A 44,097-nucleotide genomic window follows, 5' to 3' on the forward strand; every position below is an offset into this window, starting at 1 on the left:
CGTTGGCCGAACTGGCCCCGGCAACGTCGACGCACTTACCGCCGAACCCGGTGATCGGCCCACTGGAAGCGGCCGAGGCCGCCGTCATACCGACGACGGTCACGCCGACGACGGTGGCGACCGTCGCGGCGATGGCGAACCCGACGCGGCGACGAGGCCAGCGCCGGGCGGTGGTTGAGGGTGTCACGTGCGGCTCCCTTTCTGGGCGGCGCCCGCACCCGGACCTTCTGGTTGGGGGTGGTCCGCGTGTCGGGCGGGAGCAGTCCCCGGCCGACCGCGTGGGTGACGGCAGGGGTCGAATCTGTCAAGACTGTTAACAGATCTACCGGAGGCTATGCCGCCACCCGAGGCAAGTCAATGCACGACTTAAATTAAGGTACTGAGCTGCTGTTTTAAGGTTCCTTCCGGCGAGCCGACCCGGCACAGGATCCCTCACCGTCTTGACGGAGTGAGTCCTCACTCCGTAGCGTGGATGCATGACCGTCACCCTGAACCACACGATCGTTCCGGCCCTCGACAACGCCGAGGCCGCAGGGTTCCTGGCCGGCATCATGGGCTTCGAACTGCTGCCCCCGTCCGGCCGCACCGGCCATTTTCGTCCCGTGCGCGTCAACGAGACGTTGACCCTGGACTTCATGACCGTCCTGGACCCGGAGGGCCACCACCTGGCCTTCGCCGTGGACGGCGAGACGTTCGACGACATCCACGCGAGAATCACGGACCGCGGCGTCCCCTTCGGCAACGGCCCGACAACCCCGGACAACGGCCGGATCGACCACCCCCTGTGTCCCCGCGGCCTCTTCTTCCGCGACGCGACCGGCAACCTCTACGAGGTCATGTCCGCGCAGTAGCGTGGGTCACGGCCCACCTCGTCACCCCGGTTCGGACGATGTTTGCGCCGGCCCGACCGGCCGACTCGGACCGGGCTGCTCGGCTCGCCGCACCGGCCGCCCTCTTGCCGGGCGGCAGTTACGCTACGGCGTCGGGGCTGCCGCACGCGACGCGGCGGCGGCGGACCACACGGCCACGGCGATCGTGAGGATCGCGGCGAGGATCAGGGCGGCGGCCTCGGCCGGACGCAGCAGCCCGAGCTGTGTGCCCAGCGTCGCCGCGGCGACGGGGACGCCGAGCTGCGCCGCGGCCAGGCCGCCGTACGCGATCGGCTGGCCGGTCAGCCGCATCGCCACGTGGACCAGGACCGCACCCAGGCCGAGCGCTACGGCCAGTACCGCCGACCGGAGATCCTCGGCGAGCGCCCGCACGTCGAGCGTCGCGCCCAGCCAGACGAAGAACAGCGGGCCCAGGAACCCTTCGGTCAGCGCGAACAGCTGCCGGGCCAGCCGCCGCGGTTCGCCGACGGCCGCGACCGCCAGCCCGAAGCAGAAGCCCGCGAGCAGGACCGAGACGTGTGCCGCCTGCGCAAGCGCCGCGAGCGCAAACAGGATGACGAGGTTGACGCGCATCTCGATGGCGAACTTGCGCCGCTCGGACACCCGGTGGACCCGTTTGCGCAGGCCAGATGCTTCGAGCCACCGCAGCAGCACGTACAGCACCGCCGTTGCCGCGAGGACCAGGCCGGCGCCGAGTGCCGCCCGGCCGGCGTGGCGCGGGTCGATCGCGAGCGGCAGGGCCACGATGCACACGGCGTCGGCGAGCGCGACCTGCGGCAGCAGCTGCAGCACCGCGCCGCCCGACAGGCCGAGGCCATCGACGATCGGCAGGATCAGCGCGGCCGAGGACGACGCCATCAGCACCGCGTAGAGCGCCGCATGCCCGGTGTGGAAGAAGACATTCCCGAGGAGTACCGCGGGAATGCACGCGAGCGCCGCGACGCCCGCCACGCGCGCGAAGCCGATCCGCAGGGCGCCGTGCAGGCGCAGGTCGCGCACCGGCACGTGCGTCCCGGCCACGAACATCACCAGCGCGAAGCCGATGTTCGCCAGGAATGTGAACGTGCCGTCCCGGGCGTCGATGATGCCCGCGCCGGTCCGCCCGACCGCCGCTCCGGCGACGAGCTGCCCGAGCACGACCGGCAGGTGCCAGCGCTGCGGCAACGCCAGCAGCGGCCCCAGCAGCGCGACCGCGCTAACCACCGCGAGACTGCCGAAACTCATCCGATCACTATTGCGCACCGCCGTTTGATCTCGTCAAGCTTCAGCTCATCCCTGTCACGGCTCGTCTGTCGTGGCAGCGGCGGGTGGAACGGCACGCGTGGGTGGCGGGCGAGTGAGGCGGGCGGCCGAGCCGGTCTCCAGGGCCGACCAGACGGTGCCGTCGGGGCCGACAACGATCCCGTGGGCTTCGGAGGCCGGGGTCGGCAGGTCGTAGTGGCGGAAGGTGCCGTCTGGGCGCACGTGCCCGATCGGTGATCGCACCGCTGGTGGCGATCCGGCCGATGGTGTCGGTGTTCATCGGGTGGCTGCCGCTTGCCTCGACGGTTCACGATGGAACCATGACATTTCAGGATCCGGGTCCGATGTTGTCAGAGCACCGCGGTGTGGTCGCCGCTCCCGTCGGCCGGGTGCGGCAGCTCGTGTTAGCCGTCAGCACCGGCGAGTTCAGCGGGGCTGATGTGCCGCTGGTCCTGGGCGGACAAGGTGATCGCCGGGTGGTGGTCTCCGGCGGCCCGGAGGTGTTCCGGGCCAGCGTTACCGGCGTCTCGTTGACGATCGAAGTCGACCACGACGCCGGCTGGATTCAAGCCCGCGGCGAGTGGTGGTGGTGCGGCCGGTTCCACGTCGAAGCGGACACGTCGGGCAACACCGTCGTGCGTCAGCAAACGTTCAACTGCGCCTCCGGCCTCAGCGGGAAGCTCGTGCCGTTCACCGTTGGACGCGGGCACAAGCAGGCCGGCGAGCAGGCACTGCTCCGACTGCTCGACGACCTTTCCCAACGCCTGAACTGCAAGGCCTGGATGCAGCCGGACCGCTGACCTTTCCGGCCCGGCCCGATCCCGGTCAGTTGCCCGATCGTGCATCGGCGGCTGTCCCCGCTGATAGCCTCCAGAACATGGCACCCCACCCCTCGGCGCCGGTCCCTGGTGGATACTCCGCGCGGATGGCCGCTCGGCCCCGCTGGCAACGGCGGCTCATGCCGCTGCTGCTGATCGCCGCGGCCCTGGTGCTGCCCGTGCTGTTCGTCCGCCAGGCGATCGCGGCGGAACGGGTGGCCGTCCAGGTCGAGTTCTGCGACCTGAGTGGGCCGAAGGCCACCCAGGCCTGCCGGGGCACGTGGCGGCTGGGCGACGGCCGCACCGTGTCCGGGCCGATCGACAGCACGCTGTTGCGACCCGGCACCGAGGTCCAGGGCTGGGGCAACGGGGAGCGGGCCACCACAAGCCTGTTCACCTGGCTGGTCGCGCCGATCTTGATCGGCACGGCCATCCTGGTCGGACTGGGGGCCTTCGTCGTGGTCTGGCTGCGGCTGACCTGGCGGTCGCGGCGGGCCGGCGCGGCACCCCGCTGACCGGCCCGGCCGGGAGCCGATGCTCAGCGCCCCCGGCGGAGCCGCTCCAGCGTCCTCGCTGCCCTGCCGCATCGGGCCGCCGACCACTCGGGAACGTAGCGACGTCAGATCATTCGCAGCTGGCTTGCTTCGGGCCGAGCGGGGCCGCGGGCGCCTCGGCGGTGACCGTGATCGAGAGCTGCGCGGTCGCGCCGAGCACGGTACCCGCCGGTGCCTGGGCCTTCGCGGCATCGACCACGACGTCGCGGGAGCCGAGGAACCGGAACGTGACCGGGTCGAAGATCAGCTCGTGCCGCAGGCCGCGCCGGGCGTCGACGTAGCCGATCGCGGTGCCGCTGCGGCCCGCCACGTCCTGTGCGTCGCCGGCCAGCTGAGCACCGGGGATGAGCTTCAACGCCCGGAACACCGCGGTGCGCTGGGCCGCGGGCATCGCGGCACCGGCGAGCTCGCCGCCGGCCTTCCACAGGGAGAAGTTCTTGTCGCCGCCACCGCCGGGGAATCGCCCGAAGTACGCCAGCATGCCCGCCGGGTCGGCCGGCAGGGTCGCGTAGTAGGCGTAGTCCTGCCGGGCGGCGTCGCCCTTCACCGGGCAGACCCGGTGCAGGTCAACGGTGCCCGCGCGCGGCGCCTGCGGCGGGATCGGCAGGCCCGGGTAGGCCAGCGGCACCAGCTGCTCCGACCGGGCCGCGCCGGGACGGGTGTTGTCGGCGGAGATCCAGTTGGTGAGCTTCGCGCGGTACAGGTAGCGGCCACCTTCACCGAACTCCGCCGGGGCCATCACGACCGACTCGGTGACGACGAACTGCCCGGGCCCCGGGGCGACCCCGTCGCCGGCGGCGGCCGCCAGATCGAGCACCTCGGCGACGGAGACCGGCTTGAGCACGACCGGTGCCGGCGAGCCGGGCGAGGTGGATGGGCTCCCCGTCCTGGTCTGGACACCCGGCGGGCCCGGCAGGGTCAGCGCCACGGCGAGCGCCGCGGCCGCGGCCGTCGTCAGGCCCGCGACCGTCACGAAGAGCGGCCGGCGGGACCGGGCCGGTACGCCCTCCGCCCGGAGCGCCGACACGAAGGACCGTTCTGCCTCCGTCAGTGCCGCGCCGGACATCTCCGGCACTTCGCCGCGCAGCTCGCGCAGCCGTTGCATGTCGTTCACAGGTCCTCCTGGATGGATGTCGGGTCCGCCCCGCCGAGTGCCGCACGCATCCTGCTGCGAGCCCGGTTCACCCGGGACCGCACCGTTCCCACGGGCACACCGAGTGCGACCGCGATCTCCTCGTACGTGAGGTCACCCCACGCCACCAGCAGCAACGCGTCGCGGTACCCGGGACGCAGACCCGCCAGGGCCGCGGCGAGCCGCCGGTTGACGGCGTCGGCTCCCAACCGGGCGTCGCTGCGCGCCTCGAACCCCTCCGTCACCGGGTCGATACCGGTGCGTTCGAGTGCCCGCAGCGCCCTGACCTCGGCGCGGCGCTGCCGGCCGATGAGGTTGGTGGCGATGCCGAACAGCCACGGCCCGGCGTCGCCCCGGTCGGGTGCGTAGCGATGCCGCTGCCGGAACGCGACGAGGAACACTTCGGCGCAGACGTCCTCCGCGACGCCCGGGCCGAGGCGACGGGTCACGTACCGCTGGATGCTCGGCGCGTGCCGCCGGAAGATCAGTGCAAAGAGCTCGGGGTCATCCATGGACCGCACGATGATCGCGGAGTCACCATCCGGTTCGGTGGCCACCGCTGCCTCGGTTGGTCGGGTCATCGGACATCAGGCCTCTCGGCTGTCGGTCGGTACACCAGGTACTTGCCCGACCCTCAGGTTGCGGTTCCCGCTGCCGAGGCTCGTCGTCGGCGACCCTGCCGAAGGCGGCAACAAATCCCCGGCGTCCCTTCGGTACGCGATGTACTTTGCGGACTTCGCCCGACCGGTCGGTGCCGGACGGCAGCTGTCGGCCCTGGCGCACCTCTTCGAGCGCGACGAGGCCGACCTGGCGCACGCCGCCATCGACCCGGCCGAACTGCGGCTGATCGGCGCCAGCGCCGCCGAGTCGATCCGCTGGCTGCCGGAGCACGGCAGCTTCAGGCACGACCGGTTCTCCGGGGCGCTCACGTTTCCGTAAGGTGCATGATCGTGCACCTGCAACTCGCGCGACTTCACGCCGGGGGTGGCGGAACCGCCGCCCCCGCAGCGGCGGACGACATCGACGGGCTGGCCCACGTGCTGGGCGTACCGCTCCCGCCCACGATCCGTGCGATCTACGAGGACCATGAGGCCGAAGAGTCAGGTTCCGGGACGCTTCGGCTCATGAGCCCCTCCGAAGCGGCCGGGACCATCACCGCCTTGCGTGACTTCGGCGTCCCTTTCGACGACCGTGAACTCGGCACGTTCTGGACCGACGACAACAGCAACTACGTCGGCGTGTTCGCTTCCGGCGATCTGGCGGGCCGCGTCTTCAAGATCGATCACGAGGAACCAAGTCCGGAGCCATGTTGGCGAAGCGTCGAGTCGTACTACGACGCCCTGCTGGACGCCAGAGACTCCGGACTGGACTGGTGGGACCTGGCCACCGACTATCCGCGCGAGCCGGCCGACCAGACTCCCGAAGACGACGCACTCGCGCGCCGGCTCTTCGCGCTCTACCACGAGCGGCCGGACTCCCCCGTCGGGCAGCGCGCGGTTCACCAAGCGCTCGCCCTCAGCTCGGCCACGCACGCGGCGCAGGTCATCTCCCTCCTGCGATCCGACGACATGTGGATCCAGGAGCGAGCGGTGCAGATCCTCGGTCACTGGCGCTGGGAGCCGGCCGTCGCCAGCATCGCCGAGGTCGTCCGCAACGGCCAGCACAACGGTCGCACCGCGGGGATCCACGCGCTCAAGCAAATCGGATCTCCAGCCGCAGGCGCTGCCCTGCGATCCCTCAGCCAAGAACTCGGCGACTCGTATCGCGTCCACTTCTGACGCAGCTGGCAGTGATTGTGGCTGAGAACGGCGCCGGGAGACCGGCGCCGTCCTTCGTTTCCGAGACTGCATTCAGCGATCTCAGCCTGCTGGCGTTCGGTGCGTTGCCGGGCCAGCCCCTCCTTTCTCAAGTGCGGCCAACGGTCGTCTCTCAAGTGCGGACAACGGTCGTCGGGCCACCGGTTTGCGGAGTGGTCGCCAGCCGGAGGGCGTAGGCGGTGCAGCCGGTGAGCAACGCGGGCAGGATCGTCATCGCGTCGGCCACCCGGTTGGCCGGGTCGCCCATCAGCGCCGGATCGATGCCGAGCGAGGTGACCGGGTAGGCGGCGATGGCCACGCTCACCGAGCCGAACACCGACAGGCCGTACACGGCGATTGCCAGCTCGCACGCCAGGATGCCGCCGAACGCCATCGTGAGCACCGCGCGGCGCCGATGTCCCCGGCGAACCAGTGCGGCGGCCACTGTGGACAGTACTCCGGTCGTCACCCCCCAGCAGCCGACGGCGGCGGCCATGGGCCAGCTGCCGACCTCGGTGATGAGCAGCATCACCGGCAGGGCTCCGACGGTGAGTCCGGCCGGCGCGAGCACCGAGGTCGACGGCGGTCGCGCGTGGCCCGCCAGCCAGAGCGCCCCGGCGGCGACCGGCAGGGCCGCTGCCGCCGGCACGATGCGTGCGGACTCGGCGGTGACCGATGCGCCGGCGACGGCGGCGAGCATCCACGCGCCGAGGGTGTAGAACGTGAGATAGGCGCCGGCGAAGGCCGTGGGTACGGCGATCAGGCCGGTGGTCGCGTGCACGTAGGGACGCAGCCGCGCGTACGTGAGCGCCCGTATCCGCTCGGCGAGCGCGCACCGCGCCACGTCGGCCAGGTCACGCAGCGGCCGCCGCGAGTTGAGGAGCAGGTCGGCGATCTCCGGGCCGTACCGGTCCCGGACGTGGCGCGGGTACAGGGCCATGACCAGCCGGACCGCGCGCCTCACGACAGGGCCAACCGGCGCAGGCCGGTGCCGGCGACGGCCCGCATGCGCGCCAGCTCCGCCTGCAGCGCCGCCCGGCCGCTGGCGGTGAGCTGGTAGGGCTTGCGGCGCTCCTGCTCCAGCAGGGCCTCGATAAGCCCCTGCTCCTCCAGGCGGCGGATCGCTCCGTACAGCGTGCCGGGGCCGGGGCGATCCCCGGTGAGGGCGGTGATGTCGTCCTGCATCGCGTACCCGTGCTTGGGCCCCTCGGCGAGGCTGACAAGAATGAGCAACGCCGGCTCCGAGAACCGGCCGAACTCGGCGAGCCCGGACATGCCACCTCCACTACTACGTCGGACGTAGCATCGCAGGACGTAGTACCGGCCGTCAATGCCGCAAACCGCTGATCGGCCCGGCGGGCTTGCGGGCCTGCCGACGAGCGTGCGGCCGGCATAGAGTCAGGCGATGCCTGCCGAGCGCTTTCGCGTCCCCGCCGCCGTGTACGGCATCCTGCGTGACCGAGAGCGAGTACTGCTCATGCGGCGCGCCGCGACGGGCTACCGCGACGATCAGCTCAGCCTGCCGGCCGGGCATCTGAACGGCGGCGAGGATGCGCTCACCGGGCTGATTCGGGAACTGCGGGAGGAACTCGGCATCGAAGCCGATCCGCGCGGTTGCCGCCTCGCGCTGCTCATGCACACCGCGCCGGAGGACGCCGAGGATCACGAGTACTTCCACCTGTTCTTCTCGGTGGAGCGCTGGAGCGGCGAGCCGCACATCGCCGAGCCCGGCAAGTGCACCGAGTTGCGCTGGGTCGACGCGTCGGCCCTGCCGTCCGACCTCGTCGACTACGTCGCAGCAGCGTTGGCAGCCATCGCGCGGGGGGACCTATTGGCGGTACATGGGTGGTGACGCAAGGAGCGGATGCCACCGGCCGTGGGATGGATGGATCGAGCTGAGGCACTGTCCGGAGTTGGGCAGCCTGGTGGGAAATCGATCGCTGGAGGTGAGCGGCCTGGAGCTGGGCGAACCGCATCGGCACGCGTCCGCCTGCGCGAACGTCCTGCGTTCGGGCCAGTTCGACCGGGTGCTCGGCTCCCTGCACACCCTGCCCGATCGGGGCGGCTTCGCCGAACCGTGGGGCATCTACCCGCACGCCGACGCGCATGAGGTGGTTCGCGACTACCTGGCCGGCGTGTCCACCCTGGTCGCGGAGAGTGACCTCTTCGAGGTACTGGCCCACATCGACTACCCGGTCCGCTCCTGGCCGACCGAGCGGGCCGGCCCGTTCGACCCCGCCGCGTTCGAGGGGGAATTTCGCGACGCGTTGCGAGCAACCGCACAATCCGGCCGGGCGCTGGAGGTCAACACGCGTCTTCCCCTGCAGGGCATCATCCTGACCTGGTGGCACGAGGAAGGGGGCGACGCGATCACATTCGGCAGCGACGCCCACACGCCCTCATTCGTCGGCCATGGGTTCGCGGAGGCGGCGCACATGGCCGAGGCACACGGCTTCCAGCCGGGCAGGCACCTGTACGACCTGTGGGGACGCGTGAACTGACGCCAGACCAGCCGCATCGCCTCGGTCTCGTCGACCGGCACGAGCTGTGCGGTGCCTTCGAGTTGCGGTCCGATGACCAGGCGACCCGCGTAGGCGGGCCCTTCACCTCGTGCAGGATGCGGGCCGGGCGCACCGCTCCCCCGCCGCAGCCCGCGGGCCGTGCGGGTCGGGCGGTGCGCGGCGCCTTGTCCCGACGGACGGTAAGGGCCGTTCCCACACCACGAGCGCAGGAGGTACAGGGCCCGCCCCGGGGTGGTGGCGGGCCCACGGGGCCGGCCTTCCAGCGGCGACGCGGGCGTAGCGGCCCGGCGAAGCACGACCAGCAGGACGGCCCCGCCGGGTCACCGGTCGTCGTCGCGCAGGCCGAACGCGCTGCGGTGGAAGACCAGGGGCAGCGAGTGGTCGGCGTGCTGCACCGCGTGCAGCTGGAGCAGCACGATCGTGTGGTCCCCCGCTTCCACCTCCCGGTAGATGGTGGTGTCGAACTGTGCCAGCCCGTCGGGCAACGTCACCGCGCCGCCGTCGCTCAGCGCGAACTCGACGCCGTCGAAGCGGGACTCGACCGGGCCGGCGAGCTGGCGGGCGAGGCCACCGTGCCGGGCGGCCAGGACGGTGACGCCCAGGTGCGCCGCACGCCGCAGGGCGGGCCACGTCTTGGACGCGTTCGCGACGGAGAACGATACGAGCGGTGGGTCGAGACTGACCGACGTGAAGGAGCTGGCGGCGAGGCCGACGAGGTCGCCGTCGACGCAGGCGGCCACGGCCACGACGCCGCTGGGGAAGACACCGAACGCCTGGCGCAGGCGTACCGGGTCGAGGTCCTGGTTTGTGGGGAACACCGGCAAGGGCTCGGTCATGTGCGTCTCCTCTCAGGTTCAGCCGAGGTCGGGAGTCGGGGAGGACGCCCGGAAGTGCCCCCGGAGGGTGCTGGTCTCGTACTCATGCCGGTACAGGCCGCGCTTGCGCAGGATCGGCACGAGCTCGTCGGCGATGACCTCGAGACCGTCGGCCAGGAGATCGGGCTGCAGGTTGAAGCCGTCGATCGCGCCGGAGTGGAACCAGTCCTCGATGTGGTCGGCGAGCTGCTCGGGTGTGCCGACGAAGCCTGCGTGGCCGGAGCCGGTGTAGCGGGTCTGCTTCAGGTACTCGCGCACGGTCGGGTTGGTGCGCCGGATCTGCGTGACGATGGACTCGCGGAAGCCCATGCTGCCCAGGAAGGTCTGCGGGTCGGCGGGCGCGGCCAGGACCTCCTCGGGGAACGGTTCGTCGAGCTCGAGCTTCGAGGCGTCGTAGCCGATCGACTGCGAGAGCCATTGGATGGAGTAGGCGGCCGGGCCCGCGTCGTGCAGCTCGTCGCTGCGGCGCTTGGCCTCCTCCTCGGTACTGCCGAGGCTGAGCAGCAGGCCGGGGAGGATCTTCACGTCGTCGGGTGAGCGGCCGTGGTCCCGGGCGAGGCGCTTGACGAGACGGTAGTGCTCGATCGCCTTCTCCTTCGTCAGCTCGGCGGCGAACACGCCCTCGGCGGCCCGCCCTGCCAGGGCCCGTCCCTTGGGCGATCCGCCCGCCTGCAGCAGCACCGGGCGGCCCTGCACGGAGGGCGGCACGCGGAGCCGGCCGTCGATGTCGAAGAAGTCGCCGTGATGGTGGACGTCCTGGCCGGTCGCGGCCGAGTCCCACAGCGCCGTGACGACGTCGACGAACTCGGCGGCCCGTTCGTACCGGTCGTCGCGCAGCGGCACGTCCGCCAGGCCGAAGTTGCGGGCGGCCTCGGCGCCGCGGGTGGTGACGATGTTCCAGCCCGCGCGGCCGCCCGACAGGGTGTCCCACGACAGGAGCCGTTCGGCGAGTTCGAAGGGGTCGTTGAAGGTCGTCGACGCCGTGGACACCAGGCCGACGCGTTCGGTCGCGGCGGCGACGTAGCCCCAGTTCACGGTGGGTTCGAGCCGGATCGGGTTGGCGTCGTACGCGGGATCGCCGAGCACCGGCCCGTCGGCCAGGAAGATCGCGTCGAGGGTTCCCCGCTCGGCCGTGCGGCCGATGCCCGCCCAGTAGTCCGGGTCGATGAAGGAGTCCTTCTTCAGCAGCGGCGACTGCCACGCGGCCGGCAGATAGCCGAGGACGAGCACGTTGATGCCGAGGATGACGTGTCCCGTGCGGCGATCGGTCATGGTTCTTCTCCGGGGTCTACAGGGAGGGCTGGGGTTCGGGCGCGGGAAACGCGGCGCGGCCGCTGGCCGGGCGCGCCGGGGCCGTCAGGCCGAGGGCCGCGCGCAGCGATCCGCCCGGCGGCACCGGCGTGAAGCCGTCGGCGAGCAACCGCTCGACCTCGGTCAGCACCTCGTCCAGGCCCTGGTCGAGGGTCGGGCGCAGCAGGACGCCGTCCGCGTCGCTGTCCGGCGGTCGCAGGCCGAGGGGCGCGACGGCGATGGAGCCGCCGGCGCCGACGACCAGGTCGACCGGCTCCGAGTCGGCGGCGACGTCGTCGTCCGGCGTGGTGGCGTACCAGGCGATGAGCGAGGCGCCGGTGGCGGGCTCCGGAGCGTTCAGCGGGCCGGCGATGCGGTAGGCGCCGTCGTGGTCGATGTGGACGATCTGATCGGACTGCACGAGGATGCCGGTGTCGCGGTCGCCGATGATGGAGTCGTAGGGCCAGCTCTGCTCGAGCGCGCGGGCGGCGCGGGCCGTGTCCAGCGCCGTCGCCGCGGTGAGCGGCGCGCCGACGCCCAGGCCGGCGCCGCCCCAGGCGCCGGTGCCGTCCGGGCCGGGTGCGGCGTACGTGTCCGCCACCCCGAACAGCACGCCGCTGCGCCCCCGGGAGAGGTGCCCGAGGGAGGCCACCCGGCGGGCCAGGTTGTAGGGGTGGTCGCGCTGCGGGCTGGCGACGATGAGGAAGCGCGCGCGGCTCGTGCGGCCGGCGAGGCTCGCGCCGACGGCGCTGCTGTCCAGCGTCAGCGGCGCCGGGTCGTGGCCGTCGATCCGGTCGATCCCCAGGACGGTGAACGCGATCGGCAGCGCGTCCCATCGGGCGAGCAGGTCCGGGTTGCCGGTCAGCTCGATGAGGTGCGGGCCGGCGAGGCCTAGTGCGAGGTACGGGGCGGGCATCGGTGTTCCCTTCGCTGGTGGGGCGGCACGGGTCATCGCAGCGCTCCGGCCGGCTGCCATCCGATCGCCGGCCCGATCTGTGTGGCCAGGACGTGCAGCCGGGCTCGGGCGTTGGCCGCGTCGAAGTCGTCGCGGTAGGAGAAGTTGGCGACGAAGTCCGTCGCCCCGGCCGCGATGGCCGGGTCGGCGCCGACCCGCTCGGCGATGTCGTCGGCGGAGCCGTAGAACGGCACGAGGTCGAGGTACTCACGCACGCTCAGGCCGCGCAGCCGCGGGTTGCCGCTGCGCGCCGCCCGGTCGGCGAGGCCCTGCAGCCTCGGCCCGAGCACGGGCTCGACCTCCCGCAGTACCGTCTGCTTGTCGCGTCCGGCGTACACGAAGCGGAAGACCGCGACTCGGGGGGCGTCGCCCGGGTGGGCCCGCTCGTGTGCCTCCAGGTAGGCCGCGACCTTCGGCGCCTGACCGGTGTCGGCCGGGTCGAAGAAGGCGCCTTGCTGGAGCCCGTCGCCGGCCAGGCCGGCGGCGGCCGCCTGCTCGATGCTCGTCGCGGCCTGCCACAGGTGTCGCCGCACCCGGGTGCCGTCCGGATACAGCCGCGGCGCGTTGGCGCCGGGCAGCAGCGGCCGGCCGTCGAGCGCCGCGTGCAGCGTCGCGACCTTCCGGTCGAACAGGGCGTGGCGCTGGTCGGCCGGCTGTCCGAATGCCGCGAACCCCTCAAGGTTGGCGCCGCCGGTGCCCAGCCCGAGGTGCAGCCGGCCGCCGGTGAGTGCGTCGACGACCGCCGCGTCCTCGGCGAGGCGCAGCGGGTCCTCCAGCGGCAGGGTGGTGATGCCGGTGCCGAGCGTGATGCGCGACGTCCGAGTCGCCGCCACGGCCAGGAACGGCAGCGGCGACGCGAACGGGCCGTCGGTGTTGTCGAAGTGGTGCTGGCCCACCCACACGCTGTCGATGCCGAGCTGTTCGGCGTACGCGATGGTGTCGATGACCTCGTCGTAGACCCGTGCGACGTCGTCGATGGCGCGTGAGGTGGTGCGGAAGTTGAGGGCGAAGCCGAGGCGAAGCGGCCGGTGTGCCATGTCAGTTGCCCTGGCCGCCGCGGTGGGTGAAGGTCAGGTCGGGTACCGGGTCGGTGCCGTTGACGATCCAGTCGCCGAGAATGCGCGCCTTGTAGACCCGCGGGTTGTGGGAGGCGAGGGTGCGGGCGTTGCGCCAATGCCGGTCGAGCAGCAGCGTCTCGGAGACGCCGGACGCGCCGAGGGCGTCGAAGACGGTCGTCGTGGCCTGCAGCGCGGCGTCGATGATGGCCAGCTGCGCGTGCACCGTGGCCACCTCGGCCTCCAGGACCCGCTGCTTGCGGAGCACTTCGTCGCCGCTCGCGTGGGCCGCCGCGACCAGGTCGATGGCGTGCCCCGCCGCCCGCAGCGCCGCCCCGGCCGCGAAGGCGTGCACGGAGACCTGGCCGATGACCTGCAGCAGCTGAGCGTCGCGGGTCGGTGCGGGGTCGAGCGCCTGGGGGTAGTTGCGGCCGCGGGCCTTCAGCGCGCTGGTCCCGTCGCGCAGCGCCGCCCGGGTGATGCCGGCCAGCACGGCCAGCACCGCGGTCTGGTAGAAGTGCCCCTGGTAGACGAAGCGCTCCCCGGCGGGGAAGACGTCGCCCTCCGCGGCGGGAACGTCGGTGTACGTGGCGCTGCCGCTGGCGGTGGTCCGCTGGCCGAAGCCGGTCCAGTCGTCGACCAGCTGCACCCCCGGGTCGTCGCGGCGCACGAGGGCGGTCAGCACGGTGTCGCCGTCGCCCTTGCCGAGCACGTCGAGCCAGTCGGCGTAGAGGCTGCCGGTGGCGTAGAACTTGGCGCCGCTGACCAGCCACCGGTCGCCGTCGCGGCGCACCGTCGTCTTGAGGTTGGCGAACGTGCCGTTGTTGGCCTCGGTCCACCCGCCGCCGACGAACTCGCCGGCGAGGAACCGCTGGATCCACCGGTCGTTGGTCTGTGAGGGCGCCGCGTTGAGCCGGTCCTCGACGAAGGCGAGGTGGTTGCGCCAGATGTGCGCGACGTTGGCGTCGGCCTCGGCGAGATCCGCGAGCAATACGAAGGTCTGCTCCAGTGAGGCGCCGAAACCGCCGAACTCGAACGGGATGCGGACCCGGCCGAATCCGGCGTCCTTGAGCCACTGCACCTGGTCGTGGGGGAAGATCCGGTCCTTCTCCCGGGCGACGTTGCCCTCGGCGATCCGGTCGAAGACCGGCTGGAAGCGCTCGGAGAGCTCGGCGGCGGTGGCGGTGGCGGGACGCAGGTAGGTCAGCCCGGCGGGGGCTTGAGTCGTGGTCATGATCAGTCCTTGCTGGTGGAGGGAGCGAGAAGGTCTTCGCGTCGGCGGGACCGGACGGGCAGGACCGAGTCGAGCAGGGCGCGGGTGGCCGGCTGCCGGTCGGTGGAGAACAGCTCACCGGCGGGGAACGTCTCGACGAGCGAGCCCTGGCGCATGACGCCGATGCGGTCGCAGACGAAGTCGATGATCGCCAAGTTGTGGCCGATGAACAGGTAGGTCAGGTCGAGCTCGTCCTTGAGGTCGAGCAGGAGGTTGATGATGGCCGCCTGGGTGGAGACGTCCAGCGCGGAGGTCGGCTCGTCGAGAATCAGCAGGTCGGGTTCCAGGGCGATGGCGCGGGCGATGCCCACGCGCTGGCGCTGCCCGCCGGAGAACTCGCGCGGGTACCGGTCCGCGTAGCCGGCGTTCAGGCCGACGAGTTCCAGCGCTCGATGGGTCAGCTCGGTGGCCTCCCGGCGGCCGGTCGCCTTGCCCAGCCGCAGCAGCGGCCGCGCGATCTGGTCGCCGACCCTGATCCGCGGGTTCAGCGCGGTGGCGGCGTCCTGGAAGACGTACTGGAACCGGCGCCGCAGGTCCCGTAGGCCCTGTTTGCCGGCGGCGCCGACGTCGGCGCCGTCGAAGGTGACCGAGCCCGCGGTGAGCGGCAGCAGCGCGCCGGACAGCCGCGCCAGCGTGGACTTGCCGGAGCCGGATTCGCCGATGAGTCCGAAGATCTCGCCGCGGCGCACACTGAGGGAGACCTCGCTGACGGCGCGGACGGTCGAGCGGTGTCGTCCGGTGCCGAGCCCGCCGATCGAGAACTCCTTGGTGACGTCGTGCAGCTCCAGGATCGGGCGGTCGGCCGGCGGCCGGGGGGCTTCGGCGCGTTCGCTGAGGCGTACGCGGGCCGTGGCCGCCGGGGCGCCGAGCAGTCGCCGCTGCTGGCCGTCCTGGAGGTGGCGCTGCCCGATCTCGGGCACCGAGTCGATCAGGGTGCGGGTGTAGGGATGCGACGGCGCGCCCAGGACCTGCGCGGTCTGCCCGATCTCGACGATCGTCCCCTCGCGCATGACCGCGACGCGGGTGCTGGTGTGCGAGACGACGCCGAAGTCGTGGGTGATCAGCAGGACCGCGGTGCCGGCGTCGGCGGCGAGGCCGAGGAGCAGGTCCAGGATCTGCTTCTGTACCGTGGCGTCGAGCGCGGTCGTCGGCTCGTCCGCGATGAGCAGCTTCGGGCCCGACAGTCCGGCGAGGGCGATCATGACCCGCTGCCGCATGCCGCCGCTGAGCTCGTGCGGGTAGGAGCGCAGCACCCGGTCCGGGTCGCTGATCCCGACCCGGTCGAGCCAGGTCCGGCCCACCTCTTGCGCCTCGTGGCGGGACACCCTCAGGTGCAGGCGTGCGGTGTCACCCAGCTGGCTGCCGATCGTGAACGACGGGTCGAGCGACGTCACCGGGTCCTGGAAGATCATGCCGATGCCGGCGCCGCGGAAGACGTTGAGCTGCCGCTCCCCCAGGCCCACCAGTTCGGTGCCCTGGAAGCGGATGCTGCCCGCGGTCACCCGGGCGTTTCGCGGCAGCAGGCCGAGAATGCCGGCCGCGGTGACGCTCTTGCCGGATCCGGACTCGCCGACCAGCGCGAGCACCTCTCCGGGGCCGACCTCGAGGTCGACGCCGCGAACGGCGTGCACGACCGCCCCGGGTAGCTGGAAGTCGACGTGCAGGCCGTCGACGGTGAGCACGGCTGTCATCGGGTCACCTCACGGGTTGAGGACGTCGCGCAGGCCGTCGCCGAGCCAGTTGAAGGCCAGGGCGACGAGCAGGATGGCGATGGCGGGGAAAGTGGCGACGCCGGGGTTGCCGGTCACCAGGACCTTGGCGCCCTCGGAGATCATCCGGCCCCAGTCCGGGCTGGGCGGCTGGATGCCGAGGCCCAGCGCGCTCAGGCTCGCGGTGAAGACGATGTTGACGCCGACGAGGCTGGTCCCGTAGATCACGACCGCGGAGAGGAGATTGGGCAGGACCTCGGTGCGCAGGATGGTGGCCTCGGAGGCGCCCAGCGAGCGCGCCGCCTCGACGTAGTCCTTCTCCCGTTCGATCTTCGCCTCCGCGAACACGATGCGGGTCACGTACGGCACGGCGCCGAACACCACCGTGCCGATCAGGACCCACGGCCCGGGGTGGATGATCGCGGCCAGCGAGAGCGCGACCAGGATCACCGGGAAGGCGAACATCAGGTCGATGATCCGCATCAGCACCCCGGAGGTACGCCGGCCGGCGAACGCCCCGTACAGCCCCAGCACCGTCCCGATCAGCAGCGCCACCGCGACCGACACGATCGAGACGATCAGTGCGCCCCGGCCGCCGTACAGCAGCCGGCTGAGCACGTCGCGGCCCTGGTCGTCGGTGCCCAGCAGGTGGCCGGCCGAGCCGACGGGGGCCAGCACGTTGCCGGGATCGCCGGCGTTCGGGTCGTACGGGGCCAGCCACGGCGCCAGCACGGAGATGCCGATCACGACGATCAGGACGAGCAGCCCGAGCAGCGCCTCGCGGTTGCGGACGAAGCGGGCGGCCGCGGACCGCCTCAGTCGTGGCGGCGCGCCGGCGCGGACCTCGGTTGTGGTCGTGGTCATGCGCCACCGTGCCGCAGCCGCGGGTTGAGCAGGTCGAGCAGCACGTCGGTGATCAGGTTGACGACCACGAACGTGGTGGCGACCAGCAGGATGCCGGACTGGATCACCGGGTAGTCGCTGCCGGCGATCGCGTTGAGCAGCACGCTGCCGAGACCGGGCCAGGAGAAGATCGTCTCGACGAACACCACGCCGGTGATGACCGAGCCGATGGTGAGCCCGGTCGTGTTGACGATGGGCGGCAGGATGTTGCGGCCGATGTGCTTGCCGAGAATCGCTGCGCGCCCGAAGCCCTGCGACCGGTACGTGCGGATGTAGTCCGATCCCGCGCTCTCGATGACCGCCGCCCGGACGAACCGGGCGATGATCAGCATCGACACGAGGGAGGCGGCGACGGCGGGGGCGATCAGGTGCAGCAGGAGGTCGCCGAAGCCGCCGTCGCCGCGCAGGTCGTGCATGCCGCCCGGGGGCAGCCAGTTCCACTGGACCGCGGTCAGCCAGATGACGATCAGACCGAACCAGTAGATCGGCAGGTTGCTGCCGATCTGGACCAGCAGCATCGCCGCCCGGTCGATGAGCCGGCCGTGCCGGATCCCCGAGACGAACCCGATCAGTACCCCGAGCGCGACGGCGACCACGGTCGTCGCCGCGCCGAGGATGAGCGTGTTGAGGAAGGCCGGGAACACGATGCCCGACACGGGGCTGCGCACACTGAGCGAGATGCCGCCGCCGTTGGTGAACATGTCCCGCAGCCAGTGCAGGTACTGCTTCCAGGCGGGCTGGTCGAGCCCGTAGGCCTGGCGGATCTGCTCGATCTGCTCCGGCGACATCTTCTCGCTCAGCGCGCCCTTGATGGGGTCCGCCGGGCCGGCCTTGGAGATGAAGAACACCAGCAGGCTGATCACGAACAGCAGCGGTACCAGGTTCGCCAGCCGCCACAGGATCCGGCGCGTCATGGCTAGCTCGCCACCCAGATCTGCGACAGGTCGTAGTGGTCCTGCTGCGGCCAGACGAACCCGCCGACGCGCGGCGAGACCGCGTAGTAACGGTTGAAGGAGATCAGCGGGAAGATCGTGGCGTCCTTGGCCCAGGTCTGTGCCGCCGCCTGCCACAGCTCCTTCGACTTGGCCGGGTCGGGGTTGTGCGCGGCCGCGTCGATCGCGCTGAGGGTCGCCGCGCTGGTGTCGGAGTACTTGTCCCCGTCCCGGTTGACCACGCTGTAGTTGTGCGCGATCTTGACCCAGTTGGGAGCGATGTAACCCCACTCACCGAGGTTGATGCCGTCGGTCGGCTTGAGGTTGGCCCCGCGGGTCCCGTACGTGATCCACTCGAACGACTCCACCGAGGCCTCGATACCGACCGCCTTGAGCTGCTGCTGGATAAACTCCGCCGTGGGCTGTCCGGTGGTGTCGGTCAGGATGGTGAACTTCACCTGGCCGGGCTGGTAGCCGGCGTCGGCGAGCAGCTTCTTGGCCGCCTCGGGGTCGAACTGGTAGTCGACCGCGGACGCGTCGTACGCCTCGTTGCCCTGGTTGATGATCGAGGTCGCCGGCTCCGCGTAGCCCTTGTAGATCTTCTCGGCCAGGGTCTTGCGGTCGACGGCGTGGATGATCGCCTGCCGCACCCGCTTGTCCTGCAGGTACTGGTTCGTGTAGTTGAAGTTGTAGTAGATGATCTGCGGAACGTTCTTGTTCTCCGGTACCGCGAAGCCGGCCTTCTCCAGCGTCGCGACCGAGTCCGGTGGGACGCGGCTGATCAGGTCGACGGCGCCGCTGCGCAGCGCGGCGACGCGGCTCTGGTCGTCACCGATCGGCTTGAAGATCACCTTGTCCAGGTGCGGCCGGGCGCCCCAGTAGTCGGCGTTGCGCACCAGCGTGGTGTGGTCGCCGCGCACCCGCTCCTGGAACTTGAACGGCCCCGTGCCGACGGGGTGGTCGGCGAGCCCGTCCTGGCCGTACTTCTGCAGGGCGGCCGGGCTGAAGATGCCCGACGCCGCGTTGCCGCTGTTGGGGATCTGCCGCAGGTAGTCGAGGAAGGGGTGCTTGAACACGTACTCGACGGTCTGGTCGTCGATCACCTTGAACGACGCGAGATCCGCGTAGACCAGCCCCATCGTCGCGGCGCTGACCTTGTCGTAGTACTGGAAGGTGGGGTCGGTGAAGCGGCGCACGTTGAACTGCACGGCCTGCGCGTCGAACGGCGTCCCGTCGGTGAACTTCACGCCCTGGCGCAGCTTGAAGGTGTAGGTGGTGGCGTCGGGGCTGACCGTCCACGAGGTGGCCAGCCCGGGCACGATCTTCGGAACCCCGGTCGGCGAGGACAGGTCCTCGTTGACGAGCGTCTCGTAGATGTTGCGGTCGATCCGCCAGGTTTCCCAGGAGTACTGGCGGTTCGGGTCGAACTGCGTGACCTCCTGGTACTGGCCGACGATGAGCGTGCCACCGTCGCGAGGCTTGGCGTCCGCGGCTGCCGCACTCCCGGAGCCGGAGCTGGACCCGCAGCCGGCCAGCAGCAGTGCGGCGCCGGCAGTCGCGGCGATCCAGGCGGGCAATGAGCGCTTCGGCAAGGCCATGGCTGGTCGTTCCTTTCGTCGAGCATGGGCGCACGTGTGGTCGGCAACGTCCCGGAGGGGGACGGCAGCGCGCCGGAGGTGGTGGTGCAGGCCTGACAAGCGGGCGGCATCCACGCCGCGCGATCGGCGTCAGCCGAGGTCAAAGACCTGCTTTACATATCGGAGAAGTAGGAATATGCAAAGGATGGCATGACGATCAAACTGAAGTCAACCTCTTGAGATCTCGGTCATGATCATCGCCGAGCTGGCCCGACGTCAGCGGGCCGGCGGCCTCGGCACGCCGAGGTGCTCGCGGAGCGTGTCGCCGTGGTACTCGCGCCGGAACAGGCCCCGGTCGCGCAGGATCGGCACGACGTGGTCCACGAAGGCGTCGAGCTGCCCCGGCAGGCCCGACGGCGCGAGGATGAAACCGTCGGCGGCCCGGCCGGCGTACCAGCGCTCGATCTCGTCGGCGATCCGCTCCGGCGAGCCGACGACGCGCGCCCCGAAGGCCGTGACCGTGCGGAACAGGAACTCGCGCACCGTCGGGTTGCCCTCGGTGGCCAGCGCCCGGTACCCGGCCAGCGCCGTCTGATGCGTCTGCGTCGAGGCCGCGAAGGCCGACAGCGGCACCGGCCCGTCCAGGTCCGCGCCGGTCAGGTCGATGTCGACCTCCTGCAGCCACCCGATCTGGAACTCGGGGATGAAGTGCTCGAAGATCGTACGCTCCGCGGCCTTCGCCTCCTGCTCGGTGGAGCCGACGATGAACCCCAGCGACGGGGTCACCAGCGGCGCCGGCCGGCCGAACGAGCCTGCCTGCTGATGGATCTGCTCCACGAAGACGCGCCCGCGCTCGAAGTCGCCCTGCCCGGTGAAGATGACTTCCGCGTGCTGGGCGGCGAACGCCCGTCCCACCGGCGACGATCCGGCCTGGAAGATCACCGGGTGGCCCTGCCGTGAGGGGGCGGCGCCGAGGGGACCCTTGACGGCGAAGAACTCCCCCTTGTGGCCGGGCACGCTGATCTTCCGGCGATCGTTGTACACCCCGCCCGCGCGGTCCTCCACCACCGTGTCCGGGCCCCAGGAGTCCCAGAGCTTCCGGACGACGTCCAGTGTCTCGGCGGCGACGCGGTACCGCTCGTCGTGGGCGACCACGCCGCCGTCGCCGAAGTTGGCGGCCGCCTCCTCGGCGAAGCTGGTCACCACGTTCCAGCCGGCCCGGCCGCCGCTGAGATGGTCCAGCGAGATCAGTTGACGCGCCAGGTGGTACGGCGCCTGGAACGTCGCCGAGCCGGTGACGACCAGCCCCAGCCGCTCGGTCTCCCGCGACAGCGCGGCCGTGGTGGTGAACGGCTCGAAGTCCTCGGTCGCCTTGTGCGGCCACGCCGCTTCGGGCCCGAAGTTCAGCGCGTCGGCGAAGAAGATGGCGTCGAAGGTCCCGCGCTCGGCGGTCCTGGCCGTCTCGATCAGCGACTCGAGCACGGCGGCCGGTCCGTTGACGACGCCGGGATAGCGCCACGAACTGCCGAACCTCGGATTGCCCAGCACCAGCAGGTGCAGTTGACGGGTCATCGGGATGCTCCTGAAGCAATGGTCGCGAGCCGCCGGCGGCGGGTGCCGGTGCGGTGGTCGCGGGAAAGGATCAAGGGGTCCTGGTGCATGGCCGGTCCTAGAAGACGGTGCCGGCGAACGGCTGCGCGTCGACCGCGAACAGCGCGTCGATGCGGCGCACCGCCTCCGGCGAGTGGACGGTCACCCGCCCGGCCTCGGCCAGGTGGCGCCACCTGGTGCCACCGAGATACGCGGCGGCCAAGGTGGCCACGTCAACGGTCAGATCAGGCGCGGCGCTGGTGCGCGACACCGACTTCGGGCCGATCTCGTAGCTGCCGTCGTTGGCGGGCAGCAGCGCGTCCCGCACGCCGAGCACGACGGTGTCCTCGAGCCCGAAGCTTCGCGCCCGAAGCGCCGCCTCGACGTCGACCAGCCGCAGCCACGTCTCGTCGTGCGCAGCGCCCAGGGCGACCGATCGGCGGTCGGCGACGGCCAGCGGCAGCGCATCGTCCAGCGCCAGCGAGTCGAAGGCCACGACGTCCACCAGGTCGAGCGCGAACAGGTGACGCCACAGGCCGGCCCGGGCGCTGCCGGTCAGCGCCACGAAGTCCGTGACCGTCACGGTCTTCTCGGGGCTGGTGAACCAGGCGCCGGTGTCCTCCGGGCGGTAGATCGCGTACCCGTCGTCGACGCCGTCCGTGCTGTGCACGACCACGTAGTGGGTGACCGGGTCGGCCTCCCGCAGCGTCTGCTGCAGCCGCCACCAGCCGTCCGGCCGGCCGATCGCGCCGGTCCAGGCCGCCTGCGCGTAGATGCCGTCGAGCAGCTGCGGGGTGACCGACCGGTCGACCAGCCGCACGGAGCCACCGGGCGGGACCTGCGCGCGCAGCGCCGCCCGCCGCAGGCTGACCCGGGCGGACTGGGCCGAGCTGGCGACGCCGTAGCCGAAGCGCTCGTAGATGACGGCTTCCGAGGCGCGCAGCGAGGCGACGACCTCGCCGCGGGCCGCGATGTCGTGCAGCTGGCGGGCGATGAGCTCGCTGACGATGCCCCGGCGCCGGTGGGTCGGCAGGACGCCGACGTGGGTGACGGCGGCGTGCGGGACCCGGGCGCCGCCCGGGACGACCAGCCAGCTGGTGTACGAGTCGGCGCTGCCGACGACCTCGTCGCCGTCCAGCGCGCCGAGGTAACGGCCGGGGTCGGTCAGCGCCGTGGCGTCGAGGTCGCGAAACGGCAGCCCGACCATCGCCCGCAGAAAGACCCGGAATCCGGCGTTGACCTCCTCCGGGGTGCTCAGCGGCCTGATCTCGATGCTCATGGGTTGTCCCCTTCTCGGAAAGCTCGGAACGTCCGGACGGCCGGGATCACGGGAACCGGTGGACAGCGGTGCGGCCGATGACGTCGAGGACGAGGTCGGTGTTCGGCGGGTGCAGGCTCCCGGTGCGCACGTCGCGGTAGAGCCGCTCGAGCTCGTTCGTCCGGCTCACCGACGCGGCGCCCACGACCTGGATCGCGATGTCCACCACCTGGCGGGCGGTGGTGACGGCGAACTCCTTGACGGCGAACAACCGCGGGGTCCACCAGCCGCCGTGGTCGACGCCGGCGTCGAGGTCGGCGGTGGCCCGCTCCAGCAGTGACCACGCGGCGTCGAGCAGGATCTCGCCCTGCGCGAGCTGCCGCTGGACGGCCGGTTTGTCGGCGTGCGTACGTCCCGGCAGGGCGAGCGACTTGCGCTGCTGTGCCCCCAGCTCGGCGAGGTCCAGCGCCCGGCGGGCGATCCCGAAGTACACGTTGGCGACCAGCGGCAGGTACCACTGGAAGATCCCGACGACGTACGGCGGGTACGGCTGCCCGATCTCGGACACCCCGACGACCCGGTCCGCGGGGACGCGGACGTTGTCGAGCACCGTGTCGTCGCTGGCGGTGGCCCGCACCCCGAGCGCGTCCCAGGTCTTCTCCGTCGAGACTCCCGCCGCGCCGCGATCGACGAACAGGTGCACGATGCGCGGGTGCTCGGGGTCGGAGTCGTCCCGGGCGTGGATGCCGAGGCTGTCCCAGACCGGGGAGAGCGAGGTGAAGGTCTTGCGGCCGCTCACCACGTACGATCCGTCGGGCTGCGGGACGGCGGCGGTGAGGGAGTCGTCGAGGCCCAGGTCGTTGCCCCGCTCGCCGTGCCCGGCGGCGAGGACCTGGCCGTCGGCGACGGCGCGCAGCAGCCAGCTCAGGTCCAGGTCGCCGGTGCCGGTCAGCGCGGCGGCGGGACCGGTCCAGTACAGGTGCATGTTGACCGCGAGCGCGGTCGCCGGCGCCCAGTAGGCGAGCCGGCGCTGCTCGCGGGACAGGGCAGTGATGTCGAGCCCGCCGCCGCCGAGCTCGGCCGGAATGGCCGCCCGCAGGTAGCCGCGGGCCCGCAGTTCCTCGAAGTCCTCGGCGAAGAAGCGGTTGTCCCGGTCGTACTCGGCCGCGCGGGCGTGGAAACGCTGGTAGTCCTCGTCGGTGAAGTACGCCGAGGGCTCGGCCTTCTCGAACAGCGGTGACGTGGAGCTCGCGATTCTGGCGTTGGTCATGGCTGTACTCCGTTCCGGGTCGTGTCGAGGGACTGCTGTGGCGCGACCAGGCCCCGGCTGCGAAGCTCGGCGGCGGCGCCCTCGGCGAAGTGGTAGGCCTCTTCCAGGTGCGGCTGCCCGGAGAGGATGAAGTGATCGATGCCGAGGTCGTGGTACTCCGCGATCCGATCGGCAACTTCCTGATGGCTGCCGACGATCGCCGTGCCGGCCCCGGCGCGGACGAGCCCGTACCCGGCCCAGATGTTGGGATAGACCTCGAGTTTGCGCCGGTCGCCGCCGTGCAGCGCGGTCATCCGCTGCTGGCCGACGGACTCGCCGGCCTCCAGCGTCCGCTGCGTCTCCTCGATCCGTGCGTCGTCGATCCTGGAGAGCAGGCGATCCGCCTCGGCCCACGCCTGTGCCGAGGTGTCCCGGCTGAGCACGTGGAACCGGATGCCGAAGGAGATCGTCCGGCCGGCCTCCTCGGCGAGTCTGCGCACCCGGGCGAGCCGCTCGGCGATCTGCGCGGGCGTCTCACCCCAGGCGAGATAGGTGTCGACCGTGCGCGCCGCCACCCGCTCCGCCGCCGGGCTGGCCCCGCCGAAGAAGATCGCCGGCGGTTCGTGCGGCGCGAACGCGATCGAGGCCTGCTCGATGTCGAAGTGCGCGCCGTGGAAGTCGAACGGTTTGGTGGCGTCGCTGACGCCGCGCAGGACGGTGAGGAACTCCTCCGTGCGCGAGTAGCGCTGGTCGTGGTCCAGGTGGTCGCCGAAGCGGCGCTGTTCCTTGGAGTCGCCGCCGGTGACGACGTTGAGCAGCAGCCGCCCACCCGAGATCCGCTGGAAGGTCGCCGCCTGATGGGCGGCCAGGGTCGGTGAGATCAGACCGGGGCGGAATGCGACCAGGAACTTCAGCCGGGTGGTGACGCTGGACAGCGCCGCCGTGGTGATCCAGGCGTCCTCGCACCAGGTGCCGGTCGGTGTGAGGACGGCCTCGAAGCCGAGCTGTTCGGCGGCACGCGCGATGCCGGCGAGGTAGTCGATCGACGGTGGCCGGAAGCCGGTCCGCACCGCGGCCAGCGTCCGTTGCGAGCCGTCTCCGGAGCCGACGATGTCGCGGCTGTCGCCGTTGGTGGGCAGGTACCAGTGCAGATGGATCGGCATGCTCACGCACCTGCCGCGGCCGGCCGCGGGGCGGCGGTGATCTCGAGGATGAAGTCCCGCACGGCGCCGATGGCCGTCACGTGATCGACGTCGTTGAGCACGTTGTGCCGGCCGTCGCGGATCTCCACCAGGCGGGCGTTCGCGAGGGTGTCGCGCCAGTGCCGCGCGTCCTGCACCGGGGCCAGCGCGTCGCTGGTGCCGTTGACGAACAGCACCGGCAGCGTCACGCCGGCGAAGGTCGTGGCGAGCCGGTCGGACGCGACGGCGAGGGCCGCCGCGGTGACCTCCGGTTCGGGAAGGACCAGCTGCACGAGCGGGTCCTTGGCGAGTTCCTCCAGGTAGTCCGGGTCGGCGGCCAGCGCCGACGTGTCGAACGCGAAGCCCTCCCCCGGCGGGGATGCGTCGAGCGCCGTACGCCCGCGCAGGCTGGCGCCCGTGAACACCGCGCCCGCGAAGGGCGCCGGGTCCACGGTGATCACCGCCGCCGTGACCCAGCCGCCCAGCGAGTGGCCGCCGAGCACGAGCGGCAGCCCGGGCCGGCGCTCGCGGACGATGTCGACCAGGGCGGAGGCGTCCCGGGCGAGCACATCGAGCGATCGGACGATCCCCCGCTCCCCCTCGGAGATGCCGTGGCCGCGGTGGTCGATGGCATAGACGTCGATGCCGGTGGCGTTGAGGCGGGAGGCGAGCCGGCTGAACTGGCCTGAGTGCTCGCCGCCGCCGTGCAGGAAGACGAACGCGGCGACCGGCCGGTCCGCCTCCCAGGCACGGTAGTAGAGGCGCGCGTCGGTACTGGTGAAGAAGGGCATGGGTTCGTCCTTTACGGAGGCCGCCGGGGGCCGGGTCAGTGCGAGGAACCGCTGTCGAGGTCGCCCGCCGCGCGTTCGGCGCGGTGGCCGCCCGTCACGGCGTCGAGAATGCCGAGGTCGGCGAGTCGCTCCTGCTCGGCGTCCGACAGCGTCTGTATCGAGCCCACCCGGGCCGCGACCTGCGGCCGGGTGGCCCGCAGCTGCAGGAAGCGCAGCAGCCCGACGAGCAGCAGCGCGAGGAACACGTACGGCAGGTACTTGTAGGCGCCGTCCGGCACCGGGACGAGGTTCTTGTAGATCACGTAGAGGATGCCGAGCGCCGCGAGCACCGCCACCACCACGGCTCCCGGCGTCAGCGCCTTGATCTTGCGCAGCCACAGCGGCGTCGCGATCGCCACCAGCAGGTACGCGAACAGGTACGCGTAGCTGGAGACGATGCCGACGTAGACGTCCCACTGGAACCGCCCGACCGAGTTGACCGTGCCGATCAGGCCGATGACGAAACCGACGACGCTGACGAACGCGATCGCGACGTGCGGCGTGCGGAACGCGGCGTGGACACGGCCGAGCGCACTCGGCAGGGCCTGCTCGCGGGCCAGCGTGAACAGGCTGCGCGCGCCGGAGTTGATCACGGCGGCGGAGAACACGATCATCGCGGTGCCGAGCGAGAGGGTGACGACGTAGGTCACCCAGTGGACATTCGCGTTCTCGGCCACGACCGGCAGCGGCGTACTGTCGGCGTCGAGCGTCTTCGGGCCCTGGAAGCCCAGCACCTCCGGGTAGGTCGCGACCAGGTAGAGCGCCGACAGGATGATGACCAGCCGCAGGACGGCCCGGGGTACATTGCGGTGGGCGTCGCGCGCCTCGTGCCCCAGGGAGGCGACGCTCTCGAAGCCGGCGTAGGACCCGACGGCGGTGACCGCGGCGATCAGGGTGGTGCTGGCGCCCAGGTGGCGCAGGCTGAACTGCCCGGCGTCGAGGTGCGGCCCGTAGTGGATGTAGGACGCGATCAGGATGACGAAGATCGCCACCAGCGACACGATCTCGAATCCGAGCCCGAGCCGGACCGACACGCTGACCCCGCGGAACGGGATGTAGAACGCCGCCGCCGAGGCGAGCACCAGCAGGAGCACCTTGACCGCCAGATGGTCGGTGGCCAGGCCGATCTCCTGCAGGAACGCGTTGAAGTACAACACGGCCCCGAGCACGCCGCCGGCCGCGAACCCGATGTACCCGAGGATCAGCGCCCAGCCGGTGACGAACGCGGCCACCGGACCGAGCCCGTTGCCGGCGTACGTCCCGAGCGATCCCGACGAGACCGTCCGCCTGGCCTGGAAGGCGATGAGCGCTGCGATGAGGTAGACGAGAGCCCCGCCGATGATCGCCGCCCAGAAGGCCCCCTTGCCGGCGACCAGGAACAGCGAGCCCGGGACGCTGGCGATCGCGACGCTCGGGGCGGCGGCCGCCAGCCCTTGCGCGAAGACGCCCAGGCCGGAGACGGCGCCGGCGGGAAGTTCACCGCTGTCGTTGGCGATGGGCGGCTGCACGCCGGCAGCCAGTGTGGATTCCTGTGTGGTCACGGTGGTGGACCTTTCAGCGCGATGCTGGGGGGGAAGGAAGGCATGGCAAGCCCACGGCGCGGGGCTTCGGCGGGCACGGCGATGTACCGGAGGCGGGAGGGGTGAAGGGCGGACGCGGCCGCCGTCGTGCCGGCGCCGCGGGACGCGATCAGGGCAGGCGGTCTCTACGCGTCGCGGCGGTGACGCGCTGGTGACGCGCTGGAGCGATGGCGCTCAGCAGGAACAGCGACCCCGGGAGCCCGCGTGACGACACAGGTCGAGGTATCGCCGGCGGATGAGGTGAGGGGCTGCCTTGGGCACGAGGCGATATTAACCGCAAAGCCTATGGGTTTACTAGGGATTAGCGATCGAGATCACCTGGTGATCGAGCGAGCAGCACACCCCGCCCCGCGCAGCCATCGCCGCGGGGCGGGGGCCTCCGCGCGCCAGCGGCCCGCAGCGATGGCCCTCTGCCGTCGGCGGGGACTCGGCGCCGGCCTCCCCGGCCGCGGCTGAAGTTAGATCAGGTCGACCGGCACGGGAGCGGCGCGGCGGGCAATCAGCAGGCGGAACATGATCGGGTCCCCCGACATGTCGAGGCGGTGCGTGAACGACGAATCGTGCAGCACTTCGAGGTATCCACCTGCCGTCATCGCGCGGAAGGCACTCGAAAACGGGTCGACACTGTCCAGGTCCAGCCAACGTTCGTGCACCGTCATGACGAGCATTGCCTCGCCGGTCAGCGTGTTCAAGGCTCGGATCAAGGCACCCGGCGGAATATGGCCGCCGCCGAGCGCGCCGACACACGTCAGCACCTCGAACTGCCCCTCGGTCAAGCGTTCGATCACGGCCGGTGCGGCACGCTCGAGGTCGGCGACCAGGTAGTCCTCATAGACGCCGGGCCGGTCGCGCAGGCAGGCGTCACGGGCCTCGGCGAGATTGTCCAGCCCGACGACAGCGGAGACCCCCGCGGCGCGCAACAGCTCGCCGACGAGACCGACACCGGCGCCCAGGTCGAGGACGCGTAACGTCGCCATGGCCCGGCCGAGTGCCGCCGCAGCGGTGATCGTGCCGTCAACCGCGACGGTTGGCGAGCGGCACTGCAGAAGGTCTTGCACGACCCGTTCATACAAACCGGGAACGGTGTAGATGCGTGCATAGTCGTGCAGATGTATCAGCTCGCGATGTCCGTCCCGCACGAACACGAAGCTTTCGTCCCGGGACGATGCCCCCTCGGGGAGCTCGACGGTCCAGGGCATCCCATCCACAGTATCCTCGATCACCTTCGCCGAACCCCTCGAGATGTGTGCGGACACAGCCGAGTGTCCAGGGTAGGCGACGCTGCCGACGACGCATCGGGCCGTGGGCACCGTCGCGAGCGTTTCACGCCGTCGCCGGGCCCATCTCGGTCCGGTGAGCGGCGCCGTGCTCGGTCGCGGCGGCGGCGATCTGCTGTAGCGCGGCCACGTGGCGGCCGAGCGCGGACCGGCCGGTGGCGCTCAGCCGGAGCCAGGTGCGCGGCCGCTTGCCGACGTAGCCCTTGTCGACCTCGACGAACTCGAGCCTGGTCAGCGTCGTGACCTGCTTGGACAGCGCCGAGTCGGACAGTCCGACGGTGTCGCGGACGAAGCCGAACTCGGCCCAGTCGGTCGCCGCCAGCAGCGACACGATCGAGAAACGGGTCGGGTCGAGCAGCGTCTGCGCCAGCCCCTCAGTCGCCATTGCGCCCCATCTCCCCATGTTGCCGGTACGCCTGCTCGATGGCCCAGGGCATACCCAGCGCGAGCAGCGGGCCGACGATGACCCCGACGATCGTATGGCTCCAGTGCGAGTGGATCTGGTCCGTCACCCGGTGCAGGCTGAACTCGACGGCGATGATCGCGACGATCCCGCCGACGGTCACCACGGAGACGCCGGCCGGCGGCCGGCCCCGCACCGACGCGCGGTAGCCCAAGGCGGCTCCCACCGGCCGGTAACGAACCGAGAGCGCGAGTGCCAGCAGCACGCCGATCACGCAGAGGTTGATCACCCCGGCCGCCCGTGGAAACACGTCGTCGGCGAATCCCTCGGCCGGGAACACCGCGCCGCCGAGCCACCACGGCCAGCGCGGTGAGCGGAAACGCAGCGCCTGATGGCGGCGTGCGGCCAGCTCGCGCAGGGCCCGCGCCGCCTGCTGGGGCGTGGGCTCGTCGTCAGGCGGCGGCCCGGTCGACGGCAGCTCTTTCGGTGGCACGCTCGCTCTCCCTCCGCAGGGTCCGCAGGATCAGCCACTGGTCGCACCAGATGCCCACCGGCACGACCACGAGCATGATGAGCCCGATCACGAGTTGCGGGTGGGGGCCGGTGTAGAGGTGGCCGAGCAGCGCGCCGAGCAGGCCGCGCAGTACCGCCAGGCCGATGGCGAGCAGCCGCGTCCGGGACGAGCGCAGCACGGCCCGCGTGTAGCGCATGCGCCGGCGTAGCACGCTGACCCAGAGCACGAGGTGCAGCAGCAGGATCCCGGACGGCACCAGCCCGCGCGCCGGGCTGCCGCTGGGGAACTCGTGGCTGATGTCAAAGCTGGCCACAAGCACCCCGGCCAGCACCAGATACCACACGGGGAGGCCCTGAATCCGCTGGTCCAGCCGATCAGCAGGGGCGGTCATGCCGACACTCTTCCCTCCTGGTCATCTACTTTCCTATGAGGAAAGTACGCCTCGCTTTCCACTCAGGCAAGTGAGGCGTCGTACGACTGCTCGGTGTCGCTGGCCCGGACCGCGCGGTGGCTGCTGGACCAGGGCGTCAACCCCACCCATGGGGGTATCAGCGGCGAGGAGCGGCCACATACGGACGCCTACCGGGTTGCCCTCGGCAACGGATGGAGCAGCATCAGCCCTCCCGGACAACTCGACGGACGACCATTGACCTGGCCCTGCCTGCCGCCCGCGTACGGGCGATCCCCCGCCGCCTGGCGCGGCCCGGCATAGCGGTCGGTGGTGCGCGCCTGCGCGGCGGACGGCGATCAGGTGGACGGCCACCGGGAAAGGCAGCCCGCCAGGATGACCGACACGATCTCCTCCAGGGCCGTGGGGAAGTCCACGCGCAGCCGGGCCATCTCCGGATCCTCGTAGACGCGCAGCATCGCCTCGGTCGGGTTGGTCACGGGCCAGAGGCCGCCCACCGACAGCAGGGTGCCGACGGCGGCCCGCACGGCGGCGTTGCCGGAGAGTTCGGGCAGTGAGGAGCGCAGTTGGGCGGCCATGCGTTCGACGTGCGCGGTCGACGCGAGCTTGTGCCGGCGGGCCACCTCGGGTGAGACGTTGCGTTCCAGTACCGACGCGGACACGCTGATCAGTTCGCAGGTGAGCGGGTCGGCGGCGAGCGATGCGGTGAGTACGGCGGCGACGCGCTCGTAGCGGGTGCGTAGGTCACCGCCGGCCGATGGTGGCGGGAGCGTTGCGTCCAGCCGGTCGAGCCATGCTTTGCAGGCCGTGTCGTACAGCTCCAGCAGCACCGCTTCGCGGGTCTCGAAGTACCGCAGCACGTTGGACTTGGCGAGCCCGACGCGGCGGCTCAGCTCGTTGAGGCTGAGGTCGGCGACCGGCATCTCGCCGAGCATCGTGGCCGCCGTGGAGACGACACCGCCGCCCGCCCGTGGGCACTCGCCGAGGAACTGACCGGCACCCACCTGCCCACGCCGAGCCTGCGCTAGGCGGTCCGCGCGCGCGTCCCCCGGCTGGGATCGAACCAGCGGCCTTGGCCTCCGTATGGCCATGCTCTACCCGCTGAGCTACGGGGGACGTGACCATGGTTCACGGGCGCACAGCCCGCGCACCATGATCACGTTCGATGATAGGGGCCCCGCGTCCTGGTGGGCAAAGGGGTTTCGAGGAGCTGGACGTCGGGCGGTCAGGCGATCCTTTTGGCACGCATCAGGGTCAGGGTGTCCACGACCCGGTTGGCGAAGCCCCACTCGTTGTCGTACCAGCCGACGACCTTCACGTGCCGCCCGTCGACCCTGGTCAGCGCCGAGTCGAAGATGCACGACGCCGGATCGCCGACGATGTCGGCGCTGACGATGGGGTCGGAGCAGTACGACAGGATGCCCTTGAGCGGACCCTCGGCCGCCTCCCGGTAGGCGTCCAGCACCGCGTCGCGCGTCACCTCGGTCTCGACGGTCGCGTTGAGCTCGACGAGCGAGCCGACCGGGACCGGCACCCGGATCGAATCACCGGACAGCCGCCCGGCCAGGCCCGGCAGGACGAGCCCGATCGCCTTGGCGGCGCCGGTGGTGGTCGGCACGATGTTCACCCCGGCGGCGCGGGCTCGGCGCGGGTCCCGGTGCGGGCCGTCCTGGAGGTTCTGCTCCTGGGTGTACGCGTGCACGGTGGTCATGAACCCGTGCTCGATCCCGGCCAGCCCGTCGAGCACGGCGGCGAGCGGCGCGAGCGCGTTGGTGGTGCAGGAGGCGTTCGACACGATCGTGTGGTGGTACGGGTCGTACGCCTCGGTGTTCACGCCGTACGCGAGCGTCACGTCGGCGCCGGCCGAGGGTGCGCCGACGAGCACGCGCTCGGCGCCGGCCTCGAGGTGTGCGCGGGCCGCGTCGGCGGCGGTGAACCGGCCGGTGGTCTCCAGCACGATATCGACGCCGAGCTCGGCCCAGGGCAGCTTGACCGGCTCGCGCTCGGCGAGCGCCCGGATGCGCCGCCCGTCGACGAGCAGGTCGTCTCCTTCGACCGCGACGGGGCGCCCGATCCGCCCGAGCGTGGTGTCGTACTTCAGCAGCTGCGCCAACGCCTCCGGCGCCGCGAGATCGTTGACGGCGACGACTTCGAGGTCGCTGTCGCGCTCGACGATCGCGCGCAGCACGCCGCGCCCGATGCGTCCGAACCCGTTGATGGCAATTCGTCCAGACATGCGGCAATCGTGCCGGTGCATCGGATCAGGCGACAGCGGAAGGTTCGCCAGTCTCCGCAAGCATCGCGCCACTCGACCGCGTCGCTGCCGACATCGCGCCGCTCGGGCGCGTCTCTGCCGATGTCGCGCCGCTCGGGCGTGCAAAGGTCTTGCGGTATTCGCTCGGTGACGTGCCCAGAATCCGCTGGAAGTGCAGCCGCAGGTTCGACCCGGTCCCGAGCCCGACCCGCGCCGCGATCTGCTCCACCCCGAGTCCGCTGCGCTCGAGCAACTCCCGTGCCCGGTCCACCCGCGCCCGCAGGATCCACTGCGTCGGCGTGTACCCGGTCTCCTCCACGAACCGCCGCGACAGCGTCCGCGCCGACACGTTCGCGTTGCGGGCCAGGTCCTCGAGCGCGAGCGGCTCGTCGAGCCGCTCGAGCGCCCACTGCCGCGTCGCCGCGAAGTGCTCGCCGACTGCCTCCGGCACGCTGCGCGGGATGTACTGCACCTGTCCCCCGCTGCGGTACGGCGCCGCCACGAGCCGCCGGGCCACGTGATTGGCGAGCGCGACCCCGTGATCGCGGCGCACGAGGTGCAGGCACAGGTCGATCCCGCTGGCCGCCCCGGCCGAGGTGAGCACCTCCCCCTCGTCCACGAACAGCACGTCCTCGTCGACGAGGATCGCGGGATGGCGCCGAGCCAGCTCGCGCGTGTAATGCCAGTGCGTGGTGGCCCGCTTGCCGTCGAGCAGCCCGGTCGCGGCGAGCGCGAACGCCCCGGTCGAGATCGCGGCAAGCCGAACCCCGCGCGCGTGGGCAGCGCGCAGCGCCGCCACGACCTCGGCCGGCGGCTCCTCACGATCCGGATTCCGGTACCCGGGAATGAACACGGTGTCGGCCGCATCGAACGCGTCGAGCCCCTCGGCCACGTGATATGCGAGCCCGTCCCCACCGGCCACGAGCCCGGGCGCGGCGCCGCACACGTGCACCGCGTACGGCATGCTGGGCCGGTTGGTGAACACCTGCGCCGGAATGCCCACGTCGAGCGGCTTGGCCCCGTCGAGCACGAGCACCACGACTCGATGAACCCCGTCAGCCACGGCCGCCCTCCTCACCCGTGCAGCCTCACACCGATGCGGGCCGGCACGACAGTGGCGTGAAAGCCACGTACCGCAAGTATCCCGCCACCGCCCCACGCCGCCCACGCCGTGACTGCAGCCGCTGGGCTTCGCGGCCCGCATCTAGCGGACGTGGCCTGGGTCTTCGAGGGCCTGGCGTTGCGCCGGGCCGAGGCGGTCCGGTCTCGTGGTGATGGTGTAGGTCTCGGGCTCGGTGGTCCGCAGCACGAGCGGATCGGCGATGGCGGGGTGCAGTTGGATTGCGTCCAGGGCGGCGGTGAGGCGGTCCCGGGGCCAGTCGAGCGCGGTGGCCAGTGTGTCAAGGGTGAGCGGTCGACCGGCGTGGACGAGTGCGGCGAGCACGGTCAGCGCGTCGTACCCGACGGGCTCGGCAAGGGTGCTGCCGCCCATCTGTTCGCTGAGCCGGGCGAAGAACTGGCCCATCCTGCCCAGCCGGGTTCCGGCGGTCGTGCCGGCACCGAAGATCTTGATCCCCCGCTGCGCCGCCACCGCGATCTCGCGGTGTGCGCCGGTGTCGGCCTGCCACGCCCGGAGCCAGACGTCGTCGTCGATGCGGTATCGCTCCCGGCGCCCGCCGGGAGCCGGTTGGCGTACCGCCAGTGCCATGGCTTCCAGGTAGCCGATGGACTTGGACACTGACGCCGGACTGACCTGTAACCGGCGCACCAGTTCGGCTGCCGTGAGGCCGGCGGCGTCGGCGGTAAGCAGGCAGACGAACACCCGGGCTGTCATCCTGGGCAGTCCGGTCGCGGCCAGCAGGGTCGCGAACTCGTCCACGAAGCCGCGCACCACCTCGGTCGGCTGCCCGTCGCTCGTCGTCGCGGACGGCCGGGGCTTGCGCCGGCGAGCACGGTGGCCAGCGGCCTGCTGGGCGTCGTCGGCCAGGTAGGCGACGGGTGCGCCGTTGCGTGCGACCTCGCGGCTGATGGTGGACGTCGGCCGGCCGAGCCGGCGGCCGATCTCGGCGTACCCGAGCCCGTCGGCCAGCCATGCAGCGATCCGCCCGCGGTCCTCGTGGGTCAGCCTGGCTCCCGGCACCGGCGCCCTCCCCTGTTTGCGTTCATCAACAGTACATTGCAACGGCTGGACTGAGGTAGTTGCGTTCATTCCCAATGCTGTTGCAACAATCGCTCTCCAGCTCTACTTTTGCGATCCCATATGGTTGACGACTTTTGAAACGCAACGTAGCTTTTCCGCATACTGAAAGGAAGGCATCGATGGTACATGTGATGGCTGTTTCGACGGTTTCGGACAACAGCATGTTCTGGAGTGGCCTGAAGAAGGCACACGCCATGCTCCCCAAGGGCGCCAGGTGGAAGGTCGCGGTCGCGAGCAAGGACGGGGCCAAGGCGGTCAACATCATCGCTCACGACTCCATCGACGGCGTGCGGGACTTCTTCGAGACACACGCGGGCGCCTTCGCCACGACGGAGTACTTCGAAGCGGACGCGGCGAACGCGGTCGGTCTCCCGCGATGACGATCGACATGCCGCGGATCCGGACTCGGGTCGCTGAACTCCTGGCGGGGTACGGCATCCCGAGCGCCGCGGTCGGTGTCCTCCACGACGGGCAGATTGCCGAGTTCGCGGTCGGCGTCAAGAACGTGGAAACCGGGGAGGCCGCGACGATCGACACCGTCTACCAGTGCGGCTCCATGACCAAGACGTGGACCGCGCTGGCCTTCATGCAACTCGTCGATGAGGGCAAGGTGGACCTGGACGAGCCGGTGCGGACCTACCTGCCCGGCTTCAGGGTGGCCGATCCCGAGGCGAGCGCCAAGGTCACCCCGCGCCACCTGCTGTACCACACCAATGGCATCGAAGAGATCTACGGCGATCCCGGCGAGAACGACGACGTCTACGAGCGCATGGTCGAAAACATCGGGGACGCGCCCCAGGTGTTCCCGCTGGGCCGGACCCACGGCTACAGCGCGGCCCTGGGGTACGCGATTCTCGCGCGGATCCTGGAGGTGCTCGACGGCAAACGCTGGGACGACGTCATGCACGATCGCCTCTTCGACCCCATGGGCCTGACCAGCACGAGCAGCCGGCGCGAGCAGGTGGACGAAACCCGGGCCGCGACCGGGCACCTGATCCGCTCCCTGGACGAGGGCCCGATCGTCACTCCGGTGGACTTCCTGCCGCGAGCCTTCGGCCCCGGCGGCAACATCACCTCGACGATCCGGGACGTCCTCACGATGGCGCACGTCCTGCTCCACGAAGGCACCGCACCGAACGGCACGCCCATCGTCTCGGCCGAAAGCCTCCGGGAGATGATGCGCTCGCGGGTGCCCGTCCCCGATCCGTACATGTTCGGACCCGAATGGGGACTCGGCCTCATCGTGTGTGATTGGCGCGGCGAAACCGTCTACGCCACCGACGGCAGCACGATCGGCCAGAACGCCCGGCTACGGATCCTACCCGGCTCGGACACCGCCGTCGTGATGCTGACGAACGGCGGACCCCGGGAAAGCTTCTACCGCAAGGTGTTCAACGAGATCCTGACCGACCTCGGCACGGTAACCATCCCGGACCTGCCCGCACCGGACCCGACGCTGAACCTCGACCTGTCCAGGTACGAGGGCGTCTACGAGCGCCCCGGCACCCGGTACGAGGTGGCAGCCGACGGTGGAACGTTGTACCTGACCCTGGTCCTCGACCCGATGCACGCAGATGTCCTCCAGAAGCCAGACCGTCTCAGCTATGAGCTCCTTCCGGTGAGCGAGACACATTTCCTCATGCCAACGACGGATCCGTTGGAGGACACTCAGACGGTCGCGATCTACGACTTCACCGACGGCGCCGCCCGATACCTCCACACCAACTGCCGTGTACACCCACGATCAGGCTGACGGCCTGGTATTCACGCTCCGGCCGCTGGTTGCTGCGGCTCTCGCTGCACTGCTACTCGCCGCGGCGACGGGCTGTACTCGGTTGTCCGGTGCTGAGCGGACCACCGCGCATACGATCGCGTCGCCAAGTCCGACCGCTGATCCGATGGACATGGAGCAGACATGGGCCTGGCTACATCTTCAAGGCCGGGCAGTGCGGCTTGACCTCGGCATTGGCCTTGTCCATCTCCTCGATGGGGTCAATGGTGGCAAAGCTGTCGGCGCGCCAGGTGTCTGCGTAGATCACCGAGTAGTGCTTGATCGCTGTCTTCGCCGCGGGATCGGCGGCCTTGGCCAGCTCGGCGTCGATCACCTTGTCCAGCCTGCTGAGCACGACCTCGGCATCTGCCTTGACCTTCGCGATCTGCTGCGGGTCATGGCTGAGCGACGCCTTGGCCATCGCACTGCCGAGCGGCAGCAGCTGGCCCTCTTCTGCCTTGTAGGCGGCCACCACCGCCTTGCACACCGCCTCGGTGTTGGCTTTCACGTCAACGGTGGCGCTCGGTGCGGCCGCCGCGCTCGTGGCTGCCCCGCTCGCAGCCGCCCCGTTCGTGGCCGTTGTGTTGCCCGGCTCTCTGGTGCATCCGGTGGACAGGCCGACCGTCGTGGCAAGCAGTAGCACCGGCAACAGTCGTGGCGTTCGCATGTTGTCTCCCGTGTCGTGAACCAGCGACAGCAGCATAGAGACCACCACCGACATTTTCTGCCCTGGTGCTTGGAGGAGTTGCGGGCTCGGAGTGCCGGCAACCAATCGTGGCCGACGACCCGCTCCACCTCTGAAGCCCCGAACGCGATACGTTCGGGATCGTGACCATCGTCTTCGCCGACCGCGGCCTGCACCTCGGTGTCCTGGGCGCCCTACTGGCCGCCGGCGGCATCACCGCCACCGATCTCAAGACCATCATCGACTCGACCGGACCGGACGGCCCGGACGACGGCTATCCGGGCCCCGGCCCGCGCCTGGCGGCATCGCTGAACCTCCTGCACTCCTTTGCGGTACCTTCAGCCCTCGCGGCAGCGGTCGACCGGCTGGACTTCGACGGCGGCAACGACATCTACATGCTCATCGAGCAGACCCTGGACATCGACACCGGCGGCGAGTCCGACGACTACAACGTGACCTCGCTGGAGGGCATCCACGCATTGTCGGGCCTGCGGTCATTGAACCTCGACGGCCACGGCTACCACCCAGCGCCGCTGGACCTGACTCCGCTGACGGGCCACCCGACGCTGGCGAAGCTGTTCCTCACCGGCGATTGCACGACGGCCGGGGCACTGGAGTCGCTGCCGGCACTGCGCGACCTGGACGTCGCCCTGGCCCGCCTCGACGACCCTGCCGTGTTGACCCGTTTGGAGGCCCGCGGCGTGACGATCCGCTATCCCAGACGCCGTTGATCACAGCCGCCCGCGCCGTCCTCTCCGCGGCTACTGAGCGTAAGGCTGATCCTGGCTAGGTTGATGTCGACCGGATTTGTCGTATCCGGGCAGTGCTGTTCGTAGCCAGGGTGAGCGGCCGCCCACGAGGGCGGGCGCCGTCACGACTACAGCGCCGTCACGACTACAGGAGGATGCCGACCGATGCAGCACGCACAAGCCAAGGTCCACCGCATGTTCGAGCTCGTCGAGCCGATCGCCACCGTCACCTTCTCGGAGGTACCGAACGAGGCGTTCCTGGCCCTCGGCATGCGCAACTATTGGGACGGATACTTCGCGGGCCGGGCCGCGCCCCTGGGGCTGGCACCGGCCGGGGTGGTGCACGCGGTCTTCTACAACTTCGCCGACGGCGAGGTGGCGCGCCACATCCCGTGGGTGTGGGGGAAGACCACCCCGCAGGAGGCGATCGCCGTGCGCGAGCGGAGCAGCGCCGCCGCGCTGCGCCAGATGATCGGGGAGCTCGCCGACTCCGCAGGGCTGGTGCGGGTCGCCGACCTCGCCACCCGAGCGGCGGTCAGCGCGCCGACTGAGGGTCGCGTGCTGTACGCCGGGCTCCGGGCGCTCGACGTGCCCGAGGAGCCGGTGGCCAGGCTCTGACACGCGGCGACGCTGCTGCGGGAGCATCGCGGGGACGGCCACAACGCCGCCCTCCTCGCCCACGGCATCGGCGGCACCGAGGCCCACGTCCTGCTCGCGCTCTCCCTCGGCATGAGGGCGGAGGAGTTCGGCCGAGTCCACCACCTGCCCAAGGCGCAGCTGGCCGCTGTCGTTGACGGGCTGCGCGGCCGCGGCCTCGTGGACGCCGCCGGCGGGCTCACCGACGCCGGCCGAGCGACCAGGGAGCGGATCGAGGCCCTCACCGACGAGCTGGCGGCGCCGGCGTACGACGTGCTCAGCACGAACGAACTCGACGAGCTGATCGCAGGGCTCGAGCCGATCGCCGCCGCGGCGAAGGCCGCCGACGACTGAGTGGGCGCATCAGCCGACGGCCACGACCCCAGCTCGACGTGGCGGCGGTGCTTGGGCGCCCCGCGCGTACATTCGCCCAGTGGGCCGCCGACCACGCGGCCTACTTCGCCTGAGCCCGCTCAAGGGGCCAAGGTGCTCGCCACCCGCCAGAGGAGCACACCTGCCCATTGGGAAGGCCATGCGATGCGCGCGACGCCGGCGCGACGATGATCCGAGGCGCGCTCATCGGCAAGACAGTTAAGCTTCGACGCCGCCGCGCCGGTCACTTTCCGTGACAACTACTGGGCTTGTGGCCGCGCATCAACAGCGGCATGTGCGGATGTTTGGGAAGCGCTCCTGGACAGGGTTCGTTGGCGCAGAATGATCCTGCGCGTGATCTATAGTGCGCAACCGTGCGTTATACCGTGCTCGCCGCCGCCGCTGCGGTCGTGCTGCTGGCCGGGTGCGCCGGCTCCGATGATCTCGACGGGAACGGGGGCCGGCCGCCGTCGGCGTCATCGTCGCCGGTTGAGGCGCTACCCGCGGTCGGGGCCTGCCTGACGTCAGGCGGCAACATCGCGTACGCGGACAAAGCCGACCCGGCCACCAAAAGCGTCAGCTGCGACACGCCGCACAAGCTCGAGGTGGTGAGCACCGGCCGGTTCCCTGACAGCGGGCAGGTCCCCGGCTGGGGCAGCGACGCGCTGCGGGCCGTGTACGGCGAATGCGGCAAGGCCGCCACCGCATACCTGGGCGCCGACTGGCACGGCGGCTGGCTGTTTCTGCACATCGGCCGCCCGGCCGGCGCCGACTGGGCCGGCGGCGCCCGCGGCTACGTGTGCAGCATCGCGGAGTTCGAGCGCACCGACTCGTCCGCGCCCGCTCTGGAGCGCACCGGCACCCTGCGAGGCGACCTGGCCCCCGGCGGCCCCGGGAAGGTCGCCCAGCACTGCGCGACGCTGATCGCCCAGGATCCCGACGCCCAGGGCTTCTACGACGGCGCCAGCCAGAGGCGGTCCGACTGCGCGGCTCTGCACGACGCCGAGTACGCAGGTTCCGTCGAGCAGCCGGCCGGGGTGTTCCCGGCGTGGGAGTCACAGCAGGCGTTCGCGCGCGACAAGTGCGATGCCCTGGTCGCGGGGCTGCTCGGGCTGACGCCGCAGGCCTTGACCAAGCGCCACGACGTGCGCAGCCTGTTGACCTACCTCGATGACCAGTCGGAGTGGCAGGCCGGCGAGCGCTCGAACCTCTGCTACGCGACGGTGTCCCAAAGCCACAAGGTCCGCGCGAGCATCAAAGATCTCCGGTCCGGACCGCTGCCGTACTGAGCCTGAATCCGCCGACGGCAACCCGGACCGATGCAGGCAACGGGATCGGCGCTGCGTCCGTTGCCGAGAACGCGACCCGCGGCAGATCCGGAAAGCGGTGCCGCCGACGCGAGGGCCGCAAGAGCCACCAGTACGGGCTATTACGCCGCGTAGCGATCGAATTGCGGCAGATGTGCGCACCGGTTCGTCGGTTGTTCCGGCGCCGACTCGGTGGTCTGCGTTGCGTGGCATCATGGCGGAGTGTCGAGTCCAGTGGAGATCATCGACTACGACCATGGCTGGGGGGCAGCCTTTGTTGACCTGGGCGCCACGCTTCGCGACGCTCTCGGCGACGTAGCGGTTCGTATCGACCATATTGGCTCGACCGCGGTAACCGGCCTGGCCGCCAAGCCGGTTATCGACGTCCAGGTGTCGGTGCGATCACTCGAACCGGTCGATACGTTCCGAGAACCGCTGGAGCGGCTCGGGTACATCTACCGGGCCGACAACCCGGAGCGGACGAAGCGCTACTTCAGGGAACCGCCGGGACATCGCCGGACGCATATCCACGTACGTCAGCTCGGAAGCTTCTCCCAGCAGGTCCCGCTGCTCTTCCGCGACTATCTGCGGTCACATCTCCCGGTGGCCGCCGAGTACGCCGACGTGAAGCGCCGATGTGCAGCGCTGTTCCGCCACGACCGGCAGGGCTATGTCGAGGCGAAGGACTCGTTTTGTGTGGGAGGTCATCCGTAATGCCGACGCCTGGGCCCAGCATCGGCTGGACACCCGGACCGAGCGACGCCTGACAGCGCGTTACCACGATGAGCAGCGCTCCTGGATGCGCGCTCATCGGCATGTTGGAGCACCCTGCTTGGCGGTTGCCGCTTGGGCGCCCAGTGCGGACTGTGACGGAGCTCTAGCAGACACCGCGCACGATCGGCGGCATGTCCGCACAGCTGATCAAGCAGCGCCGACAGCCGCGAAGGCGCGGACGAGTTCCGAAGACGTTCGCGGCCAAGGCGGGCAGCCCCCGGCGGCCGTCGCCGCTAGAGCCGCACGCGTTGCGTCGCAAGTTCCAAAGGGGACCTGGTGGCACTCGTTTTCGCCTGCGTCATGCGGTTGAGGTGGGCGCCTCCGGGGCGGCGCGGGCAAGGCCGTGTTCGCGGAGCATGGTCAGCAGCCCGGGGAAGCGCCGTTCCACCTCGTCGTAACGTAGCGTGACCAGCCGGCGGATGCCGTCGACGCGCGTGCGGATCAGGCCGGCATCGCGCAGCACCTTGATGTGGTGCGACAGGGTGGACTTGCTGATGGTGATGCCGGTTTTGCTGAGGACGTCGCTGCCGCAGGTCCAGTCCCCGGCGGCGTCGAGCGCTCGCACGAAGGTGAGCCGTACCGGGTCGGCGAGCGCGCTGAGCACGACGTCGATCGTCACGGTCTCGATGGCGGGTTCGGTCACCTCGGTCACGAGACGAAGCGTAGCCATCCCTTGCGGAAAGTTCGACCCACGTCGTACCGTTCGATCCAGGTCGAACCGTACGACGCAGATCGAACATTGGACGGATCATGAAAGCGATCATCTACCGTGACAACGGCGGCCCCGACGTTCTCCAGCTCGTCAAGCGTGACCAGCCCACGCCGGGGCCCGGCGCGGTCCGCGTCCAGGTCGTCGTGTCCGGGGTCAACCCGACCGACTGGCAGGCCCGCTCCGGCATCGCCCATCGCAAGCTGTTCCCCGAGATCACCCCGCATCTCGACGGCGCCGGCGTGATCGACGCCGTCGGTGAGGGCGTCGACGCAGCCCGGGTCGGGCAGCGTGTGTGGCTGTTCATGGCCGCCGCCGGGCGGCCCACCGGCACCGCCGCCGAGTTCACCGTCGTGCCCGCCGGCCAGGCTGTGCCGTTACCCGACGAGGCCGGCTTCGACGTCGGCGCCTCGCTCGGCGTGCCCGCGCTCACCGCACACCGCGCACTGACCGTCGCCGAGGACGGGCCGCGCCGCCTGTACCCCGGCGCGCTGGACGGCAAGGTGGTGCTCGCCGCCGGCGGGGCGGGCGCGGTCGGGCATGCAGTCATCCAACTCGCCCGATGGGCCGGCGCCACCGTGGTCGGCACGGTCAGCGGCCCGGAGAAGGCGAAGCTGGCCACCGCGGCCGGCGCACACCATGTGATCAATTATCGCGAGGACGACGCGGCCGCCGCCATCCGTGCGATCGCCCCGGACGGCGTCGACATCGTCGCCGAGGTGGCGCTGGGCGCGAACCTCGCGCTGGACCTGGCTGTGCTGCGTACCCGCGGCACGATAGCGACCTACGCCAATGAGGGCGGACAAGCGGTCGAGCTGAACGTGGGGCAGAACATGGTGCTGAACACGCGCTTGCAGTTCCTGGTGCTCTATACGGCCGGCCCGCAAGCGCGTGCCACGGCCGTCGAGGACGTCGCCACAGCGGTCCGCGACGGTGCCCTGCCGGTCGGCGAGGAGCACGGCCTGCCACTGGTCCGCTTCCCGCTGCACCGCACCGCCGACGCTCACCGGGCAGTGGAGACCGGCACTGTCGGCAAGGTACTGGTGGACGTCACGCCCTGAAGTTCAGCCAGCAGCCGCATCTCCGACTCGCACCGGCGCGGGTCCGCATCTCGGCAGATCCGCACGCCGAACAGCTGTGGGTCCATCACGGTGCGTAGAGCGCGGATCGCGACATGAGCGCACCGTCGGCAGTTGCCCAGCGCGTCGACCTGGCCGCGGTCGCCGACATTGGGTCACACGCGCGTGAAGTACTCCCGGGCGCGGTCTACGCTGATCGCGTGGTTGAACGTGTTCAAGTGGCGCTGACGCCGGTCGCCTGGGATCGGCTCACCGTGGGGGCCGGGGTCGGCTACGCCACGCTCGTGTCGGTGCCGCTGGCGGTCGGGTATCCGGAGTCGACGCCGCTGTACGTCATCTGTGCGCTACTGACGGCGGCACCGCTGGCGTTCCGGGACCATCTGGACTTCAGGGCCGTGTGCCTGCTGGTCACCGTCGTGTTGGTGCTGGCGGCGCTGTGCGGGGTGTTCTTCGGCCTGTTCGTGTACGTGCCGGTCGCGCTGCCGTTGGTCCTGGCCGCACTGCCGACGCCGAAGCGGTACCAGCGCGCGAAGCTCGTTGCGGTCGGGGTCGTGCTCGCCGCGGTCCTGGTGCTGTTCGCCATCCAGTTCGCCCGATTCTGAACGGTTCTTGGTGCTAGCCGGTCAGGCCTCGCCTCATCCGTTCGAGCTCTGCGGCCATCGCAGCCGGCCTTGATCGTCAACCACGGAGGCTACATCTGAGCCCAAGGTCGCCGATGGCCATAGCACCCCCTGGCCGCAGGCAGGATCACGTGCGCTCCATTCGGCAGCACAGGATGCCTCTGCCTCGCCGAGCCAGTCACCGTCTGTGACGAGCATTGGCCAGCCGCCGCGCACCAACGGCGGCAGATCCGAAACCAAGATCGTCAGTTCGTGCTGGTGGTCCGTTGGTCGACGGAGTTCCACGGCCCGGTCAGCAGCGGTCAACGACCGATCAGCTTCAGCGGCTCACCGCGCTGACACCATGCGCACTGTGGCCGTTCGCCGCCTGCGGACGTCACGATGCTGGTCGGCGCACGAGAGGGTGCCGATGTGGTCCGGGCCGGGCACCATCGGTCGGGCCTCGGGCTCAATGGCAGGTTCGGCGTGCGTTTCGTGGCGCTCGATCGCGTTTGCGGCGGGTCAGGTGTGCCGCCACGACGCGGCATCTGGGCCGTCGTTCGGGCCGGGGATCACCTCGCATGCCTGGTCGATCTTTTCGTTACGAACGAGACCGTCGATCGCCTCGATCATGGCGGTTATGCCTGGCCTGGGAATGATGACCAGGTCGGCTGACCAGAAGTAGCTCCCACCTGCGGCTTCGCCGGTATGCGCCCAGCGGCGTAGCACTGCATCGATCGCGTCGAGGGTCATGAGGTTCACGTAGTAGGTCAGGCCTCCGGCGACGGTCACGTAGATGTCCTGGTCCCGGAGTTGTTCAAGGTCACGTCCGTGGTCGGGGAAGCGCGCGACGAACCGCTCGTGCTCGATGACGAAGTAGTGGCGGTCTTTCGTGATTTCCATTGGAGCCCCGTCCGGGGTGTCGACGTAGTCATGATCCCGCAGCGGTCGGCGGGCTCGTGGACATCCTGTCACCCGCATCCTGGCGGGTCGCATAATGCGCGATCAACGCGACGGAGCGTCATGGCGACCGGGGTCGTCAGCTCGCGGATATGGTTCCCCTCTAGGTCAAGGGGTCTTCGCAAGATTCTTCCGGGTTGTTCTAGCCTTGTTGGTGGCGGGTCCGGGCTGTGACTTGTCCGAAGTGG

The 44,097-nt window shown here is 70.7% G+C and carries 47 protein-coding genes, 1 tRNA gene and 1 pseudogene; 16 read left to right on the forward strand and 33 right to left on the reverse strand.

The genetic code is table 11. The annotated features are described in order from the left end of the window. Positions 1-187 (reverse strand): annotated as a pseudogene (locus AB0M46_RS38030) (hypothetical protein); the annotation flags it as partial. A 289-nt stretch (positions 188-476) separates the two neighbouring features. On the opposite strand from AB0M46_RS38030, the gene AB0M46_RS38035 reads away from it, so the two are divergent. Next, on the forward strand, positions 477-851 hold the full coding sequence (locus AB0M46_RS38035; RefSeq protein WP_363344365.1) for a VOC family protein: 375 nt from the start codon (positions 477-479) through the stop codon (positions 849-851). Positions 852-974: 123 nt separating this feature from the next. On the opposite strand, the gene AB0M46_RS38040 is transcribed toward AB0M46_RS38035, so the two are convergent. Further along, positions 975-2,114, reverse strand: coding sequence for a cation:proton antiporter (locus AB0M46_RS38040; protein WP_363344367.1), 1,140 nt, complete (start codon positions 2,112-2,114; stop codon positions 975-977). Positions 2,115-2,365: 251 nt separating this feature from the next. Here AB0M46_RS38040 and AB0M46_RS38045 point away from each other — a divergent pair, with 251 nt between their 5' ends. Continuing rightward, entirely contained in the window at positions 2,366-2,932 is a 567-nt protein-coding gene (locus AB0M46_RS38045; protein WP_363344369.1) for a hypothetical protein, read from the forward strand. 77 nt (positions 2,933-3,009) lie between these two features. After that, positions 3,010-3,465 (forward strand): hypothetical protein, encoded by a 456-nt coding sequence (locus tag AB0M46_RS38050; RefSeq protein ID WP_363344371.1) that lies wholly within the window; start codon positions 3,010-3,012, stop codon positions 3,463-3,465. 109 nt (positions 3,466-3,574) lie between these two features. On the opposite strand, the gene AB0M46_RS38055 is transcribed toward AB0M46_RS38050, so the two are convergent. Both AB0M46_RS38055 and AB0M46_RS38060 read right to left on the reverse strand, forming a co-directional pair. Next, positions 3,575-4,609, reverse strand: a complete 1,035-nt coding sequence (locus AB0M46_RS38055; protein WP_363344456.1) for a CU044_5270 family protein — start codon at positions 4,607-4,609, stop codon at positions 3,575-3,577. Between the two features lie 5 nt (positions 4,610-4,614). Then, entirely contained in the window at positions 4,615-5,148 is a 534-nt protein-coding gene (locus tag AB0M46_RS38060; RefSeq protein ID WP_363344373.1) for an RNA polymerase sigma factor, read from the reverse strand. Between the two features lie 208 nt (positions 5,149-5,356). On the opposite strand from AB0M46_RS38060, the gene AB0M46_RS38065 reads away from it, so the two are divergent. After that, the gene (locus AB0M46_RS38065; protein ID WP_363344375.1) at positions 5,357-5,575 is read left to right on the forward strand and encodes a hypothetical protein; all 219 of its coding nucleotides are present in this window, start codon (positions 5,357-5,359) and stop codon (positions 5,573-5,575) included. A gap of 5 nt (positions 5,576-5,580) precedes the next feature. Continuing rightward, positions 5,581-6,414 carry a hypothetical protein gene (locus AB0M46_RS38070; RefSeq protein ID WP_363344377.1) on the forward strand — a complete coding sequence of 278 codons (834 nt, stop codon included), beginning with the start codon at positions 5,581-5,583 and terminating at the stop codon, positions 6,412-6,414. 151 nt (positions 6,415-6,565) lie between these two features. Here AB0M46_RS38070 and AB0M46_RS38075 read toward each other — a convergent pair whose 3' ends face one another. After that, positions 6,566-7,396 (reverse strand): hypothetical protein, encoded by an 831-nt coding sequence (locus AB0M46_RS38075; RefSeq protein ID WP_363344379.1) that lies wholly within the window; start codon positions 7,394-7,396, stop codon positions 6,566-6,568. Continuing rightward, positions 7,393-7,707, reverse strand: a complete 315-nt coding sequence (locus tag AB0M46_RS38080) for a PadR family transcriptional regulator (protein ID WP_363344381.1) — start codon at positions 7,705-7,707, stop codon at positions 7,393-7,395. The genes AB0M46_RS38075 and AB0M46_RS38080 overlap by 4 nt, the downstream gene beginning before the upstream one ends. A 130-nt stretch (positions 7,708-7,837) precedes the next feature. Between AB0M46_RS38080 and AB0M46_RS38085 the strand changes: the two genes are divergently transcribed. Then, positions 7,838-8,284, forward strand: a complete 447-nt coding sequence (locus tag AB0M46_RS38085) for an NUDIX domain-containing protein (protein WP_363344383.1) — start codon at positions 7,838-7,840, stop codon at positions 8,282-8,284. A 73-nt stretch (positions 8,285-8,357) separates the two neighbouring features. Continuing rightward, entirely contained in the window at positions 8,358-8,933 is a 576-nt protein-coding gene (locus tag AB0M46_RS38090; RefSeq protein ID WP_363344385.1) for a hypothetical protein, read from the forward strand. Positions 8,934-9,274: 341 nt separating this feature from the next. Here AB0M46_RS38090 and AB0M46_RS38095 read toward each other — a convergent pair whose 3' ends face one another. The 24 genes from AB0M46_RS38095 to AB0M46_RS38210 all read right to left on the reverse strand — a co-directional run bounded on the left by AB0M46_RS38095 (position 9,275) and on the right by AB0M46_RS38210 (position 34,208). After that, positions 9,275-9,790 carry a flavin reductase family protein gene (locus AB0M46_RS38095; protein WP_363344387.1) on the reverse strand — a complete coding sequence of 172 codons (516 nt, stop codon included), beginning with the start codon at positions 9,788-9,790 and terminating at the stop codon, positions 9,275-9,277. Between the two features lie 18 nt (positions 9,791-9,808). After that, a complete protein-coding gene (locus AB0M46_RS38100) occupies positions 9,809-11,101 on the reverse strand; it encodes an NtaA/DmoA family FMN-dependent monooxygenase (protein ID WP_363344389.1) in 1,293 nt (430 codons plus the stop codon). A 16-nt stretch (positions 11,102-11,117) separates the two neighbouring features. Then, the gene (locus tag AB0M46_RS38105) at positions 11,118-12,035 is read right to left on the reverse strand and encodes a hypothetical protein (RefSeq protein WP_363344391.1); all 918 of its coding nucleotides are present in this window, start codon (positions 12,033-12,035) and stop codon (positions 11,118-11,120) included. 32 nt (positions 12,036-12,067) lie between these two features. After that, on the reverse strand, positions 12,068-13,111 hold the full coding sequence (locus AB0M46_RS38110) for an LLM class flavin-dependent oxidoreductase (protein WP_363344393.1): 1,044 nt from the start codon (positions 13,109-13,111) through the stop codon (positions 12,068-12,070). A 1-nt stretch (position 13,112) separates the two neighbouring features. After that, positions 13,113-14,363 carry an acyl-CoA dehydrogenase family protein gene (locus AB0M46_RS38115; RefSeq protein ID WP_363344395.1) on the reverse strand — a complete coding sequence of 417 codons (1,251 nt, stop codon included), beginning with the start codon at positions 14,361-14,363 and terminating at the stop codon, positions 13,113-13,115. A 2-nt stretch (positions 14,364-14,365) separates the two neighbouring features. Next, positions 14,366-16,093 (reverse strand): ABC transporter ATP-binding protein, encoded by a 1,728-nt coding sequence (locus AB0M46_RS38120; protein WP_363344397.1) that lies wholly within the window; start codon positions 16,091-16,093, stop codon positions 14,366-14,368. Positions 16,094-16,102: 9 nt separating this feature from the next. After that, on the reverse strand, positions 16,103-16,975 hold the full coding sequence (locus AB0M46_RS38125) for an ABC transporter permease (protein WP_363344399.1): 873 nt from the start codon (positions 16,973-16,975) through the stop codon (positions 16,103-16,105). Further along, positions 16,972-17,928, reverse strand: coding sequence for an ABC transporter permease (locus AB0M46_RS38130; protein WP_363344401.1), 957 nt, complete (start codon positions 17,926-17,928; stop codon positions 16,972-16,974). Before AB0M46_RS38130 ends, AB0M46_RS38125 begins: the two co-directional genes overlap by 4 nt. Before the next feature lie 2 nt (positions 17,929-17,930). Continuing rightward, a complete protein-coding gene (locus AB0M46_RS38135; protein WP_363344403.1) occupies positions 17,931-19,544 on the reverse strand; it encodes an ABC transporter substrate-binding protein in 1,614 nt (537 codons plus the stop codon). Positions 19,545-19,799: 255 nt separating this feature from the next. After that, the gene (locus AB0M46_RS38140; protein ID WP_363344405.1) at positions 19,800-21,095 is read right to left on the reverse strand and encodes an NtaA/DmoA family FMN-dependent monooxygenase; all 1,296 of its coding nucleotides are present in this window, start codon (positions 21,093-21,095) and stop codon (positions 19,800-19,802) included. A 97-nt stretch (positions 21,096-21,192) separates the two neighbouring features. Beyond that, positions 21,193-22,392 carry a GNAT family N-acetyltransferase gene (locus AB0M46_RS38145; RefSeq protein WP_363344407.1) on the reverse strand — a complete coding sequence of 400 codons (1,200 nt, stop codon included), beginning with the start codon at positions 22,390-22,392 and terminating at the stop codon, positions 21,193-21,195. 46 nt (positions 22,393-22,438) lie between these two features. Then, positions 22,439-23,641, reverse strand: coding sequence for an acyl-CoA dehydrogenase family protein (locus AB0M46_RS38150; RefSeq protein ID WP_363344409.1), 1,203 nt, complete (start codon positions 23,639-23,641; stop codon positions 22,439-22,441). Continuing rightward, the gene (locus tag AB0M46_RS38155) at positions 23,638-24,783 is read right to left on the reverse strand and encodes an LLM class flavin-dependent oxidoreductase (RefSeq protein ID WP_363344411.1); all 1,146 of its coding nucleotides are present in this window, start codon (positions 24,781-24,783) and stop codon (positions 23,638-23,640) included. Before AB0M46_RS38155 ends, AB0M46_RS38150 begins: the two co-directional genes overlap by 4 nt. Before the next feature lie 2 nt (positions 24,784-24,785). After that, positions 24,786-25,592 carry an alpha/beta fold hydrolase gene (locus tag AB0M46_RS38160; RefSeq protein ID WP_363344413.1) on the reverse strand — a complete coding sequence of 269 codons (807 nt, stop codon included), beginning with the start codon at positions 25,590-25,592 and terminating at the stop codon, positions 24,786-24,788. A 35-nt stretch (positions 25,593-25,627) separates the two neighbouring features. Beyond that, the gene (locus tag AB0M46_RS38165) at positions 25,628-27,172 is read right to left on the reverse strand and encodes an APC family permease (RefSeq protein ID WP_363344415.1); all 1,545 of its coding nucleotides are present in this window, start codon (positions 27,170-27,172) and stop codon (positions 25,628-25,630) included. A gap of 497 nt (positions 27,173-27,669) precedes the next feature. After that, on the reverse strand, positions 27,670-28,410 hold the full coding sequence (locus AB0M46_RS38170) for a class I SAM-dependent methyltransferase (protein WP_363344417.1): 741 nt from the start codon (positions 28,408-28,410) through the stop codon (positions 27,670-27,672). A 124-nt stretch (positions 28,411-28,534) separates the two neighbouring features. Further along, complete coding sequence (locus tag AB0M46_RS38175; RefSeq protein ID WP_363344419.1) at positions 28,535-28,873, reverse strand: transcriptional regulator; 339 nt, start codon at positions 28,871-28,873, stop codon at positions 28,535-28,537. Beyond that, the gene (locus tag AB0M46_RS38180) at positions 28,863-29,384 is read right to left on the reverse strand and encodes a hypothetical protein (protein WP_363344421.1); all 522 of its coding nucleotides are present in this window, start codon (positions 29,382-29,384) and stop codon (positions 28,863-28,865) included. Before AB0M46_RS38180 ends, AB0M46_RS38175 begins: the two co-directional genes overlap by 11 nt. Then, positions 29,344-29,796 carry a hypothetical protein gene (locus AB0M46_RS38185; protein ID WP_363344423.1) on the reverse strand — a complete coding sequence of 151 codons (453 nt, stop codon included), beginning with the start codon at positions 29,794-29,796 and terminating at the stop codon, positions 29,344-29,346. Before AB0M46_RS38185 ends, AB0M46_RS38180 begins: the two co-directional genes overlap by 41 nt. A gap of 356 nt (positions 29,797-30,152) precedes the next feature. Continuing rightward, entirely contained in the window at positions 30,153-30,818 is a 666-nt protein-coding gene (locus AB0M46_RS38190) for a TetR/AcrR family transcriptional regulator (protein WP_363344425.1), read from the reverse strand. A gap of 39 nt (positions 30,819-30,857) precedes the next feature. Continuing rightward, positions 30,858-30,930: transfer RNA gene (locus AB0M46_RS38195), tRNA-Arg, on the reverse strand. Positions 30,931-31,039: 109 nt separating this feature from the next. Beyond that, complete coding sequence (gap, locus tag AB0M46_RS38200; protein ID WP_363344427.1) at positions 31,040-32,050, reverse strand: type I glyceraldehyde-3-phosphate dehydrogenase; 1,011 nt, start codon at positions 32,048-32,050, stop codon at positions 31,040-31,042. A gap of 25 nt (positions 32,051-32,075) precedes the next feature. Beyond that, entirely contained in the window at positions 32,076-33,131 is a 1,056-nt protein-coding gene (locus tag AB0M46_RS38205) for a helix-turn-helix domain-containing protein (protein ID WP_363344429.1), read from the reverse strand. 141 nt (positions 33,132-33,272) lie between these two features. Continuing rightward, a complete protein-coding gene (locus tag AB0M46_RS38210; protein ID WP_363344431.1) occupies positions 33,273-34,208 on the reverse strand; it encodes a helix-turn-helix domain-containing protein in 936 nt (311 codons plus the stop codon). Positions 34,209-34,399: 191 nt separating this feature from the next. Here AB0M46_RS38210 and AB0M46_RS38215 point away from each other — a divergent pair, with 191 nt between their 5' ends. Next, positions 34,400-34,648, forward strand: coding sequence for a hypothetical protein (locus AB0M46_RS38215; RefSeq protein ID WP_363344433.1), 249 nt, complete (start codon positions 34,400-34,402; stop codon positions 34,646-34,648). Beyond that, the gene (locus AB0M46_RS38220; RefSeq protein ID WP_363344435.1) at positions 34,645-36,021 is read left to right on the forward strand and encodes a serine hydrolase; all 1,377 of its coding nucleotides are present in this window, start codon (positions 34,645-34,647) and stop codon (positions 36,019-36,021) included. Before AB0M46_RS38215 ends, AB0M46_RS38220 begins: the two co-directional genes overlap by 4 nt. 172 nt (positions 36,022-36,193) lie before the next feature. On the opposite strand, the gene AB0M46_RS38225 is transcribed toward AB0M46_RS38220, so the two are convergent. Continuing rightward, the gene (locus AB0M46_RS38225) at positions 36,194-36,742 is read right to left on the reverse strand and encodes a hypothetical protein (protein ID WP_363344437.1); all 549 of its coding nucleotides are present in this window, start codon (positions 36,740-36,742) and stop codon (positions 36,194-36,196) included. A 125-nt stretch (positions 36,743-36,867) separates the two neighbouring features. On the opposite strand from AB0M46_RS38225, the gene AB0M46_RS38230 reads away from it, so the two are divergent. The 5 genes from AB0M46_RS38230 to AB0M46_RS38250 all read left to right on the forward strand — a co-directional run bounded on the left by AB0M46_RS38230 (position 36,868) and on the right by AB0M46_RS38250 (position 40,502). Further along, a complete protein-coding gene (locus AB0M46_RS38230; protein WP_363344439.1) occupies positions 36,868-37,455 on the forward strand; it encodes a hypothetical protein in 588 nt (195 codons plus the stop codon). Positions 37,456-37,638: 183 nt separating this feature from the next. Then, entirely contained in the window at positions 37,639-38,091 is a 453-nt protein-coding gene (locus tag AB0M46_RS38235) for a hypothetical protein (protein ID WP_363344441.1), read from the forward strand. A 111-nt stretch (positions 38,092-38,202) separates the two neighbouring features. Next, entirely contained in the window at positions 38,203-38,463 is a 261-nt protein-coding gene (locus AB0M46_RS38240) for a hypothetical protein (protein WP_363344443.1), read from the forward strand. A gap of 392 nt (positions 38,464-38,855) precedes the next feature. Beyond that, the gene (locus AB0M46_RS38245; protein WP_363344445.1) at positions 38,856-39,770 is read left to right on the forward strand and encodes a septum formation family protein; all 915 of its coding nucleotides are present in this window, start codon (positions 38,856-38,858) and stop codon (positions 39,768-39,770) included. Between the two features lie 252 nt (positions 39,771-40,022). Beyond that, positions 40,023-40,502 carry a GrpB family protein gene (locus AB0M46_RS38250; RefSeq protein WP_363344447.1) on the forward strand — a complete coding sequence of 160 codons (480 nt, stop codon included), beginning with the start codon at positions 40,023-40,025 and terminating at the stop codon, positions 40,500-40,502. 358 nt (positions 40,503-40,860) lie between these two features. Here AB0M46_RS38250 and AB0M46_RS38255 read toward each other — a convergent pair whose 3' ends face one another. Further along, positions 40,861-41,214 (reverse strand): metalloregulator ArsR/SmtB family transcription factor, encoded by a 354-nt coding sequence (locus tag AB0M46_RS38255; protein WP_363344449.1) that lies wholly within the window; start codon positions 41,212-41,214, stop codon positions 40,861-40,863. Between the two features lie 98 nt (positions 41,215-41,312). Here AB0M46_RS38255 and AB0M46_RS38260 point away from each other — a divergent pair, with 98 nt between their 5' ends. Both AB0M46_RS38260 and AB0M46_RS38265 read left to right on the forward strand, forming a co-directional pair. Continuing rightward, the gene (locus tag AB0M46_RS38260; RefSeq protein WP_363344451.1) at positions 41,313-42,332 is read left to right on the forward strand and encodes an NADPH:quinone reductase; all 1,020 of its coding nucleotides are present in this window, start codon (positions 41,313-41,315) and stop codon (positions 42,330-42,332) included. Positions 42,333-42,550: 218 nt separating this feature from the next. Next, complete coding sequence (locus AB0M46_RS38265; RefSeq protein WP_363344452.1) at positions 42,551-42,952, forward strand: hypothetical protein; 402 nt, start codon at positions 42,551-42,553, stop codon at positions 42,950-42,952. A 519-nt stretch (positions 42,953-43,471) separates the two neighbouring features. Here AB0M46_RS38265 and AB0M46_RS38270 read toward each other — a convergent pair. Continuing rightward, the gene (locus AB0M46_RS38270) at positions 43,472-43,852 is read right to left on the reverse strand and encodes a hypothetical protein (protein WP_363344454.1); all 381 of its coding nucleotides are present in this window, start codon (positions 43,850-43,852) and stop codon (positions 43,472-43,474) included. Positions 43,853-44,097 lie beyond the last annotated feature (245 nt).

Origin of the sequence: Dactylosporangium sp. NPDC051485, assembly GCF_040682015.1 — a bacterium.
Classification (GTDB): Bacteria; Actinomycetota; Actinomycetes; order Mycobacteriales; family Micromonosporaceae; genus Dactylosporangium.

Excerpts from the sequence above, each read along its gene's own strand:
- AB0M46_RS38125 (WP_363344399.1), bottom strand. The coding sequence starts at position 16,975 with ATGACCACGACCACAACCGAGGTCCGCGCCGGCGCGCCGCCACGACTG.
- AB0M46_RS38115 (WP_363344395.1), bottom strand. The coding sequence starts at position 14,363 with ATGACCACGACTCAAGCCCCCGCCGGGCTGACCTACCTGCGTCCCGCC.
- AB0M46_RS38260 (WP_363344451.1), top strand. The coding sequence starts at position 41,313 with ATGAAAGCGATCATCTACCGTGACAACGGCGGCCCCGACGTTCTCCAG.
- AB0M46_RS38105 (WP_363344391.1), bottom strand. The coding sequence starts at position 12,035 with ATGCCCGCCCCGTACCTCGCACTAGGCCTCGCCGGCCCGCACCTCATC.
- AB0M46_RS38130 (WP_363344401.1), bottom strand. The coding sequence starts at position 17,928 with ATGACGCGCCGGATCCTGTGGCGGCTGGCGAACCTGGTACCGCTGCTG.
- gap (WP_363344427.1), bottom strand. The coding sequence starts at position 32,050 with ATGTCTGGACGAATTGCCATCAACGGGTTCGGACGCATCGGGCGCGGC.
- AB0M46_RS38270 (WP_363344454.1), bottom strand. The coding sequence starts at position 43,852 with ATGGAAATCACGAAAGACCGCCACTACTTCGTCATCGAGCACGAGCGG.
- AB0M46_RS38040 (WP_363344367.1), bottom strand. The coding sequence starts at position 2,114 with ATGAGTTTCGGCAGTCTCGCGGTGGTTAGCGCGGTCGCGCTGCTGGGG.
- AB0M46_RS38060 (WP_363344373.1), bottom strand. The coding sequence starts at position 5,148 with ATGGATGACCCCGAGCTCTTTGCACTGATCTTCCGGCGGCACGCGCCG.
- AB0M46_RS38085 (WP_363344383.1), top strand. The coding sequence starts at position 7,838 with ATGCCTGCCGAGCGCTTTCGCGTCCCCGCCGCCGTGTACGGCATCCTG.
- AB0M46_RS38140 (WP_363344405.1), bottom strand. The coding sequence starts at position 21,095 with ATGACCCGTCAACTGCACCTGCTGGTGCTGGGCAATCCGAGGTTCGGC.
- AB0M46_RS38215 (WP_363344433.1), top strand. The coding sequence starts at position 34,400 with ATGGCTGTTTCGACGGTTTCGGACAACAGCATGTTCTGGAGTGGCCTG.
- AB0M46_RS38235 (WP_363344441.1), top strand. The coding sequence starts at position 37,639 with ATGCAGCACGCACAAGCCAAGGTCCACCGCATGTTCGAGCTCGTCGAG.
- AB0M46_RS38110 (WP_363344393.1), bottom strand. The coding sequence starts at position 13,111 with ATGGCACACCGGCCGCTTCGCCTCGGCTTCGCCCTCAACTTCCGCACC.
- AB0M46_RS38120 (WP_363344397.1), bottom strand. The coding sequence starts at position 16,093 with ATGACAGCCGTGCTCACCGTCGACGGCCTGCACGTCGACTTCCAGCTA.
- AB0M46_RS38095 (WP_363344387.1), bottom strand. The coding sequence starts at position 9,790 with ATGACCGAGCCCTTGCCGGTGTTCCCCACAAACCAGGACCTCGACCCG.
- AB0M46_RS38185 (WP_363344423.1), bottom strand. The coding sequence starts at position 29,796 with ATGACCGCCCCTGCTGATCGGCTGGACCAGCGGATTCAGGGCCTCCCC.
- AB0M46_RS38220 (WP_363344435.1), top strand. The coding sequence starts at position 34,645 with ATGACGATCGACATGCCGCGGATCCGGACTCGGGTCGCTGAACTCCTG.
- AB0M46_RS38065 (WP_363344375.1), top strand. The coding sequence starts at position 5,357 with ATGTACTTTGCGGACTTCGCCCGACCGGTCGGTGCCGGACGGCAGCTG.
- AB0M46_RS38135 (WP_363344403.1), bottom strand. The coding sequence starts at position 19,544 with ATGGCCTTGCCGAAGCGCTCATTGCCCGCCTGGATCGCCGCGACTGCC.
- AB0M46_RS38175 (WP_363344419.1), bottom strand. The coding sequence starts at position 28,873 with ATGGCGACTGAGGGGCTGGCGCAGACGCTGCTCGACCCGACCCGTTTC.
- AB0M46_RS38100 (WP_363344389.1), bottom strand. The coding sequence starts at position 11,101 with ATGACCGATCGCCGCACGGGACACGTCATCCTCGGCATCAACGTGCTC.
- AB0M46_RS38240 (WP_363344443.1), top strand. The coding sequence starts at position 38,203 with ATGAGGGCGGAGGAGTTCGGCCGAGTCCACCACCTGCCCAAGGCGCAG.
- AB0M46_RS38080 (WP_363344381.1), bottom strand. The coding sequence starts at position 7,707 with ATGTCCGGGCTCGCCGAGTTCGGCCGGTTCTCGGAGCCGGCGTTGCTC.
- AB0M46_RS38070 (WP_363344377.1), top strand. The coding sequence starts at position 5,581 with ATGATCGTGCACCTGCAACTCGCGCGACTTCACGCCGGGGGTGGCGGA.
- AB0M46_RS38145 (WP_363344407.1), bottom strand. The coding sequence starts at position 22,392 with ATGAGCATCGAGATCAGGCCGCTGAGCACCCCGGAGGAGGTCAACGCC.
- AB0M46_RS38155 (WP_363344411.1), bottom strand. The coding sequence starts at position 24,783 with ATGCCGATCCATCTGCACTGGTACCTGCCCACCAACGGCGACAGCCGC.
- AB0M46_RS38150 (WP_363344409.1), bottom strand. The coding sequence starts at position 23,641 with ATGACCAACGCCAGAATCGCGAGCTCCACGTCACCGCTGTTCGAGAAG.
- AB0M46_RS38055 (WP_363344456.1), bottom strand. The coding sequence starts at position 4,609 with ATGCAACGGCTGCGCGAGCTGCGCGGCGAAGTGCCGGAGATGTCCGGC.
- AB0M46_RS38035 (WP_363344365.1), top strand. The coding sequence starts at position 477 with ATGACCGTCACCCTGAACCACACGATCGTTCCGGCCCTCGACAACGCC.
- AB0M46_RS38050 (WP_363344371.1), top strand. The coding sequence starts at position 3,010 with ATGGCACCCCACCCCTCGGCGCCGGTCCCTGGTGGATACTCCGCGCGG.
- AB0M46_RS38225 (WP_363344437.1), bottom strand. The coding sequence starts at position 36,742 with ATGCTGCTGTCGCTGGTTCACGACACGGGAGACAACATGCGAACGCCA.
- AB0M46_RS38170 (WP_363344417.1), bottom strand. The coding sequence starts at position 28,410 with ATGCCCTGGACCGTCGAGCTCCCCGAGGGGGCATCGTCCCGGGACGAA.
- AB0M46_RS38160 (WP_363344413.1), bottom strand. The coding sequence starts at position 25,592 with ATGCCCTTCTTCACCAGTACCGACGCGCGCCTCTACTACCGTGCCTGG.